This is a genomic window from Cyclobacterium sp. SOCE241, from assembly GCF_056867545.1.
This window is the reverse complement of the sequence record NZ_CP149779.1, coordinates 2,364,527-2,422,197: the sequence shown is the minus strand read 5'-3', so window position 1 is coordinate 2,422,197 and position 57,671 is coordinate 2,364,527. Positions and strand designations below refer to the sequence as shown.

The following is a 57,671-nucleotide window of genomic DNA, read 5'->3' as shown; positions in this document are numbered from 1 at the left end:
AACGGTTCGTACTCAGTGTCTACCGCTCCCTCTCTATTTGCAACACACTTAAATCCAAAGTGTGCCACCAAAAAGCCTTGTAATACTTCGTGTTAGCCGCTGTTGTTACCGTAGTAGATCCATAGATATTCTGCCCCTTCACATAGGTGAAATTCTCATCATATTCCACAAAACCAATGTTTGATGCATTATTCGTCTTATAAGTAGTAGAGGGATTACATAATTGAAAGTCTACATGTCTTAAATTATTAGCGTTCGCAACAGTATTACCCGACTCTAAAATCAATGCCCCTGATTCCGTCTCCGCATCCTTATTAAAAATATTCTTACCAACACCCAGCATAGCCACATCATCCTCCCTAAGAAGGTCTGTTTTCTTCGCATAAGCAGTCAAGTCAATAGGAATAAGCACTTTAGTGAATGTACCTGCACCATCACTAAAAATAAGCGTTACCCCGGCTGTAAGATCCACCACTATCCCCCGTAGTTCGTATAGGTGCCGGATTCAAGGGGAAACTTGATCCCCGCTACACTATCATCAGCAGAGCCCGGGACTATTCCCGCCACCCCCATGGTTACAAGGCCGTTCACCTCCTTTTTTGTGTAGCTATCCGCTATTTGTCTATATACTTGGTCCATATAAGAGCGAAACAGGTCATAAACCTGCTGGTAGGAAATCGCTATATTTCTCCCATTCCCTAGATCCAAACTAAACATCCTATCAGTTAAGGACAATGAGGTCGCTACCTCGTAGCTCTCGTCAAATTTTACAGTGCCTCCAGACATATCTCTTTATTTTTTAATTACTATTTTTTCACCTTCTTTTGTTAATATCAGCTGACCAAAACCATCTGCAAGGAATTGATCCATTATTACCTCAGCATGATCCGGGATGATTAGCAGCTTATTTCCCTCATCATTAAGGATGATGTTACCCTCAGCGTCCGCTAAGTAGTCCCAGTTGATTACCGAAGCTTCACCTTCCGTGAAATTAATCGTAATCACAGCCGTCACCTGACCGTCTCCCGTGATCCGTACATCCTGCACCTGCACACCATCTTTCACGAACACCCGGTGCAACACCTGACCATCTACTATTATAGACCGCAATCCGGGCTTAGCGAGTAGAGCATAAAGACCATTTAAACGGCTTTTAAAAGCGCTATAATCAGGGCTTAAAAACACCCCTTGAAGCTTAATTTCCCGTGCCTCAATCTTATTCACCCGTTCGGATTCATAAGGAAAACTCGTTATAGTCAACCCTTTCGGAGCTGGTCTATTATAACTCTGCTCAAGCCTTAAGAAAATAAATCCCAAGTCCGAAAAACTACGACTATCAATCCCCAACTCATTTCCCAAGTCACTAGGTTCTACCACGGGCGAATTGATATAAACAACAGGCTGTCGGAAAGGAATATCCACCAAATACCATCCCTCGCTGATATGCTCCGCCTTCACCTCTCCATTCACCATCACATTCCAGCTGCCCAGCTCACATTCCAGAAGGGCTACAGAATCCAGCGCAGATATATGTGCATACAGGTTATACAGCTTCGCAAGCCCGTCCGCCTGATCATCACCCTTAAGCAATCCGGTCAACAGAATATCCCTACCAGACCACCTGATCTCAGGCCCTGCCACATAAGGCTCTATTCCGTCCTGGTCTTCCCAGTCATAAAAAGTCTTTCCGATTCTCTCCGGCATATCCCAGCAACCCGAGATTGCCAGATTTGTATTCCCCGACTGTCTCGGAATGAACCCAAACCGCTCCGCCAGATCTATATTATTCAGCTTATACACACCTCTCAATACATCCGGTTCCGGCTCTTCCTCTTCCTGTGGTTCGGGTTGTGCCAACGGCTCCGGCACCTGCTCCGGCTCCGGGGCCACTCTTGCATTAGCCATACTGCCCGTTAATTCAGAGAAAACGTACACCGTCGCATTCTCCGCAGGCATGGTAAATTCAAATGTTTTCGATTCACTAATAATCTCACCATCCAGCATCCAGTATAAGAAAGTCCAACCCGTATTATTAGTCGCCGATAAGGGAACCTTATCACCCGCCTCATAGTCGCCCGAACCAGTCACCGACCCTGCTAAACCAGGAGAGGACACCACGGAAAGCGAAAAAAAAACAGGTGCCGACTCTTCGAACTCTGCCGTAAGCACAAGGTTCTGCCCCCCCATATTGAAGTTGAATTCTGGATTAGTAGTCTGCTCCACAGCACCAATCTTCCAGCGCACAAAGCGATACCCCGGCGCAGCAGTTGCCCGCAGCTGCACTGGTTCCCCCGTCTCATAAGGGCCTGTCGTAATCTCTTCCACAGTACCGCCTCCGGTAGGTGACACCTGCATAGTTGCCGTATAGGTAGGTATTAATTCAAAATTGGCGACTAAGGGCAGATCCTCCGTACCCATAGTACCCTCATAGTATGGCTGATCATAAAAATACATGCCATAAATACTCCAATCTACAAACCGATACCCCGGAGCAGGCGTAGCCTCTATTTCAAAATCTTTACCTTCTGCATAAGGTCCCGAGGTGATTTCTTCCACGGCGCCTCCTTCTGGAGGATCAGCGGATAATGTAACATCCCATTTAGGTATGTCTTCAAATTCCGCTACTAGGTCATAACCATAACCAGCTACAAAATAACTGTGTGGATTTTCGGTACTAAAAAGATCCCCCTCAACCGACCAACGGACAAAACGTTTACCTGCTGCCGGACTTGCTGTAAGAGTAACCGAAGTACCGTTTTCGTGCGGGCCTGCGGGGCTTTCTGAGGCTGTCCCTGCGCCTGATGGACTTACTGTAATAGTGTTCTCATACACCCGTACAAACACAGCAGTCAACGCCCTGTCCTCCGTCACCTCAAATACATAAGGATTAGCTGTGCTAACTGTAGCACTATCTTCCTCCCAGCGTTTAAATCTCCACCCGGCAGAAGCCGTAGCTGTTAAAGTTGCGTTTTCACCTTCCGTGATTGTCCCCTCTCCGCTTACAGTACCCGATCCGCTTACCGATGTAGTAATCTCATGCGTGGTATCTTCCGCCTCAGACAGTAAATGCCAGTTCGTCCCGGCATTTGCTTCCACGTAGGTTTTGCCGCTGCCGGGGTCATTGCAGGTATAGGGTAGTGGTAGTTGGCTACACTAGGAGGACTCCACGTTACTTTTTCCGGTCTTATTTCCCCTATATTACTACTTACAAAACCCTCTATATGACAATTAACAAGCTTCAATCCTGACTCTGTTGGGCTATTCCCATCATTATCCCTTCTTAATTCTCCTCCATTTTCAAACCAAGTGCCTTCCACATATACCTGTGCCTCTGCGTCTATATCCAGCATATTTGAGCTTGTAGGCTTGGTTACAGCCGTCGCATAAGAAGGATTCCATTTGAAGAGACAATTAAGAATATGTATCTGGCCAAAACGTGCCTTGGGCTGTCTCGATGCATTATTCTCAAAACTGCAATAAATCAATGAGATCTTTAAAAGGCCCCTATTGGCTATCTGTGTATCAGAGTAACCAATCAACATCACCCGCTGTCCATTTCTAAACCTTGTGTTCGATACTGTTATATAGTTAGACAGGTTAGTATCTATCATGCCATCAGCATATTGACTATCTGTGGTATTATAGGAGAAATTAACATCCATATCACAGTAATCAAACCAACCACCCTCGCAAGAATTGACTGTGAAATGATCCAATTCCGCCTCACCGCTACCCGTGCCCCAAGGGTAAAATGGCCCTTTTCTTCCCCAGTTCCTCCAAATAAAGTTTGTGGAATCCACACAGCGGATTTCTGCACCGGATATGGTCTGCCCAAAAAGAGCTAAAACAGTTTTATTATGCCATTCATTTATAGTATAAACAGTAGGCGAACTCAGTACAATGTCCGAGCCTGTGTATACATACACTTTTGGGGAGTTGTCTCCGTTATCCTCATCCGCATCTATATGCGTCCACAGCTCAGTCCAGGTTTTACACTCCACCATCTCACCCCCGGCTCCACCTTGCACACCTTTACCTGAATCATACACACTCGCCCATCCCCCCGGCTTCTCCACAATCGCAGAAGCTTCCACCGCTCCGATTGAGGGCGTCGAAGGAACCTTATTGCCTTGCAAATCCCTAGAATAACCAAGATCAGTACCCGCCCCATTTAAAACATAAATATCTGAGGAAGTACTATTATTAGTTGACCCGGCACCCATCGACCCCGAAAGCCCGGAATAATTGGTATTCTTCACTACCACCGCAGCACTCGGATCTAAATTAAATCCACCACTCCCCGAGAAGGTATTCATAGCAGAGCCGTTCTCTATCCTTGTACCAGAACCGGCATGACTATACACCTGAAATCCCCAACCAAGTGTATTACTTGCATCCACATAAGAAAACAGCGTATTAATAGCCCCATAAGCCACTTGGAACCCCCTTCACATTCAATCAACTTAATCCTTTCGAACCTTACCCCGTTTGGATTATCCGTTGTGCCTCCCTGCCTGCCAAAATAACCCGCTTGCTTTGCGCCTTTGATTATTATATCCGAAAAACCGGAAGTGCTGGTGATATTATAATCACCCCCACACCATCATTTGCAGCATGCACATAGACAACTAAAGCATTTGCCAACCCTTCTAGGTAGCACCATTGATATGTTTGGTACCCTGCCCTAACTTGTAATCCTAAATTATCCGGACTAATATCATCGCAAATACAGACCATGTATTTGATTTCCACATTAGGTCTATGCGCAGCTTGAGCGCAAGGTATTTCTGTACCTATATCACCATCCAAGCTATGTAGGGTATTATCAGTATAGCCCTTATTATTATGAACAGTTACCCCCTCAGACTCTATTTTAAAGCCTCTATACTTTGTTTGATTGGTTTCAATGTCAATAAAACGGCAATTTCTGTTAGCCTCATTCCCGGCAATAGCGTCCGAGGTAGGTAGATAAATTAGCCCATCTTGATATTTTGTGTTAGCAGATTTCAGCCGATGCCCCTCTATATTGTCTCCCGCAGGCTTGACAAGAAAATGCCCTCGATCCTCACATATATCATTATATGTCTCAAAGTCATATATTTCGAAATTGTGGCAAACATCAGATTCCACTATAGCCGCATTCCCCCACGGTATCGTCCCAACCGTTACAAAATGCCCTGCTGATCCGGTCATATCGATTTTAGGACGGGCACCTTGGCCCCATGCACCCATTCTTATATATTCGGGATATGATCCGCCTACTTTTGGATTAGTGAACTCGTTCCGATCATTGCTGTAGGTTTTCGCTCGCTTATAAAAATAAGTCTTCCCAGCTGTCCCCGTACTGCTCCCGTAGTTATTCAGCTTAAGGAATGGCTTTGCCCTGGTACCATCGCTGTCTCCACCTCCATAACTGCTGTCAAAAAATATACAATCACCCGTAGGGATAACCTTAATATTACAGGTAGTGTCTTTAAAATACCAATCGTAAACCTTCACACGAACGGTAATACTTTTATCACCACTAAGATTGGCTGTGTCAGCCACCGTAAGTTCTCCGGATGTGCTGTTAATTGCAAAAGTTCCGTCCTCATTTCCTCCAACAATCTCAAAAGTATAACTGCTATCATCAAGCGAAATTCCCCATTTTTGCTTGGCGAAATAAGGATGAGACCAGAGGTAATTAACAGCCCCTACATTGTCGCCCACCACAGCATTTGCAGGAACGATATATTTCTGCGCATCATGGGTGATTGGATGTAATGTAATATGTATAGCCATGCTTATATATCTCCTCGGTCGTAACCTGTTGAATTCTGTTTTGTATTCTTATTAATTGCCTTAAGCTGCTCCACCGTAGCCTTAAGCTCTGCCACAGCATTAGCCGTATTCTGCTCTATCGCCGCCGAACTCCGCATAATCGTAAGCGTAGCATCATAGTGCTGCTTATCTATTGTCAACTGTTGCTCCACAGTTAGCAATGTCCTATTACTAATGTCATAAAAACCACGAAAAAGCCCGGCCAGCTCAGTGCCCGTAGCCTCTGTTAAGTCTCTCCTTATGCCTCCCGCCAAACCTGTTTGTGAACTGCTATCATCCCCCGTAAAGATGTCAAACCCCGACTTTTTAGCCGCTGCCTGTGCCTGTTCCAAAGCCTTATTAAAGTCAGCCGTCAAACCCTGAACATTCGCAAAGAAAGCCCCCAAGTTCTCAGTAATCCCTTGCGTATCACCCGCAGCTAGATTACCCTCAAGGTCTTTCTGTAGCTGGTCAAACACATCCGAGAAAATCGAGTTAAAAAGAATCTGACTTACAACATTTTCCAGCACCTTCTCCACCGTTTCTCCCATCTTGATAGCGGCATTCTCCCCGGCCTCAAAGCTCTCAACGAGCGCATTCCGCACATCTCCACCCAGACCGCCAACAAGTTCCTTTACCACGTCCGCTATCTGTTGCCTTGCAGCCTCCATCGCCTCTTCCCATTCGAGCACCTTTTTTACCAGTTCAGCAGATCTTTCAGACAATTGGTCATTTTGCAATAGTGCTTTCGCTAGTTCACTATTAAAGCTCACCATTCCATTATCAAGCACTTCAACCAAAGTATCATACTCCTCTAAAAGAGGCCCCAGCTTATCCACTTTCTTTTGTCCGCCAAAAATGGCAGCAAGTGCCCCCACAAGTCCACCCGAAGCAATTCCTTTACTTATATCCCCGAGGTCAATTGCATTCCTTTGCCCCACTTTTACATAAGCATCCTCAAGGGCGGCAATCGCCTCCATATAGTTCTTATTCGCATCCGTAAGGCTCTCCACCCCGTCACGAATTCTACCCTCATAATCACTCAGAAATACATTCTCACCCAAAATACTCTGCAAGCGGATCTGCTCATTTAGACTAAGATTATACTGCTGCTGAAAACCAATAAGCGACTTATAATAAGCCTCCTCAGCCTCCCTGCGTTGTGCTGCCGATTCAGAAAGAATATTCATAACCCGAACCACCCCACTAATGGCCGCACTCGCCACATCCGCCTGAGTAGCCGAATCATCAAACATCGTAAGCACATCATTTACCCCGGTCCCAAGCCCTGAAAGCGCAGCTCCTATATTCGCTATCCCCGTATTACCTGTAGATTCCCCAAGACTTACCAAGGATTCACTTAACCCATTCAAAGCTTGCGAATACTTGTAAATATCGTCCAGCTCCATCTGGTTAAGCTCCTTTTTTAGCTCTTCCAGTTGTTGTGTCAACTCATTTCTAAGCCCCTGACTCATTTCCTCACCTGCCAAAAGCCCTTCAATCCCTTTGATCGATTGCTTTGCCGTCTCCTTCGTCATCACCACCACTCGCTCATAGAGCTGCTGGTAAGATTGTAACTTCTGTACATTGGCATCATCCAAGGCGCCTAGCTCTGCCTGATGTTTCCTGTCTAGCTCTTGCGCTTCCTTGAGGTTCCCGGAAGTAATCAGCTCTTGTCTTAGTGCTTCATAGTTGGCGATTAGCTTCGCCCGCTCCTGGTTATAAGCTTGCAGGTTAGCCAGCTGCTCATTGTATTTTTGGTTATCTATCCTGATTGCCTCGTTGGCTTCCTTCTCTAGTAGTTTGGCCGCTTCCCTTTGCTGGTCGGTCGCCCGGCCCTCCATTACTGCCGTGAATACCCCTTGATTTTCAAGTGTCTTTTGCCGCACATAATCGATATAGCTATCAAACTCCCCAATCTGTGCAGAGAATTGTTCCTTAGCCGCTGCTATTCCAAACTGCTTCTTATAAGTCTCAAAGTCCGCATAAACTTGCTTCATTTGCTCGATCTCCCCCTTAAGCTGGTCTAGTGGAGAGAGCGCACCGGACGCCTGTCGTATTTCTTGCCTGATCAGCAGTTGCTGTCTGCCGGCACTGCTGTTAGACGGATCTACACCCGCAAGCGCCTTATTGAGGTATTCCACGTAGGTAGCTCCTTCTTTTCTAAGCGCCGAAAACTGCTCGTCCGCAGCTTCTTTACCTAATACCTCAATTGCCTGATAATATTCGTTGTACAGCTTCTTTTTCTCAGTAAGCCTTTCCTCTAGGGCTTCCAGCTCTGTATTTTTCGCCTCTTTTTCCCGTTCCTTAATAGACTTTATTTCCAACGCCGCTATTTGCTGCTGCAAAGCCACCTGCTTTGCCTCATTTTGCGCCAGGGCCGAGCTGTCCTTAATATCTATTTCCTCACGGGCCTTTTGCAAAGCCTGTAATTCTTCCTTAAGTGCCTTGATCGTCGTAATCGATGCCTCCGTGCTTTCATTCGCTTGCTTTTCTTCTTCTGAAAAAAGCCCCAATTGTTTCAAATAGGCCGTTTTAGCTTCCCCTAGCTCGTTGGTAGCTGTTTTTTCTCTATACATCGCCGCAGCGTATTCCTGAGAATCTCGGAGTAAGTCTTGATAATTAAGCGTGGAAACATCGCCTCCCTGTCCCAATACCGTGAAGTCAATCCCGAACTCCCGCAGGATCTTATCAAACTCAGCCTGTACTTGTGTAAGTGGTACTTTTGAGAATGCGGTGAATTCATTGACAGCCTTTTCAAACTCTGCGGACAATTGACCGCCCACAGTAGCACTTAGTTGTGCATCATTAATAATGTCCTGCACCGCTTTGCCAAATTTCTGGCTATAATTCGCCGTCCCTTCCCGAAGGTTCGCTAAGTCGCTTTCCTGTGTTCTTAGAAAAATCGATTCCCCTATAGCTTTATTTACAGCCTTTTGGGCTCGTTCTATTTCTTCGAGGTTGCTTGCTTCTGTCAGCTGTTTAGGCAGGTACTCATTGTAGGTCTTATTGACAAGCTTTATAGCTTCGCTCCGGGCTTCTGTGCCTTCCGTCGTTTTCTTAAGTGCATCAAAAAGTTCCTTAGACTTGTCCAGCTCATCACCTATCGCCTGCCGAAACTCCCCAGAGACCACCACGGCTTCTTTGGTGCCTTTGCTAAATTTGGCTGTAGCTGCTATCAATAATCCTAAAGCCGTAGCTGCTGCCACAAAGGGATTACTTAGCATCGTGGCATTAAGCACCTTTTGCGCTCTAGTAGCGATTACTGTCCATTTATTTAGGAGAATCTGAGAGCCTGTTAACCCCGCATTAGCCTGAGCCACCGCCTTAGTAGCCACAGAGGTAAGGATTAGCGAAGCCCTATAGGTGCCATAGGTTACCGCTATTACTTCCAAAATATCAATCACCTTTTGGTAATTCTCCACCAAATAGGTCACACCTGCCAGCCCCTCCGAAATAGCGCTTTCCTGTGATTGCCCTATTTTATTAAGCATATTGTCCCATGCATCCCCAAGGTTAGATATCTGGCCTGTGATGGATGCCGATTGCTTTTCCATTAGGTTAAAAAATACGCCTCCCTCAGACGTTAGTCTGTTGATTGCTTTTTCCACATCCGGGAAACCCACTTTCCCCGCACTTACCAGGTTCTTTACTTCCTGCTCAGCCACACCAAACTGTGAGGCCAGCTCTGAGATAAGGGGAATACCCCGATTAGTAAATTGATTAAGATCTTGTGCAAAAAGTCTCCCCTGCACCCTCGTAGTCCCAAAGAGGTAGGCCATATCATTCAAGGGAATATTAAGACCCGCCGAAACATCCCCAAGCCTCCTGATCGTGTCCGTTACATTGTCCGCCTCAAAACCATAAGCGAGGAGTTGCTTTGTAGCTGCGCCCACATCCGAAAGATTGAAAGGGGTCTTGGCTGCCAGATCCACAGCCTCAGCCAACACCTGGTCGGCTTTCTCTTTGCTTTGCAGGATTGTTTGTAAGGAAATCTCCAGCTGTTGAAATTCCCCCTTACTCTGGCTATCTCAGAAATAAAACCGGTAGCCGCCTGAAATGAAAAATACCCGGCAAGGGCTGCACCTAGATTTTTATAGATAGAATCGATTTGCTTAGCCTCTTTATCGGCTGTAGTGGTCACTCCCTTAATGCTATCCTTAACCTTGTTAGACGCTCTGTCAAACTCTCGGTTATTGATAAGGAATTCTACATTTATTGGCCCCAGGTTTTCCATTTGTTTAATTTTTGCCGTCCCTCAGCGGGATTTCCTTTTTTCGGTTTTTCGGGATCTTCATTTTCATATCCCGGAGCATCTGACATACCCCACAATATCACACTCCAGGGAACACCCCAAAGCACATATTGCCAGCTCCATCCTGTTTTTTCACAGATATAGAAGATGATCCCGGCAGGGCTATTGAGGCCGGTAGCCTTTAACTCCCCCTTTTTGTCGCCTTTTTTGTTTGACCCTGATTGGCCGGATCGGTTATTTTCATCGCCCTTACCAATCTGGTAGTACTCATAAAATCCACAGTGCCATTATACACCAGTGCAAATTCCAGCATTTTCAATATGCGCATCCAGTCCAGGTGGCGGAGCAGGTAGCCTGCCAGCCAGCCGGATAGCCACCGGATCTTCCACTTATCATTAAGGATGGCCATAGCCACGGCCTTACATATAGCCCGGCCATGTTTTGCCATTAGCTCCAGCGCCGCTTCGCTTTCTATCTCCTTAAGCTGCTCTTCCTTAATACCAGTAGATAAGTAGCACTCGGCCACATGCAGTAGGGTTCCGGCGTACAGTTTCCGCACTTTCAGTTTTAGCGTTTTCTTACCAAAGAGACGTAAAAAAGAGGGGCTTTGACCTCCGCCCATATGCCCCTCTCCAATATACTTTGTGCAGCTCTTAGTTCTGTATTCCCTTCCATGTGCTAGGCTGCCGGTTCTGTCCAGGTCCAGTCCGGCACAGCTGGCAATCCTGTATCCTGGATTGTCCCGTTCACATCAATCAAATTGATGTTTTCCTCCGTGATCTGGAAGTTAGGTTTCACATAGTGAAGGAAAGCCGGTACCTCTATAATAGAGCCATCCTCTACCGTGATCTTAAGTGCCTTAGTCCTGTCAGACCTACTCTTAGGAGCGTTCCAAGTGTCCACTTCTCCCACTGTAGTAATGGTTCCACCAAGTGCCGCTTGCAAGTTGGTAGGATCCGTGTCCATCAGCTGGAAAGTAATCTCGATAGCCGCTGGGCTTATCGTTCTCACACGAGGAGAACTCCTCCCTTGCTGAAAGTGCTCAGTAATTGCCGGGTCTGGTTCTGTCATCGAGAAAGTATCCCGGTATACAGGTACCTCTGCGTAGTTTGAGGTAGCCCCCGTTGCGGGATCAAAATCCCCCATTTCTATTTTCGTTGCGCCGTAGGTTACAGCCATTATTTACCTCCTTCGTTTTCGTTTTCGTTTTGCTTTCCTTTCTCAAATTCGGCCACAGCCTCCTTTAGTTTTTCATCACTGATATTGTGTACAGGTTTTTTGCCTGCCAGCTCAGTGTACCTCGCCTCTAGGGCTGCTCTCTCTTTTTCCGCCTCAGTTTTCTCAGCATCACCTGCTGATTTACCACTAGTGCTTTCTGCTTCACCTGCTGGTTTACCACTAGTGCTTTCTGGTTCGCCTGCTGGTTTACCACTAGTACTTTCCTTTGCGCCACCCTGCGCCTGAAACTCATTCTTTGCCCCATTTGGGAGCAATGGTTTCTCGGTAATGTCTTCCACAGTTTGGTCGATTGAGAAATTTCCGCTATTCGCCATTTGCCTGGTGATCTTCGTCACCTCTTTTGCTTTGAGGCTCTTGGCGTGATTGGTGGCGTCGTTCTCTTCCCTGAATGCCTGCCCGTCTGAGGTGAAAAAGAATACCTTATCTGCCAGATGTCTGGCAAATATGATCTTTACTTTCTCTTCCACTTTTTTAGATATTTGAGCCATGATAATGGATTAAAATTGAACCTTAAATAAAGCACTACCACCAATAACAGGAAGCCCACCGGCCACACCCACCAGGGTAGCGCTCTTTTCTTTTTTACTTCGCTTGCCTCAGCATCTCCTCTCGCTTTGTCAGATTCTGACGCTGTGGTCTTTTCAGAGCCGTATCTCAATGAAGATCTAGCCACTGGTCGGGCTATGCTCTTATAATAAACCGTACTGTCTGTGATCGTAAGCTCTAATTCTAATCCTTTAGACCGTACAGGTATCACAATTGGCAATCGCCCTAATGTTTTATAAGGGATAGTCCCTATTAGCGTGTCCCCAAAATACTCCGTTTGCAGAAACATCTTTTGGCGGTTGATCTCAATAGCGGCCTCTCGCTCTTCCGAAAATCTAACCCTGCTTTTTGCCTTCTGTACCGTGCCACAAGCGCACAAGAGATAAATAGCTGTTATTAAAATGATGATTAACCGCATATTATTCGCCTTTTGGTTTACCGAAACTCTTAAGCCTTTCTATCCAGTAGGTTTTTGGTTTTCCTGTGATGGTTCCCACGTTTTCTAATATAGACACCAGCACTTCTAGCACTATCACCAATACCAGAAATACATAGATGGAATCAAATATGGCCGCTGCCGCATGTTTTTCCTGATACCGGAATGATTCTGAAAACAGGAAAGGGACAGCCATTAGTACAAGATAGTACACCGTCTTAAAACTAAACCTGCTGAATTTTTTAGACTCAAAAGGTTCACCTCGCACTTTGCTCGCCTGTATGCCACTCCATAGCTCAGCTACCCAAGCTAATAGCAAGGCAGCAAAAGCCAGCATGTCCAAACCAAACACCCTCGCCACCATCGTACCCACTCCCGTCATCAAGAAAGTTGGCACGGTCAGCTGGTATTTGAGGGTAGGGAGCAGGCTTTGCAGCAGCTCCATACAGTCCCCAAATCCAAAACTTTTCAATATGGCCTCAAAGAATTTCACCCGACTATTCGGTTACCTCCTCAGAAGCGATCGCTCCAATATACTTCGCCTTCTTAGGCAACGCTATAAAGTAATGCCTCACAGCGTACTTATTAGTCTGATTTTCAGGATCAGCAGAAGACGGAGCAAAATACTGCTTAGTCATACCTGTCTTTCTAGCGATGTTTGGAACATAGAATGCCACCGAGGCTTGATGCTCTCCCGTAGAAGGTGTGGCAGCAAAGGCGTTTTTCACCTTACCATCATAATATGGGTTAGCTACATACTGGTAGATCTGGAAACCTGCCACCATTGGAGCCACTTTACCGGTATTATAATTAACCAACTGGTCTCCAAAATTCTTCCTATCAAGCAAAGCATCATTCCAATGATCTGTGCTTAACACTATCCTTCTCCCCGACATAGGTACCTCTAGCGCATCAAATGCATCCTTCATCGCTACAAGGTCATCATACTGAAACCTCCTGCGACCAGTAGCTCCCCCGCCTACAATATCACCCGTGGTGAATAATACAGGTGTAGAAGCTGTGTGTCCCGAAGGAGCCAAGGCGTGAATAGCTTTTGCGTATTTCTTTTTAAAATAGCTTGATTCAGCGTTCCTGTTGCTGCGTCTATCCTCGCATAAGAGGCTCCTATCACCTGGTCATCACTCAAGCTGACCACTTTTGTCTGATACTTGTCTAGACTAATAGTGATGTCTGTATCCGTGTAAGCTTGCACTGCTAGCGGATACGTACTATTGTTCACCAATACATCCGGCTCAAAAGTGCTGGCAGGAAGGTGTATAATATTTTGTTCAGAAGCATCCCCGGAACCAACCTCTAATACCGCAGTATCCAGCTCCTCAACCCCCTCTAGCCATGGCGCCTCGTCGGTCGCTCTGAGGTTGGTCTCCACTCTGGCTCTCCATACCTCTGGAAAATTTGTAGGCATAATTTCTTATTGTTTAAATGGTTTTTAACTCTTCTTTAATTGCGCTTTTAATCTGTCTTAATCCCCCTTATGAGAACAATGCCTGATAACCGTCCGGGTTGTTTTCCTTAAAGGCCAATTGCTTTTGCAAAGGCATTTTTGGAAATCATCCAAAGACTTGGGATCATCAGGGTTACCTGCTCCCGCATTACCTCCTGCATTAGCCGCTAAGCTTGATTTGCCCGGCATATTGTCCAGGATACCTTTTGCAAGCTCGGCATCAGATAAATACAGCTTCACATACTGCTCTTTTTGCGCAGCGGTAAGCTTCCCTGCAAGGATGGCCGCATTCACAGCATCGTTTGCATTCTTTTCCACAGCTGCTAGTTGCGCATCCTTCATTACTTTTAAGGCGTCTTTGGTTGCCGTATGGGCTTCCTCCTCCTTTTTCAGCCTCGCACCTAGCTGCATGATGGCATTATTTACCTCGGTAGGATCTTCCTGATTGGTAAGCCCTACTGCTAGCAGCGCAGTTAGTGCTGTGCCACTTAATTTGAATTTCTCCATATCTGTCTCTGTTTTTGGTTGTCCGCTTGATTGGGCTCGTAAGGAGGATAGGCTTAGTTTTATTTCCTTATCTTCCATTAGCTGGCCGGGAGCAGCATAGAGCCTTACCGCATTGGCATTGCCGGGGATGGTCACCAGACTGGCCTCTATTAGCTCAGACTGCACCAGATCAAACACCCCGTCAAGGGCTTTCTCCATAAACTCCTCTGCCCATAGGAATCCCATAGACACAGCTTTAAGGAAACCCCTCTCAGCCTTGCCTGCGATAGCTTTAGCCTTCTCATCCTCCATGTCAAACTCATCGTCTGCCAGAAGTAGATTGCCCTCAATCCTGATATTAGTCCAGCGACCGATAATAGCATCCAGATCCCAGTCTCTATGCATCGCTAACATGACAGGATTGGCCCTAAACCGTTCGAGGTCTATGCCCGCATTCTGCACCCTAAATCCGTACACATTAGCTTTTGTCTCATCATTCAATATCCATGTTGCCATTCGGTCGCTGATCTAATTGTTTGCCCTTTGAGCTCCAAAGTTGAGGCAAGCCTTTGAGCTCTCGAAATACTTGTGCAATGCTTGCGCTGTTTTTTAGTTTTCAGGGGATTACCTGCCAATTTTGAGGCAAATAATAGCGGTATGGCAGTGAGAAAAGACAAAATACGCACCCAGGCAATGGACCACTACATAGAGAATATGGAGTGCACCAAAAAGGAAATCGCAGAACTCTTCCAAGTCTCGGAAAAGACCGTAGGTAATTGGTCTAATGCAGACGACTGGGACGGTAAGCGACTAGACTTCCATGCCAGCCCTGTTAAGATCAAGCAGTTTCTCCAAAAGGAATTACTCAATGTGGTGCAGGGACAGGCCAGTACATTAAATGCCGACACCATCAGTAAGTTAATGTCTGCACTGGACCGGTGCGACAAGAAAGCCGACCCCATCGTAGTCCACCGCATCCTTAAGGATCTGGACAACTTCATATCTGAGGTTAATCCCGAGTTTGCCGTTGAGTGTGTTCACTTTCACAAGCAGTTTTTGATCCACCGAATTAGCCTAGAAGCATGAGCCTAGAGAATAGAAAATACCTCCGGCTCCTGAGCGACTATGACAAGCACTGCGCAAGGATAGCCAAATCAACCAGCATAGACATCCACGAGACTGCCGAAGCCAAAAGCAAAAGGATTCAGGATCTCGAAAAGGATTACATCCGCTGGTTTGAATACTACTTCCCTAATTTTGAAAAAAGAAGTCTGCATGGTTTCACAATGAATTAGCCGATAAGGTTACCCAAAACAAGAGCATTCGCCTACTGGCAGAATGGTACAGAGGGGCTGCCAAGTCTGTCCATATAGACATGGGCTTGCCCTTATTCTTGTACCTGGCAAAGAATGACCTGCGCTATATGCTTTTGGTCGGACAAACCGAAACAAAGGCAAACAAACTGCTTTCCGGCATACAGTCACAGCTTAGCCATAACAATCGGCTTAAAAATGACTACGGAGAGAAAGGGCAGCATGGCAACTGGGCCGAGGGTGACTTTGTGACTACCGACGGGGTTCGGTTTACAGCCATTGGATTTGGGCAGGATCCACGAGGGAGCAGGGAAGATGCAGACAGGCCGGACTACATCGTAGTGGATGACGTAGATAGTAAGAAGCACGTCAACAATGATCGCTTAATGCGAGAAGCCCTGGACTTTATCACAGAGGATATTTGGGGCTGCTTTGACTCAGATCAAGACGCCACCGACCGCTTTATCTTTGCAAATAACAACTTTCATCGTAACGGGATCACCAACCGCCTACGGGTATACTTCTTGGAGCAGCTGCAAAAGCAGAAAGCCAGCGGAAGAGCCACCCGTACGCTATTTGATGTATTCCGTGTCTGCGCTGTTAAGAACCTAACCGACTTTGAGCCGGAGTGGCCAGAGAGAGGAACCGCTGAATTTTGGCGGGACAAGTACGATAACATGCCCTACCGTTCATTTATGCGGGAGTACATGCACGTGCACATTGAGGAGGGCAAGGTTTTTAAATCTAAGGACATGCTGTACAAATCGCCTTATATGCTCAGGGAATATGATGCCCTTTGCTTTTATGGAGATTTATCCTATAAAGCAAATGGTGATTTCAAAGGTATGGTACTGGTAGGTAAGAAAGGCCGGGAGTTTCATATACTCCTCACGTACTTAAGGCAAAAGAGCCGGGCAGATGTGGCCAGATGGCTCTATGACGAATACGAACGGTTTAACCTTGGTAAGCTTAATATCCGATACTTTATAGAGGGCCTTTTCGCCATGGACGAGTTTACGAACGACTTTATGCTGGAAGGTGACAGCCGAGATTACCACATCCCCGTGAGACCGGACAAAAGACCAAAAGGAGACAAGTTTGACAGAATAGAAAGTATGCTAGGCTTCTTTGAGGCGCACCTGGTTTTCTTCAATGAAGACTGGCAAACAGTGGATCAGTTGGAGCTTATCAATCAGTTTCTGGCATTCGAAAAAGGATCACAGGCACACGATGACGGCCCCGATGCCGTCCATGGTGCATTCTCATACGTCAATAGGCGGGTAGTGAAGCAAGGTGCTTCTTACGTCATGGGCGAACGAACCGATAACCATTACTAGACATTATGGCATTTATTACCAAAATAGACATGGAAAGTCACATCTGGCCCGAGGGCATGGCCACCATCAGCCGGGATGACGACACCAAAATAGAGGAGGCCATCCAATCGGCCATCATGGAGGCGGCTATTTACCTAACCAGGTACAACACAGACACCATCTTTGCTTCTGAGAACCCCGAGAAGCTGGCCTATGCCAACCTGATCACTTATATCAAGGACATAGCCAAATGGCACTTTATCAATGTAGCCAATGTGCAGGTGGATCTGGAACTGGCAGAAAGCAGGTACGACAGGGCAATTAAGGGGCTGATACAGATCAGCCGTACAGTCATGCCCGGCTGGCCGCTCTTAGAAGAGGATCTCGACAGGCCATTTAGAACCGGATCTAATCAGAAATTTAACCATACAGGATTTTAACCTATGGAAAAGAAAGAAACCAATAGCAGGGTAGGTAAAACCTACCTGCCCTGGAAACCAAAATCTATCAGCCGTACCCGTCAGGATATCCGTACATGGAATCAGGCGCTAAACCTATGGAACCTGGAAGAGGAACCGCAGACATGGCCACTACAGCGCCTGTATGATGAGATCAGGCTGGATGGCCTTGTGAGCTCTCAGTTATCCAATAGGGACAATCAGGTTTTTAGCACCGGGTTTTCTCTTAAGAAACCAAATGGAGAAGTGGACGAGGAACAAACCAAGCTGCTACAAAAGCACCCACTTTACCGATTCTTTACCAAGACGGTACTTGAGTCCAAGTGGAATGGTTACAGCCTTATTGAATTCTCCAATAAATTAGTCAATGGTAAACCGGAACTAACTGCCGAGCTAATACCTCGATACAATGTAGTCCCAAGGACGGGGAAGTTTTACCAAGACTTTACCGACATGACCAAATATATTTTTTACCGGGATCTTCCTGAGTTTGGTACATGGATTCTGGAATTCAATTCAGGCTATGAGGGGGAGTTAAATAAAGTGGTCGCCCCCACATTGCTTACTCGCTTTACCGAGGCTTGCTGGTCTGAACTCTGTGAGATATACGGCATTCCGCCACGGGTGATGAAGACCGACACGCAAAACACCTCCGCACTAAGCAGGGCCGAGAAGATGATGAAAGACATGGGGTCAGCGGCTTGGTTCATCATAGACGAGACAGAAAGCTTTGAGTTTGCAAAAGGTGTCGCCACAAACGGGGACGTATACCGTAACCTCCTCAATCACTTAAGGGATAAGATTTGCCTATTGATTTCAGGCGGGCTAATCTCCCAGGACACGCAAAACGGCAGCCGGGCAAAAGACGAGGTAGCCTTTGAGCAATTATGGTTATTGGTGCAGGCAGATATGTCCATGCTAGAAGAGGCATGGAATAGCACCATCATTCCGGCCCTGGTCACACACGGACTGCTTAAGGGGGAGCTTAGCTTTGAGTTTGATCCGGCCGACGATACAGAGCAGCTGTGGGCTTATGTAGAAGGGCTTTTGCCTCACTACAAGATAGACCCGGAATGGATCAAGGATAAGTTTGGGGTGGAGATCACAGAGCAGAAAGAACGAAATACCTTTGAGGAAACGCTGGCACTGGCCATGAGCGGGGGGAGCAGTGGTTTTTTTCTCAAAGCCCCGGCAGAGATCGGGGCAAATTGTGGCTGTCTCCACACAGCAAAACTAAACCTCCCAAAAGAGGCCCCAAAAAGTGAGAAGCTGATCAATCAGGTAGCCGAAAGCAAAGGCAAACTGAAATTTGACCCGGTTACTTTTCATGCCACGGCCAAGACACTAATCAAAGGACTAAACAAAGGGCTAAAGACCAGCAAAATAAACCTGGACATCAAAACTGCTTATGGTATAGATGACCCACATTTGCTAACCTCTTTTGAAATGAACCTTTTTAGGTTTTCTGCTGGGAAGACACTCGCAGAAGTGCAGGCGCTTAATGAAGCCTTCCGAAAGGCCAAAAACCCTACGGAATTCAATACCGCCGCCAAGCAAATAGGTGATGTGTTCAATGACAATTGGCTCAGGACAGAATACGACACAGCCGTATTGACCGGAGAGAGTGCCGCCAACTATTACAGCCTATTGCGAGATGTGGACAGCTTCCCTTATTGGGAATACCGCACCGTGGGTGACAATGCCGTAAGACCGGAACATGCCGCACTTGACGGGCTTATACTCCCCGCAAACGATCCGCTTTGGCAAAAGATATTCCCCCCAAATGGCTGGAACTGCCGTTGCTATGTAGTCGCCAAGATGGCGCATGAAGTAGCCGAGGTGGACTTCGAAGCACAGCGGGAGCGGATAAATGAGTTCTTTGGCTCAGAAGAGTTTGACAGGGCCGTAAATCAAGGATTCGGAGTAAACAGAGCCACCACAGGAGAGGTGTACACTGCCAATCAACAGTACATCACAGGTAAAAACCTGAGTGCGACCAATAAGCAACTTAATTCGCTTGGTCCTGATGACTTTGAGCTTAACCCATTTAATGAATCCATTAAAAAAGGCAAGGGTGAAATAAGCAGCTATACAGGCACCGGCTCCGATTGGCTCCAAGGGCTGGACATTCTAAACGATCTACCTACGCTCTATGATTACAACGAAAGGGCATTGGCTATCCAACCTGCCAGATGGCAGCAGTTGACCAGCACTAGCAACCCTGACAAGGTGAAGCTGCTTAATGAACTGGTGGATGTAATCAGCAAGCCAAGCGAACTATGGATGAAGGGCAGTAGGGCTACCGGCAAGATGGACGAGCTCATCTATATCCGCTACTACGAGGAACAGTCTATGGCCGTAACCGGAAGGATGAGCAAGGACAATATATTGGAGCTCTACAACTGGCAAACCATCACCGCCAAGAGTAGTGAGAAATTTAGAAAAGGACTGCTAATCAAAAAGTAATGGCAAAAGACACTACTCAGCAAATCAACAGCTTTTTTAAAAAGCACTCGGCCTACTTTGATAAGAAAGCCCCCGGCATCATAGCCAAGACAGCTGTGGAATATTACAAGGGAACCTTCCGCAGCAAAAGCTTTGACGGAAAGCCATGGCCTGCCGTATCCAAAACCTACAAGCCCAAAAGGGGCTCACTCATGGTGCGAAGCGGTAAGCTGATGAATTCCATCCAAGACACCCTTACCACGCCCTCCAAAGTGGTGATCAGTGCAGGCAACAGTAAGGTACCTTATGCCAAGATCCATAACGAAGGAGGGGATCAAGCGGGCTGCCAGATCAGAGACCTTTCGGAGAAACCGAAAGAAAAACGGCAAATTCCGAAAAGGTACCACCGCAGGCCGTGGAATGACTTTCAAGGCCAGCACCGGCAGAATGCCAAAGCGTCAATTTATGGGCTATTCCGTAGCCCTCAATAATCAGATTTTCACCAGGCTAAAAGCAGCCTATAAATTCAAGTAAGATGGAAATAGAAGACCTTTATACAGGCGTAGCAGACCTAGTGGCCAGCGTACCGGACATCAAGTGGGTAGATGAAGACTTTGGACAGCTGGATAATTTTAATATCAAACCTGCCTTGGCCTTCCCTTGCGTACTAATTGGTATAGACTTCCCTCAGATAGCAGACCTTGGGCAAAAGAAACAAAAACCACAGGTACTGGTTAATATCAAGATAGCCATCAGTTATACCGGAGAGACCGCACACGCCACCCCGGAGGCTGTCCGCAATAGAGCACTGGAATACTATGCCCTGGTCAAGGAAGTCTATAAAAAACTACACGGACAGCGGATAGGTACCAGCCAGCTAAAACGAGTGGCCCAAGTCACCACCGCACGGCCGGACAGGATCAGAATAGTGGAAATGCCATTTAGGACAGACTTTATTGATACATCCGCAGCGGATTAAACACAAAAAAGGCGATAAAACTAATTATCGCCTTTTAACTTGCTAATAAACCCAAACCTAACTAAAAAGTAGTTTTTGTGCCGGGTGGTGATTGGCTCTGCTCACCCGCATATTCTTGATGTTCATCCATTGCCGGTAACTGATATAGATATTGTGCTGGGGAAAGATGTTTCTTACTATCCTGGTATCCGGGATATCCTCCTCCTTTACCTTATAGTACACCTCTCGAATGTACTGTACAGTCTTGATGTAATTGTCTCTCACATAGGGCATATACAAAAATAACCTGCCATACTGACAGGTTTAAGGAAATTATTGACAGGTTTTTGATGTTTTTTTAAGAATCAAACTTAAATATCACCTACAGCTCTTTGATCTTCCTCTTTTTGGTAAGCTTCCGCCTCGCTAAATAAACCCCTATGTATCATTAAAATATTGTCCTCAGATATCCCCTCATAATTCAAAGAAAGCAAAATGCTTTTAGTTCTCCATAAATACTTATCCATATACCTGTTTGTTTTTTCACCTCGTCCGTATGCCTCTGTGAAAACCTTATGAATAAGAGACCCGTTAGGTTTTTCCATATCAATCATCAATGCTGTTAGCTTATTGTCAAAAACCCCTACAATTATTGATTCTAACTCAATATCATTCCCAACCTTCAATAGGTCTTCATCTATAACTTTATATAACTTCATCCCTGAAACAGGTTTTTCATTCGTCTCTATAAGTTTATCCGATACGCTGCTAATATCATTACCTAGAATCAAATCCTTAAACCCTGATTTTTCCTCAAGGTAATTCTTTGAACCCATTTTACTTTCATCCTGCGGGTATGCCAATAATGGTATTAGCATAAATAGTATTAAGATTTTAACATTCATATTATATAAGGTTATAGGGGAGAAACCCTCCCCCGGGTTAAAGTTCTAACTATTGATTTGGTCTATGCGCTCCATGGTTTTCCTGAGTTGTCGGAGATAATACCACTGTGGCTCCAGCTCGGGATTAAACCCATTGCCCTGGTCATTGAGGTTATAGGTAAGGTAGCGCTCTTCTACTTGGTCTAGCAGCTCTGCCATTCGCTTAGGGTCTGCATGGTCTCTAAAGAAGTCCTCCATAGGACTGAGATTATGTACCTTAGGCATATCCGCCTCCTTTCAGGCTAGCAATGGCATTACTTACCACAGCTTTGGGATAACCTATTACCAGCTGCTTTCCTGTTCGTTTGTTATACATGGCCCTATCTACCAGTGCAGACAGTACCCGAGCAGAGCGCACATGTCCGCACTTTACTTTACTTACATGCTTTCGCCCTATACCCAATTCCCCGGCTATGATGGGCTGGTCTCCCGGTATCAAATACCTATCCACCAAGGCCAATAATTCTTTTTCATCCTCCCGGAGCGTGATTTTATAAGACGTGGACCCTATAATCAAATCCTCTGCCCAGTCCCTAAATAGCTTAGCCCTCCCGGTCTTAAGAAAGAAACCCAAGCGAATGATTCCTCTTTTCGTCCAAAAGGTTTGATGCGGTTGCGCATTACTAAGGGTGTTGCGATTTGCGACACCCTTTACAAAATGCTTTCCCTCAATAAATTCATCCTGATTTCTACTTACTGTTGATCTGATTGATGATGTTGAACAGTCGTATCCATGTGCAACATCATTAGTGTTCATTAAAAACTCGTGATCCTTAGAAGGATTCACTTGGACAATAAGCGTGTCCGTTACTTTAATTGTTTTTGAATTGTACATGATGATGTGATTTTTAGCATGTGGACAAAAAAGAGCGGTGCCCACTTCCCGTTGCTAAAGTCCACATCACGTAGGCTTGCCATGGCCATTACGACCAAGGCACGGGGTTAGGCACCGCATATCATCACACTATAAGGCATAAAAAAAGCCAGACAGCAGTGCCGGGCAACTCTCGTTGCCTACGTTTATTGAACTTTAGCACTGCCAATATACGAAAAAAAATAAATATGTAAATAGTAAGGAAACTGAATTACTTTTTATTAAGCTTGATAATTAATACTTTATTCTCTTCCCTTAGTCGCTTCACTTCCTTATGGAGGCCGTTAATTCGAGCCTGTAAACTGTTGGCCCTCTGCTCTTTCTTTCTGTTCCCTTCTATCCAGAGCAGTAGCCGGGCCTTTTCCTCACGTAGTTTATCGATACTTTTAATTTCCCCAAGCACATGATTCAAATGCGCCACCTCACTTTCCAGCGCCCCCACTTCCTGCCTAAGCTTCTTAATGAAACTTTGGGCTATAAGTAGCTTCCCAAAATCTGTTTGTTGTAAAGGCGTATCCATAATTAATAATTACCAATTAAAAATTAACAATTAAAACCACTATCCCCCCACCGGCCATAGTGGCCAGCAAGTCCCAAACATTCTCCATCGTAATCACCTTATTCCGCCCATAATCCCATACTTCTTTCATGACACCTATATCTGTAGCGTTTCTCATCATTTCCCATGGATCGGATGAGTAAAGTAGTGTAGCCAATGCAGCCAAAGCCCCTAATGGCGCATGAAGCAGCAGCTTCTCACTATGCGGGAATAAATTCTGTATTTTCCTGATTATTGTTTTCATGATGATCTGTGATTTAGTGATATTGTGATGTAGTGAGAAGGGAAATGTTTATAATTAACAATTAAACAAACCCTCTTTTTTTGAAATATAAGTGTGAAAATCAATAGGCCGGTAAGAGACAAAGTCTGTCCTTTTCCGGTCCTCTATCTTAGTCTTTTTAAGCGCAAGTGGGACAATCCCCGTATTAACAGCCATGATCTCTCCCCAAGACCCCTTAAGCAATATAAACCTGCAAGATCTGCAAGCCTTAATTAACTGCTTTTGCGTCATTCTGTAGTTATATGGTTTCATTTCATTAACAATTAACAATTAAACATTATCTCCAATCCAAAATGCTTCCATTCGCAGCCTTGATGGCTTTTAACCCTTGCTCCCGTAAGTGACGGAAGTAGTCTGCATGCTGGTCCACTGGGAGCTTGGCAAAGTATGCCTTGTCCCATTCGTCCGGGTGACGTGGTTTGCCCCCTTGTACCATATCAGCCCTTAGCTCATTATAGTACTTCACCAGATTAGCTATGCTGTACTTTCCTTTCCATAGAAAGTTCTCAGAGCGGAAGTAATGGTGCAGCAACTGCTCTGTGATATCCACATGCTTGATCTTACCTGAGTCCGCAGGGCTTACCTTATATTTTATACCTACATGCTTTTCATACAGGGAGCAGAATAAGGCGATCTTTTGGTTAGGTGCTGCTGTTCGGGTGATGGTAAGCCCAAGTTGTTCATAAGCCTTAAGTCCCTCTTCATTATATGGTAGCTTAGAAATAAAGTACGTAAACTGAGCCACGGTTAATGGCTGTTTAAAAGCAATTTCAAAACCCTTTAAACGGTCATTTTCAAAGTTGATAATAAAGTGTCCGTTCAGCCTTGACGATGTTAGTTTATAGGTTGTTTTCATCTTTTTACCTTTACGAATAATGCCCCTTTGTACCTTCTCGTTCTTTCCATTACTTCACCACCGTTATTCTGTGAGGAAAGGGATGTATTACCTTCAATAGTCTTGAAGTAGCCCTCATTTATATGCCTTACAAATAGCCCGGTGTGTTCGTATATCCCGTCCCCATCCCAGTCAAAAAAACAATATCGTCCGGTTCCGGTTCGGTGGTGATCTGTCCTGTCTTCCTAAAATACTCTACAGCCGTCTGGCATCCGGCAAAGCCTTTGAGAAAACCTATATTCCCCAGCGGTCTGCCTGCCTGAGCATATACCCAGGAGACAAATATCCCGCACCATGCCACCCCATTCCACCCAAACCACTCTCCATACTTGGTTCGGTTTGATCCGGCAGGGCTTTCTGTGTAGCCTATTTCTTTTTGTGCGATTGCTATTATTTTGCTCATAGTTTCGATATCATTAATAATTAATAATTAACAATTAACTCCTATTCAATCCTTTCAGGTAGCTTGGATATACTTTCTCTTCCATAATGGTTACCAGTATATTGAGCTCCTGTACATTGTGCTGCATAAGTGGTTTTTTATAGCGCTGCTTAAGGCACCAATTGTTCACAGCCTGCACCACACTGGATGAGGACTGTACCTGATCTCCCCAGTTCATCTGCCGGGCTATGCTGATCATCTTTTTACGCTGTGCGTCTCCGGGCTTTGGGGTGAAGCTCCCCATATCTCGCTTTGGCCTGAGATGCTGCATTAGCAGACTGTACTGAATGTCTGACATTGCGCTAAGGCTCTCTGTCTGTCCATCCGTGAAGCTGCTTACTATTTCTGCCTTACTATAAGGCTTCCCCTTGATCAGGGCATAGAACTCTCTATAATTGCGCTTCATCCTATTTGAGCGTTTATGACTTTAATTTTCATTTTTTCCGCTAGGTCTTTTTCTATCCTAGCACCTTCTGACCTCTCCCAATCTGGCAGCATCCATATATAATCAGCATAAGGCAAGGCTGATACGCAAAGCTTCATAGCTGTCTCCCAACCACAAGAGGGGGCGACAAAGTCAACCGGGTTGATTACAGTGTATCCCCTCTTTTCTAAATTATGAGCAACTCTATCAAACTTTATTACCACCTCTTGGTAATCTAATCCCGATATTTTACCAGAGATATACACCACATTCCCTTTGTTATATACCCAATACATCTTCCAAAAATCAAGTCCGGCTAAATCCTTTGTGTATTTTCTTACTCTACTCATGGCAGGATATGTGTTTGTCCGTACACGTGCTTCATGCAGCTTATCTGATAATTGGCATCAGAGAAAGGCATATGCGGAACGCCTACAAATTCCACGTTCTCTTTTATGCTCCTTTCATGTCCATCCAGATAAGTTCGCACACATCGTTCATTATAGTACTTCCAAGGGATATTGTATCCTAGTAGCCTGTAAGCTGAGGCCAATATGGTACAGTCAAAGGATGGCCCCTTGCCCCACAGCTTCGTGTTTTCATCACATCGCTCATTCCAGAAGCCTGTAAAAGAGGCCACCATATAGCGGATAGATTCCTGATCTTTTTGCAAAAGGCGCAAAGTATCGGCCTTATCTTCCCACCATTCTATAGTTTCATTGTTTAAATGCATACCTATATTTAGGCAGCTCGTTGGAGACACGTTCATCTGGAAGCAAACGTCTCCTACTTCTATTTTGGTTAGCGGGCTTTCCCTAAAAGAGAAAGGGATGGCCGCTATACTGATGATCACTGCGCCGGCACCTGTGCCATATGTCTCCAGGTCTAGCATTACGTTTTCGTATTTTTTCATTTTCTTAAGTTTGGTTTTTTGAATGCATCCCATGAAGGATGGTACAGGTCTTTTTTCTTTGAATAGAGTTCATCTAACAGGGCAATAGTACTTTTGCCGGGGTTATTGATCACGTAGTTGATTACATTCGTTTCGGCCATGCTTTTGCCGATGATTAGCCCGGCTTTGATGCCCACTATTAGGGAAGCGGCAGCCACTATTAATGCGAGTAAAAAGGGTATCCAAATCATCCGTCAATCAATTTATCATCCGACTGATTAGTTATATTATACTGGGGCACCTGATCTTTTGTCAATCCCTCTTTTAATGCTAGTTTGGTTCCTTCTAGCATTACCTTTGCATTATTTACAATATTGGAAGCTATACCACTCATGGCTTTTGCTCGCTTTACTTCTTTATCGAAATCCTCTGCGCTCAGTTCTTCATCACCTAATCGCTCCATTTGTGCCATTAGGTGGTCGTTTAGGTCAGTTAATTTGTTTCTTGGCATGATTTTTTTAATTTTTTATTGAATTTTGAGAGTGTTTTGAGTGTTGATCTTAATTCCGGGGGAAATCTGTTAATAGTATTCCTCCGCATATTTTCCGCTCTACTAAGAAGTTCCCAGTTAGAAGGATTTGTATTTTCTTTATTCCCATCGATACACACAAGGCAGTGCCCCTTAGGTAGAGGTCCATTTATGGTCTCCCATCTATGCAAGTGCTTGAGTCTGTATTTTCCTTTTCTGATCCTTATCTCCACATAGCCGTCTTTTGACACCCTTTCGTGTCCATCGTAATTTGTGTTATGTGGACTATGGCCTTTTTTGAACATGGTAGATTTAACCTTTTCGTAGACTTCTTTTGGCATTTTTCGACCTTTATTAAAAGGACTATTACCCTTTGGGTATCGGTATGCTTTGCCTTTTTCCTGTAGTCTTTCCCCGTCTTCTTTTCTCCAAACTTTCAATATATCCGGGTCTTTCTTTAGCCCTAGATGATGGGCTTTGTTGTAGATTGGCCAAACAGTCGTTTTGAATATTTTCTCTAAATCTTGTGTCCTATGGTAAGGATAGAGGGAGCGGAGTAGATCCAGCTCCTCTTCTGTCCATATCTTGCGTTTTCTCATCACAAAGGGCTTTGTGGTTATTCCTCATCCATTGGGTGGGCGTCTGTGTAACCCATAGCCCACTCTAGTGCTGCTTTGATCCCCTCTTCATAACCTTTGCCGGGGTACCTGCTGAATCCTGTTTCCTCTGCCTCTGCGCAGACATTTAACAGCTCGTCTATTTCTGATTGTTTTACTAGTATCCTTGCCATGATTATATAATGGTTTCAGCTTCTTTATGATCAGGCATTAGCTCCACTATCTTGTTGGCTACACGGTCTATCCAAGCATCGAGATAGGGCAGCATTCTTTTACCCGGAGGTAAGCTGCCGTTTCTTTCTATATGCTCTCTGGCAGCTAAATACAAGGCCCCAGCCTTGATGAGCTCTTTTATCCTTCCCTCTTTTGTCCCGTCAGTCGAAGGTTTAAAAGCAGATTGATCCCAAGGCCATATTTCCAAGTTCCCCCTGTTTTCCGGCGCTCTCTCGTAGGTTTCCCCGGCACATACCAATTGTTCATAGTAATCCGGGCCTTGCTTATCATCATGAGATGCAGTGTAGCCTTCCTCTTCTATCTGCCGGGTACGCTCCTGAGCGATCAGCTCTATTGCTATTTTTTTATCGAGTTTCATACCGATGCAAAGTTTAGTTGAATGTCTTTATACTCCCCATTTTCGTCTTTTACCCACACTTGGAAGTACTCCTTAGTCGTAGGTCGCCTTACTGACTTATCGATTAGTTTCATCGCCTCAGAATAGAGCGGGTGATCAATTCGGTGCGCATGGGTCTTAAGTCCTAATACCCTCTTTGTGTCCAGGTTGCCATTGCGTTGGTGGAATGCTTCCATCACTAATGGCTTTACGAAGTCCTTGGCACCGTCCAGCCCTTCTGTTAGGAATAGATCCAGCTTCTCTTTTGCCAAGGCTATGGTGTTATCATCGAAAGTAATCTGTTCGTTCACCTTCACCGCTACCTTTATGCTCCGGTCAAAATTAAAGAATGTGGCAGTGCCTTTGCCTTGCCCTATCACTCCATTCTCAGCCGTAAATAACTCGTACAACTTGGCTACATCGTCCCTAAGCTTCTCCTTAAAAGCTATAAGCTGTTTATTGATTTTGGCTGCTTCATGCGCAAGTCTGTAGGAGGTGATTTCGCTAGCCCTCTCATATTTCGTAATTCGCTCATAGGGGATGCCTTGCCCTTTCTCGTCATACCACAGCTTGTCGCTAGATTTTTGCTTTCTGATCTTCATTGTTATTCTTCTTTTTTAGTTGTTGTAATCGGCCTTCAAGTCTCACGATACGCTTGCCATTTTTGCGTATCAGAGCAATGTCCTCTGTGGAATCAATCTGATGATAAAGTTTTTCGATTTCCTCCCGGATCTCTGTGGGTGTCTTCATATGGTTTGATTTGGTTGATTATGTCAATTAGAGTGATGTAGGCGTGGTGTTCGGCCTCTGGAGGTCTGTATCCTCTGCCAAATGACCTATACCAGAGAGATATTGCCAGACGCTGTTTGTCGTCCAGACTAATGTTTTCTTTATTATTCCTAGCTCTCTTGTATAGCTTTTCAAATACGTCTGAGAGGTGTAGGTGTATAAGCTCATCTGCCATATTCCCGGCTTGGTTTTCCAGATACCTATTGAGTAGGTCGGCTAGGGAGCGAAGCTGGCTGTTTGTTAGTTTTACAGTCATTTCCTTGTATAGTTTACTAGTGATTTCTGCGTGTTTTTTTTGAAAATCTTTGTCCCACTCTATTTCTGAAAAAGCAATACTTTTATTGTAGGTAATCGATGAGGGAGTGAGACCTATTATTTCCCCTATCTCCCGGTTGCTTTTGTTTTTATAGAGCAGGCAAAGCATGCGTTTTGCGTTAACCACCTCTGTACGCCTACAGCCCCCCGTTATATCTGCCACGTTTACGCCGTAGCTGTCTGCTACAGCTTCTAATGTTTTGCTGTAATCTGTCATTTTTAGAGTAGTTTTAGAATTTGATTATATGCCCTCATAAAGTCATCCTCTTCTATCAGTCTGTGTGCTGAATGGAGAAAAAGGTACTCTTCTCGCATGTACACCAATTCTGATATATTGCGAGCATCCATTTCCATAGCAAAGGGGAGAAAATCAGCCTTGTCCCGTATTAGCCATTGATTGTTCCAAAAACCCCTAAACAGGGGACTGTACAAGATCTGCTCCCTTACACGTGGCCACCCTTCGGTAAGCAGGTCAGCAAAAAGTACATACTGCTCAAATTGATATTCGCAGTATTCCATGTGCGACCACCTGAGACAGGACTGTACGCTTTGTCTAGCGTCTTCCATCTGTCTGCGAACGCTCTGGATGTGGCTGGTATGTTTTGTTTTATTCAGTGCCATGATATAGGGCAGCGCCCTTTTCGTATATTGTGTATCTCCCTCCATTTGGCCCTATGTAGCGGCCTTTAGAGAATGCTTTGTATCCCTCTATCCAAATCTTAAGGGCTGAATCGTACATTACGCTTACCGCTGCACGTCCCATTGGCTTTTTACCTTCCGCCTGACTGATGAAAATCAGCAGTTTATTGGCGTGTTTTTCTTTTAGTTTCAGGTAGTCCCGAAATGATAAGCCGGTGTATTGGTAACTGTCAATCACGGCCACCTTTGGGGCTTTTCGCTTAGAAAGCCGGATATCCATATCCTCAAGGCTTTCGTTCGTTACCAGCAGTCTGTTTTTTACTGCGATCATCCCCTCTCTTTTTATAGCCTCCTGCATAGTGTGGGCTCCTCCCTCTTCCAGACTGTTGAGAATCACCCGCTCAAATGGGCAAATCGCTTTGATCAGCTGTAAGATGAAAGAGGTTTTACCGTTGCCGGAGTTGCCCCAAACAAACCAAACACCCCGCTTCTCGGGGCGGTCAAAGGCTTGGTACCATTCATCTTTCCAGTCAAAAAGGTCATATTCCTTATCCAGCAGGTTATCAATAGTCCAGGCCCGTTTTAAGCCCTTTTTAGCCATACTAATTAGCGTGCAGGATTAGTATGGTTTCAGCTCTCCTAAGCCCGCCTATATCCCCGTCTGCGTCTGTGGTAAGACATTTGCGAACTAAATCTGGCAGTTGCTTCCGGTCCTTTATATTCACAGCCAGTACATCCGAAACCATTTTCTTATAGAATGCAAGGCGTTGGTTCCTGTCGGTAGGTACTATTTTCATGTATTTGTCACTGTAGCGAGAGAGTAGCTCTCTGTAGCCCACCTTTTTGCAATTAATCCCTCGCTCCATTTTGGCTTTAAGTCCATCCGCTCCCATCAGGTACCATCCGCAGACATTCTCCGTAGCGTTCCAGAACTCCTTTAGTTCGAGGAAAGCTGTGTACTCAAAGTCTCCCGCCTCGTCTATGATTACCACAGGGTTTTCAAGCATGCGCAGGTAGTACTTTATATTGGCCTTGATATCGGCAGTTCTTCCTACACTGTCCACGCCTATAGCCTTCGCAAATGCTCTAATAAATAGTGTTTTTGTTTTGCACTGTGACGCATCTATATAGAAGCAGTTTTTAAGTGTCTTGGATAAATATTTGGCAGTGTAGGTCTTCCCTATCGCACAATCATCAACCAGTACCATGCCTTTTGAGTTGTTTTGGCAAAACTCCACGTCCGACTTTATAGCCTCAAATACTTCTGTTTTAGCCATGGCCCATTTGCGCTCAGTGAGAGACACATTAAGTTCCCTGCCAAGGTTAAGCCATTGGGTATCTTTTAGCAGACCGTCCATTTGTCCGCCTTTTAGCCGGGACCATACAGAAGAGTTGATTCCCCACTGTTTGGCAAAAGCGGCGTCTGAACCTCCGTACCTGGTGCGGACGTCTAGCAGTTCTGCCATTACTTTCTCTTTAAATTCAGTTGTGATGTTCATAGCTTTTTAGTTTAAAATCTGGATGCAGTACTTGTGTTATAGCTTTTCGTGTATTGCCTTTCGGTAGCCTCGTCTAGCTCCGGCAATACTTCTGGTGCCGTGGTAGGCTCCTCATAGCTTTCTAAGCCCGGCATCACAAAGCGTTTTGAAATTTGTTTCGGTTTTTCTATCAGCGTTACTGATTCTATATTGCGGGCATTTCGCTTGATGTAAGCATCCACGCTCACTTTGTACTCAGAGAATAGGCGCCTGTTCTCTTCACACTGTGGTGTCCTTTCTAGTTTGGCTCTGTGGTAAGCAAGGTCACCAAGTAGTTCACAGATTAGGTTACCTTCCTTGTCATAGACCAGGGACTTGAGCACCTGCCCGTTATTATCGTCCAGCCAGTAGATGTCTACTTTCTTGCCTTCTATGCGCTTCATTATACCTATAAGCTGGTCACCTAGTGCCACCTCTCCATTAAAGCCCACAACCCTGTGTTTGCCTTGTAGGGTGATTCTCCCCAGGTTCATAGAAGATTCTGTGTGATAGCCCAAGTGGGGAGAATACCCGCCCAGTTTGTAGGCTTTAGCTCGGGGTGCTGCTTATCCATAAACACATCCCAACGGCTCATGCCCGGGTGAAGCTCCTGGTTAGAGTGAAGCGTATTATTCCACCTCTCAATTGCCCTTAAGGCTTTTTTAACGATCTCGTCTTTGGAAAACTTCTCTACCTTGCCCGGCCCTTTCTGGTTAGATTCCGATAGCGCAAACGGTCTGGCTATCCACCCGTCCTCTTCTTTCTCAAAGTTGTATCTAAGCGGTTTATAGTAAGCCTCTATTCGCTTACCCCTTGCGTTATTCGCTTCGATTCTAACCTCTTGGAACATTGCGCCATTTTCAAGTAAGTTGTCTTTATAGTGGCTATTCAGAGAGCTTTCACACTCTAGTTCGTGTGGGATATTCAGCCCCCAAGCAGTATAATTCCTTACCAACTGGCGGTAAAACTCGTGGATAATACCTTCCTTTGTGTCTCCATATACCCAGCAGGTAAAAGCCTCACTACCCAGGTCGATGGCATTATAAAACCACATCCTTTTCCCCGTAGCGTACTCAAAAGGTGGCTGCCTATCATCTATAGACAGAATAGATCCGGCAAACTTGGGCTGGATAAGCTTATGCCATGGTTCGTAGGCTGATTTGAATTTTTGGCGGTCACCAGACCTCATAGAGTGGGCCACAGAGCGTTGCGCCCAAGCCGACTGGTAAGCAAATACAGTGTTTTCACTAACTGGCTTATAAGCCTCGTCTTCCCTATTAAACAGCTCCCCGGTCTCATTACTGATAATCTCCAGGTCTCCTTTTAGAAATGCATCATACCTAATCGAAACTTCTATATAGGTTGGCTTACGGTTCCTTTGCCCTGCGTAGATGGCTTGCCAGATGTTTATCATTTCGGGAGTGACCACCTGAGCGTTTTTATTATTATTCCGTCCATCCACAAACTCCTCGTAAGAGAATTTTTTAAAGTTGTCAAACCTCATGCGAAGGCGTTTCACTGATCCGGGCAAGGTGTGCTGTCCATGTCCCAGTGTTTTGAGTCTATCCTGAAAATTAACTACATCATGTGCCAGACTTTCCCATATTCCCCTTATCGATCCGCCACGGCTCTTGCGTTGTGCTTCCCTATAAGACTTAAGGGCCACTACCGCTTCCATTACAGAGGCATTTAGTGTGTATTTCTTTTTCTGCTCAGTACTTAGGTACTCATCATTATCAAATTGGTAGGCGTCATAATACGCTTTTGCAGCGGCTGAAATCTTAAAGAACTTCTCAAGCGGGTTATGGTCTGTTTGTGGATCTCCTAGCTTCTCTCGGCATAGCTCCTGCCATTCATGAGGCATAGATTCCCAGTTAATCAAAGCTTCATTACCAGGGCCACATCCTTTCTTTAGCCTAAAGCCTCGGTTTCTAATGCTTTTCTTTTTATATGCATCATAACTAATTAACTCAAGACTATTAGGGTGTTTTCTCTCCTCATCCGTTAAAAGGAAGCTGAGCTTTACACCCACTTTATTTTGGAATATGTCATAAGGAATAGCTCTCATAACTAAGGTTATTTAATACCTAGTTCTTTCTTAAGTGCGGGTACTATATTGATACCCTTGTAGTTGCCGTTGACAGTATTGCTTAGTACCACTCTGCTGCACCCTATTTTCTCTGCCAACTCAGTAATGGTTCGTTCTGACTTCACCACCTCTATCTTTAGGTGTTTATTCTCCGGGTACCTGACATTTTTTTACCATAGTTGTTGCTACATTTGTTAATACTTACACAAAGTATGTGAATTAGATTCACATTTTCAAATAATACTGTGATTTTTTTACACAATGAAATATTTAGGCCTGAATATCAAATACTTAAGATTAAATCGAGGGTATTCTCAAAAAGAATTAGGAAAGATGGTTGGACTTTCTAGGGACAATATAGCATCTTACGAGCGAGGAACAGAGCCAAATGTAGATGTTATTCACAAGCTTGTGAATATTTTTAACATTAACTTTAATGATCTGATTGATAGAGATTTATCCAATTCCGGTTTTCCAATTGAAACCGATAAAAAAACGATGAAGTTAAAGAGGATTCTCTCCCTTATGGATGTAACTCTCAATCTAAAAAAGCAGAGGTAGATGTCTCTGTACTTGAAGGAATGATAACTTCCTTAACTTCAATTGTCAATTCCCAAGAAGCTACAATTGCTTTTTTAATTAAGGAATTAGACCAAGAACGGTCTAAAAAACACCTAAATGTCCATCCTCAATATTGTAAAACAGATGCACACACACGTTTTTAAACTTCTTTTGGTTGTTTTTATTACATAAATACCTATTTATCAGTCTGTTATACTTGATTTCCCTTTGTTTTGTTGTGTTTTTAATTGGGTATTATAGGTACCTGAATGTTCCAAATATCTACTTTAAACCTTTATTTTTTAGTATTATCCGTAAGTAAGCAGGGCTTTTTTACCTTATTTTGTCCCCCTATTTGTCCCCCTATTAGTCCCCCTACTTGTAAATAAGTTTCGTTTAAATGGTTTTTAAACACGGCTTAATTTCGCCTTAAACGCGCCCATTTTACTCTGTTTTTAGCTAAAAAAAGCCCCTAAAATCGGCCTTTATTACCGTTTCTAGGGGCTTAAATGGTATTTAAAGCCTATTTATAGTTTATTCTTAAGTTTATGGTGGTAGCAAGATGGTAGTAAATAGAACTTTGGCCCGTTTTGAATTATAGTAGTAATTCGCCATTTTTACTCCAAAATCGCCTAATACAGCTCAGAAAGCCCGTTTTTTATGGAAAATCCGTTTTGCCGTTTTATAGACACTTTGTTTTGTGCCCTATAAAGGGGAGATGTATAGAATGGTTGTCAGGGTAATTTTGTACTTTTGCAGGAAGATATGAAAGCAAGAACCTTAAAAAAGATAAAGTCAATATCATCACCATGGGTTGTTCCAAAAACCTCGTGGATTCTGAAGTGCTATTAAGCCAACTGAAAGGAAATGGTATTGATGCCAGGCATGAATCAAGTGCTGAGGACAATAATATAGTGATCATCAATACTTGTGGATTTATAGACAATGCGAAGCAGGAATCTATCAATACAATTTTAGAATATGCTACTGCAAAGGATCAGGGTTTGGTGGATAAAGTTTATGTAACAGGATGCCTTTCTCAGCGGTATAAGGATGATTTGGAAGTTGAAATTCCTCAGGTCGATGCCTTTTTTGGAACCAGAGAACTCCCTGCATTATTAAAGAAATTTAAGGCTGATTATAAGCATGAGTTGGTGGGGGAGCGGTTGCTAAGCCACGCTTCGCATTACGCCTACATGAAAATCTCAGAAGGTTGTGACAGGCCATGTTCTTTTTGTGCCATTCCCCTTATGAGAGGTGGACATGTTTCTCGCCCAATTGAAGAATTGGTAAAAGAGGCCAAGCACAAAGTGGCCGGAGGAACAAAGGAGATACTATTGATCGCTCAAGATTCTACCTATTATGGTTTGGATCTTTACAAAAAAAGAAGACTTGCAGATCTATTGCGCGCCCTTTCGGATGTAGAAGGGTTGGAATGGATAAGGTTGCATTATGCTTACCCGACAGGCTTTCCCATGGATGTTTTGGAAGTAATGTCAGAAAGGGACAATATTTGCAATTATCTGGATATTCCTTTGCAGCATGGATCTACCGAGGTGTTAAAAACGATGAGAAGGGGCACTACACGTGAAAAACAGGAGGCCTTGATCAATGAAATCCGAAGTAAAATCCCTGACATTGCGATTAGGACCACGCTTATCACCGGGCACCCCGGAGAAGGAGAGGCAGAATTTGAAGAAATGGTAGATTTTGTGGAGCGCATGCGATTTGAACGATTAGGGGTCTTTACCTATTCCCACGAAGAAGATACACATGCCTATGGCTTGGAGGATAGTGTGCCTCAGGATGTCAAACAAGAAAGAGCCAATCGCCTGATGGAAATTCAAGAACAGATTTCTTTTGAACTCAATCAGGAAAAAATAGGAAAGGAATTTAAGGTATTGATTGATAAAAAAGAAAATGGCCGTTTTGTAGGACGTACAGCTTATGATTCTGTGGAGGTAGACAACGAGGTGCTGATAGATGCCAGTAAATTTTATTGTAGGTTGGGAGATTTCGTCAATGTTAAAATTACTGAGGCTACCGAATTTGACCTTTACGGAGAAGTCATTTAGCCTATCATCAGGCCTAGTTATCAAAGCATTGTTAAAAGATTAAAATAGTTGTTCAATTCATGTATTTACAGGAAGTCACCACCCCGGCACATCAAAAAGAATTTTTCAATTGGCCGTTAGGCTTTATAAAAATGAAAAAATTGGATCAGACCCCTGGATAAAGATATAGAAGATCTTTTTCACCCTGAAACCAACAAACTCTTTAAAAGTGGAGGCAAATCCATTCGTTGGTTGTTGTTAGATGATCAAGGAAATACAATTGGTAGAAACGCCGCTTTTATCAACCCAAAATGGAAAGAGAAAATTCCAACCGGAGGGATGGGGTTTTTGAATGTATCAATGACCAAAAAGCGGCTTTTGTGCTATTTGATGCTGCAAGAGACTGGCTAGAGGCGCAAGGTATGGAGGCCATGGACGGTCCGGTGAATTTTGGGGAAAGAGACAAATGGTGGGGGCTCTTAGTTGATGGGTTTTCCCCGGCGAATTATAATATGCACTGGAATTTTGCTTATTATAAAGACTTTTTTGAGGCTTACGGTTTTCAAATCTATTTTAAGCAATATACCTACAGTAGGAATGTCAAAGGTGTCGAAGTAGATCCCAAGATTGAAAAGCGTGCCTCCATTATCGCACAAGATAAAAATTTCCAATTCAGGTACCTCAAAGGGAAGGAGCTTTGGGAAAAATTCCCTGAATACTTTATGACCGTTTACAATAAAGCTTGGGCCGCGCACCTGGGAAAAACGATTTCTGAAAGGGAAGCAAAATTGATGCTTTCTTCGATGAAACCTATCATAGATCCTCATCTTGTCTATTTCGGTTTTTATAAAGGAGATCCTATTTGCTTTTTTATTAGTATTCCTGAAATCAATCAATTATTTAAATATGTGGATGGAAAGATGGATTGGATAGGGAAATTGAAATTTCTATGGAATAAAACTTTTAACCCACCCAACAAAATGCTGGGATTGGTTTTTGGAGTGGTGCCCGAATTTCAAGGAAAAGGAGTAGAAAGTGCCATGGTAACTGAGTTTAGGGATAATATAGCTGAGAAAAAATTAGCTTATCAAACCATTGAAATGAATTGGGTCGGAGATTTTAACCCTAAAATGATGCGGGTATGTGAGCAGTTGAATGCCTCCATTTATAAAACACACCATACCTACCGATTTATTTTTGATAGAACAGTTCCTTTTGAAAGACATAAAGTATTAAAATAAAACCGGTGATAGCTTTGCCTGCCTTGCTAAGCTATCACCGGTTTTATTATTTTTCCAAATACCTAAAGTTCAGGGGAAACCTGAGTTATTTCTTAATAAATTTTTGCTGGCCTACAAAATCGGGATTTTCTATTCGAATCAAGTAAGTCCCGTTTTTTAAATGACTTAGATTCAGTTCCATAGCAGGGTAAAGTGCCGGAAGGGAAAAGGTTTCGATTTTTAATCCATCTAACCTAAAAATAGAAATCTTTGTAGGTGCAGTGTAGGCTTCAGTCAACCTCAATACACATTTCCCTTGTGTAGGGTTGGGTGATAAGGTAAATTTATGAGGGATGTCAATAGATACCCTATTGGTAACAGCCCCTTCTTCTCCCAACATAGCTTGAGCATTATAGCTGCCGGCATCTAGCTCACTCAATTGCCCCTTCCAGATCAGAGGAGACTCTTGAATCCAGTGAATATCAGCATTTGATATTGTCCCTGACCCATGGGTCAATTGAATTTCGTTTGCACTGAGCAAAGGGACTGAAGTGTTTAGCTTAAGGTTAAAAGCATGATCTTCTCCTTTTATCACCCTAAGTTGTCCTTCTACTGGTACCGTATTGCTTTGAATTGAATCACCTAAGTGTATTAAAAGGGGTTTGGAAGACAAAGGTAATGTGAGTTGACCATTGGTATACGAAATGTCAATCTCTTCCCCAGTTGGTAATATTCCAGACAAATACCATGCGTTTTGCGCCGGGGATGCGGCTGGAAGTTGGAAATTGACTGTTAAACTATCATCTCCCGAAACCGGCCGCCAAGCTATGATATGTGACAAATCTCCATCTTCATTGCGGAGTTGGTAAATATATGCCTGCTCATCTTCTCTGATTACGTCTTCAAAAAGAGATTTCCCATTCTATTTTGCATGGCTTCCATTGCAGTAAAAGCACGTTTTTCTTTAAAGTCGTAGTGCAAAGATTCTGTCAGCCCTGACCGTTGATAATTGATAGGATCAATTCCGGCCAGGGTGTCCACATTGGCAAAGAAGTACCAATGCGCTTTGTCAACCCCCATTCTACTTAGCCAAAACAAGCCTCTCAATGCATACACTGCCTGTGAGATGGCACTTACGGCTTCGGAATTAACAGCGGCTTCATTTTCACTGGAGGCATCCCATCCCCATTCTGTTACATGCACTTCTTTTCCGGGCATATTAGCATCTCTAAAGCGAATGCCCGAAAATAGAGCCCTCATTTCAGAGGCAGGATGTTCCGGGTGAACGGCAATCCTAGCTCCTTCATCGTTTCTGTAATAGCTGTAAAGGTGTAAATTAATCCCATCAAGATAGGGTGCGGCAGCCTCATGTAATTTTGTACCCATATAGTTTTTGTGGCCTGTACTTGTTACCGGGTGAGATGCTTGTAAAGCAGCAGGTAAAACTTTTAACAAGGGGTCTGCAGTTTTTAGTCCCTGAGCTGTTCCTTCCAGTATCTTTCTGTAAGTAGAGTCACTGTAATCCCATGGTTCATTGCCTACTTCTACTGTGCGGATTAAATTTTCATGACTTGGTCCAAAGGTACTTGCAAAGGCATGCCCAAGTCCATAGCCGGAGGAAAAAGGTTGATCCCAAACAGATTCGATAAACCTGTCAAAAGTAAATGTCGCATCTACTTCGAAGCCTTTATCAATCCAGTCTTTATACTCCCTTGTCCATTGGGTCCAAGGACGTAATACATCGGGGTTTTCGCCCCCATAAGAAGGCGTGATGTCAGGATCTGCAGTATCCCAATGAATATTGTGGTAATTTCTTGCCTGACTTGCTGCTCGAATAAATTTTTGAGCGCCTTCGTCCGGTCCCTGTAAATTGGGGACTTTCTTGGTGCCCCAAGCCCAAACTGTATTGACACCAAAGAGCTTCCCAAAACTAGAGCTTTGAGGCTTTGGTACAGGAGGTGGGCCGTAATTTCCAAATTGATCGTAAACGGTAAGCTCTTGAACTGTGGCTTTTTTATAGTTGATATCAACCAATTGCTGTTCCAATCTTATAAACCTGATTTGGCTATCCTCAGGAAGTTCTATGTTATGTATATCCAATGAATTGGGATCCAATTCTGCAAGTAAAATTAAGCTGTCCAGGTCCGGGCCAACCCATAATTTCGAAGAAACGGCAGTATTGTTACCATTCCATTGCTTGGCAGCAATCCACGAAACAGGTTTGATTTCACCAAGGTCCAAAGTGATGTACTCTGACAATGGCTCTGAATAGGCGGCAATTTCCTGAATGCTAAATGCTGCAGTGGAAGTCAAACTTACTTTTGTTACATCCTCCATTTCAACGGGAAACCGAATATGACCCATATCATCGGTAGTGTAGGTTACTGAAAGAGTGTCCCCAAGCTGGTTGATTACATATATGTTGACAGGTTCAATGTGATTGTTTACCAATCTCAAACCTAGCCTATGTATTTTAACCGGTGCAAAATCTAAAGTGAAGCTAGCTTCACCCTCAAGGGGTGTTAAGGTAGGAGTGCTGTTTCCAAGGTTGCCATCCGTTGCATTTTCCATAAGTTCACCATTGGATGCAATACCGACTTTGTTCAAGAAAATGTTTTGGCGCTCATTGCTTACATAGGCATCTGGCAAGGGGTTGGTAGATAACCATGCCGTTGCATTGTTGTCATCTTTAACCGCTTCAGGGGCATTTTGGGCATTGTTAGCAGAGGAACTGGCAGAAACAGTGGCACTTTTAGACAGGGTTTCGTATAAACCTGCATTAGGGTCCCAAGTGGTTTCAGGTGTGGGTTCAGGATCTATTGGAGTTTCGGCGACTAAACCATTCCCATAGACTTCAAATTCAAAAACACTAACCTTTTTATAGTTTTCAGGAACCACCTCATGTACAATTCTTAGGTACCTGGCTACTATTGGTTCAGCGAAGGCGGTACTGATAAAAGAGACTTCATTCGGCTGCAATTGAGCAACTATTTTCAAACTATCCAGATGCTTTCCAGCAAGCAATTGTGTGGACAATGCATTGTCATTTCCAGCCCAATGCTTGGTTTTTACCTCACTGATCAGGTAGTTGTCGCCTAAATCTAAGGTAATGTATTCTTTGGGTGTGCTTCCTAATACGGCGATATCACTTATCGTAAATGCGGAAATACTACTCAGTGTTATTTTTACAATATTTTGAAGATTGACTTCAAACCTAATATGATTGTATTTCTGTCCCGGTAAATATTCTTTTAGCGTAATTACTCCATCATTATCCAAAAAGGAAATACTTACCTTTTCTTGCAAGTCATTGATCTTCAATCCCAATAAATAGATGTTTTCCGGTGAAGAAAAATCAATAAAAGCTTCTGCCGGGTTTGTATTGTTAGGTTGAAAGGAGTTGCTTGTTTCAGGAGATATGTTACTGGTTAGGATCCGTTCAGGTTGAAGGATTAAGTTTTGGTAATCGTTGGAATAATAATTTGTTGGGAAAGGATTGGTGGATAACCAAGAGGTGTTGAGCGATCCATCTATCGCTTTTTCCATGCCTGTTTGAGAGGCACTAGAGCTAGTACTGATTGATCCTTCTAGCTTTTGAATTTCTATTTGTGCATAAAGCGTAAAAATTGGAAAAAAAGAATAAAAAAAGGATCGAATTTTTAGATAAGTGAGAAGACATAAGCTAATAGTTAATTTCCAATAAAACCGGGTTATTATGAATCACTCTTATTGGGTAGGCCAGTGATTAAATAATAATGAGTATCGTAACGCCAGTATATTTTAAAGAATAAAAAAAAATTGATGTTCAGCCAATTTATAATGATTTGGCAATATATAATTTATAACAATAAAAAGAATAAAAAAAATTCCAAAATAAAAAAAGGTTTCCAACTATAGCTGGAAACCAAAAGTGGAGGATAACGGATTCGAACCGATGACCTCTACACTGCCAGTGTAGCGCTCTAGCCAACTGAGCTAATCCCCCGAAATGGAGTGCAAATATAGATAGGTATTTTAAACCATCAAATTATTCTGTAGAATATTTTATGCGAGTCAGAATACTTCTCCCTAAGGTGATTTCATCCGTATACTCTAATTCGCTTCCAACAGGTATACCTCTGGCGATGGAAGAAACTTTAATGTTTTTATCTTTTAATTTTCTGGTGATGAAAAAAGAAGTAGTATCACCCTCCATGGTAGCCGGAAGGGCCAAAATAATCTCATCGACAGGAGTTTCATTGCTGGGAGAATCGATGCGTTTGATTAGTGATTCAATCTTCAGTTCATCAGGCCCAATTCCTTGGATAGGAGAGATAACCCCTCCCAAAACATGGTACAGCCCTGTATATTGGTTGGTATTTTCTATAGCCAATACATCTGGAAGGTCTTCCACCACACAGATTACACTTTTGTCCCTTTTATTCCCCTCGCATATGCTGCAAATGGTACTGTCTGAAATATTGTGACAGACTTCACAGTATTGAATGTTTTTACGAAGGTTTAATAATGAATCTGTAAGCGCTGTAGTTACAGGCTCCTTTTGTTTGAGCAAATGTAATGTAAGTCGTATGGCAGTTTTTTTCCAATGCCGGGAAGTCGACTTATCTCTGTTACAGCATCTTCAATTAATTTGGAAGGAAAGTTCAATTAACGTATGATTTAAACAATTGTCGCCTGTATGCCTGCTTCAAGAATAGATTCACACATTGGCTTAAGTTTACTTACACTTCCTTTTTTCACAGAACATTTGCCTTTATAATGAATGATCATTGTGCATTGCTCCGCCTGTTCTTGAGTATGCTTACAAACTTTAATTAAAACCTTGGATACATGATCAAAAGTGTTGACATCATCATTAAAAACCACCAAGTCATGTTCTTCCTTGTCTACAAGTTCTTCTACGAGTAATTCTTCTTCGGATTCAAATAAATGTTCTAAAGGTTTCATTTTGCAAAGTTAATAAATAATCCCAATTTTATTGCCCTTTAGCGGAAAGCATTATGGACTCAAATCTGGTATTAATTGTTATAACATTTTATTTTTTACTGTTGTTCCTTATTTCCTGGTTTACTTCAAGGGATTTAACCTCCGACACATTTTTTACCGGTGATAGAAAATCACCTTGGTTTTTAGTGGCTTTTGGAATGATAGGTGCATCGTTGTCAGGCGTTACTTTTATTTCAGTTCCCGGGGAAGTAGGTAATAGTAATTTCTATTATTTTCAATTGGTGTTAGGGTATACTGTAGGTTATGCAGTGATTGCCAAGCTGTTACTCCCTCTTTATTACAAGCTCAATTTAGTCTCGATATACGCATACTTGGAAGAGAGGTTTGGATTTTGGTCCTATAAGACTGGAGCTTTCTTTTTCATCTTATCTCGTACTTTGGGCTCTTCTATAAGAGTGTTCTTAGTGGCGGGCGTATTACAAATTATCTTATTTGATCAATGGGGTATTCCTTTCTGGGTTTCAGTGTTAATTACCGTTACACTCATTTGGTTGTATACCTTTAGAGGTGGGATAAAGACTGTGGTATGGACAGACACCTTGCAAACCTTCTTTATGCTTTTGGCTGTCTTGGTAAGTATTGTATTGGTGTCAAAGGAACTTAATATTACCGGAGTAGGTGATTTGATGGTAAAGGTATCGGAACAACCTTATTCAAAAATCTTTAATTGGGACTGGAAAAGTGGGACTAATTTTTTAAGCAGTTTTTTTCCGGGATGTTTATTGTCATAGTAATGACCGGTCTGGATCAGGATATGATGCAAAAAAATCTAACATGTAGAAACCTGAAGGATGCCCAAAAAAATATGTTTTGGTTTACCAATATTTTGGTTTTGGTAAACCTTATTTTTTGGCCCTAGGTGTACTATTGTACATGTATGCGGAAACCAACCAAATTGCCATCCCTGAACGAACAGATGATTTGTATCCCTTATTGGCTACATCTCATTTTTCTACTTTTGCTGGAATTGTTTTTGTTTTGGGGATAACTGCTGCAGCCTACAGCAGTGCCGACTCCACACTTACCGCTCTTACTACCTCCTTTTGCTATGATTTTCTTCAAATAGATAAAAATCCTGACAAAGAAAAAGCCTTGACCACCAGAAAAGCAGTGCATCTCGGATTTACTTTGTTAATGTTCTTTGTGATCTTATTATTTCGTTGGATTAACGATCAAAGTGTAATCAATGCGGTTTTCCTAATTGCAGGCTATACTTACGGACCCTTGTTGGGTCTTTATTCTTTCGGTTTATTTACCAGATACAAAGTGAAAGATCCTTGGGTGCCGTACTTGGCAGTAATAGCTCCATTGATTTCATTTTTTATTTCATCCCAGTCAGAAAAATGGTTTTGGGGGTATAAGTTTGGTTTTGAATTGTTGATATTAAACGGCTTGCTAATGTTTATCGGATTATGGTTAGTTAGATTAAGATCAACAGATCGATAGAATATACATAATTTACATGTTTCAAATAAGCTCTTTGTAAGGGGGAATGAGGGAGCTAGGTACAATATAAATAATCGCTTGGAAAGTGAATTTTGAAGGCTTAATAAACGTCATTCTTGCTTAAAAGCAATGAGAAGACAGTCCAGATAATGATTTTAATATCTAATATTGGCGACCAATTTTTGACATAAAAGATATCTAACTTACATCTGGAATAGATGTCATAAAAATCTTTCGTTTCTCCTCTAAACCCTTTGGCTTGTGCCAAGCCTGTAATGCCCGGTTTTACTGTATGACGAAACATGAAATTATCAATTTCTGCAGAAAATTTATAGTTCATCGGCATAGCATGAGGGCGAGGGCCCACGATAGACATTTCACCTTTGATTACATTAAAGAATTGCGGTAGTTCATCTAAGCTAGATTTTCTTAAAAATTTCCCGATCCAAGTAATTCTTGGGTCATCTTTAGTCGCTTGCTTGGTATCCGCCTGATCATTGACATACATTGTCCTGAATTTATAACAATAAAAGGGGACATTATCTTTCCCATGTCTCAATTGTTGAAAAAATACGGGTCCTGAAGAAGTTAGTTTAATTAATAATCCAATTAAGGGAAACAGCCAAGAAAAGATCAATACCGTTAATACAATACTTAATGTTACATCAAAGGTTCTTTTGAGTAATTGCTGAGATTCATTAAAAATTGCATCCGGGAAGTTTTTTACATATAGTCCCTTTGACTTATTTGTTTTCGGAATGTATTTTCTGCCCGAGGCAGGTGGTTTTTTTCGGTGATTGTAGTGGACATAAAATATTTTAAATTTCGCTATTCAAAAGCTGATGTTTCAATTAACCATTATCGTGCCATAATAGTTGCTTAAAATTTTTTGGTCTTTTGATAATTGTATTTCAAATCTAAAATAAAGGGTTTTAATCACCTAGTAAAGTGTTGAGTTTGTTGCTTTTATTTAGTTAAATTAATGCATAATTAATTTTCAGATAATAAAAAGACTGTTTTATTAAAAAAAGTGTATCTAAATTAGAGAATGATTGGAAAGTTAAGTTGAAGTCTTGTTCAGATTACTTAGGTGTTTATTGTCAGGCGATTATAATTCTAAGGCTAAAGCCGGGTCCCAAAATAAATTTTCAAAATTAATAATAGTATTATCTTCCACATAAATTCCCTCTTTTTCAAGGAGTTCTTGCATCAAATTTGGTGTGGAAAAATGATTTTTTCCGGTAAGCATTCCATTTCTGTTCACTACTCTATGGGCAGGTACATCTTTTAAACCATGAGCAGCATTCATCGCCCAGCCTACCATTCGTGCACTGCCTTTGCTACCAAGATAGGCAGCAATTGCACCATAGGTAGTAACTTTTCCCGAAGGGATAAGCCTTACAACCTGATAAACTTGAGCGAAAAAGTTGTCATTTGATTTCATCGCCGGATAACTTTATGATAGATTGGTTGATAATACGTCTAATTTTCCTTTCAGATTCCTTGGAAGGGTTACTTAGTTGGACTTGTAGTTTCATTTTTACAATATCCTTTAAAATGCTTATCGTCTTGAGAGAGAGACTTTCACTAAGTACTTCTTTGTTGTAGGGTTCGATGATTAATTTTAGTTTTTTCTCCATTTCATCCACATCCAAAGATGAATGGTTGGTGGTCTCAAAATCAAAGGTTAATTTCCTTATATTTTGCCTGCTGTAGTTCACTACATTGGCTGTGAGCATCAGACTATTAGGTATCATTACCAGATCATGATCTTCATTTAGCAATACCACATTTAATAAGGTGATGTCTTTGATTCGTCCTTGATGTTCTCCTACTCTAATATAGTCACCAAGGGTAATTTGATCAGAAAACATAATAATAAGCCCATTGAGCATATTAATGATGTAATCTCTGGATAGTAAAGCAATAGCAGCAGCAACGATGGTAATGCTCGAAAGGAATTCTTTGGGATCGATTTCAAAAAATATCATCAAGGCGATCAACAGAATAATCACATTTAACAAGTGAGCAATTCTATTAATTCCCAAAACAAAATTGTTATGAAGAGAGATGGTTTTGGTTTTTCTTAAATAAAACCTAACCAAAAATATTCTACCTAGAGAGACGAGAATATTACCAGCGAGAAGAAAAGTTAAAGCATCTGCTATATTGTAAAGCCTGGAATACAACAAGTTTTTGCTTGGTTCTATAGTTTCTTGCAAGACTAGAAAAGCAAAGTAAGCAAGGACCTTCAAAACAAATATTATCCGCTTTCTACGCTCATTGACCTCAATACGCTTTTTTCAGTTTCCATTATATTTTTAAAAATAAAGCTTACTTTTATGTTTTGTCCACTAGAAAGACAAAAATACCGCATAAAAACCAAACAATACAATCACATGAATAGAAATATAATCATCACCGGAAGTGCAGGCAATTTGGGAAGTGCTGTAGTAAGTAAATTTAAAAGAGAAGGTTTTAAAGTTATTGCCATTACCATTCCGGGGAGTGATCAGGAAGTAGAAGAGGCTGATGATGTCTACCAAGTTGATGTTACTGAAGAACAATCTGTTAAAGATTTTAGTAAGGAATACCAAATGCAGTATGGGAGTCTTGAATGCATGGCATTGTTGGTAGGAGGTTTTGCTATGGGTGGGATAGAACAAACATCCAGCAAAGACATGGAGGATATGATCCAATTGAATTTTTTTAGTGCATTCAATATGGTTAAACATTTTTTACCGTTAATGAGAAAGGCCAATAATGGAACATTTTTGTTTGTGGGGGCTAAACCTGCATTAAATGCCGGTGAAGGAAAAGATGTTTTGGCATATGCTTTGAGCAAAAGTATGGTAATGAATTTAGCAGACCTTATTGCCAATGAAACTGCAGATTCTAAAATCAGATCTCATGTTTTTGTTCCAAGTATAATTGATACGCCACAAAATAGAGCCTCCATGCCAGATTCGGATTTTTCAGATTGGGTAAAACCTTTTGAAATTGCTGAAGCCATGCATTACGCAGCCACCAATGCTGCATTAAGGAACATGACCTTTAAGTTGTATGGTGGTGTCATTTAATTACCTATAAAAATTGAATTATGAAAACGACTATTTTATCCCTTCTTATTGTGGTAATGGCTTTTATTGGAGCCAAAGCCCAAACCAATACTGAGACAAGAACGCTTAATGCTTTTGATCAACTAGATGTTAGTGATGCCATAGAGGTGGAACTTCAAAAAGGGGAAAAGCAAGAAATTACCATTACTGCTTCGGGAATTGGTCTTGACCAAATAGTTTCTTCAGTGGATAAGAGGAGATTGGAACTTGAAGTGGATGGGAGTAAACCCAAGTCCAGTGCTGTTAAGGTGGTAGTTACCTATGTTCAATTGAACGAGATCGAGGTGTCTTCCGGAGCCAAAGTTTTTGTAAAAGACCTGATAGAAAATAAGGACATTGACTTAACAGTTGCAAGTAATGGATACCTTGAAATCGAGGTGAAAGCTGAAAATTTAATGTTGGAAGCTGAAACCAATGCCAGAATGTTTGTCAAAGGAACTGCAGTTAATCTAGACTATAATGCCTTTACAAATGCAGAAATAGATGGAGAAGAGTTGGTTGTAGAGCATGCAGAAATTAGGACAAACACCAATGCGAGTGGTGTATTTGAAGTGACAGAATCGCTTAAAGGTACAGCAGCTACCAGAGGACGGGTTAATTATAAAGGAGAGCCGAAAATAATTGATGTCAAAGAAAGTATTGGAGGTGCCATTGAGAAATTATAAAATGTGGTATTGGCGTTGAAAAATAGCATGTTCATTTTCATGTTGTTTTTCAAGGCCTTTTATGAATGGAAAATTTCATTACCATTATTAAAATTCTATCTCAGCTTGGTTTTCGCCTTTCGTTCCATTCACAAAACCAAACTTTTTTGTTATTGGGTATGTAAACAGGCTTAATATGCTCTATTAAGGTTTTTTGGTGCTAAAAAGCTTTGTTAAAATCGGAATAATTCAATGATAATCGCTTTGAAGGAACTTGTTTGAGTGGTTATCAGTTTTTTAATCTTTATTGAATAAGGGATTTCTAATCTAAAAAACTTGTGATATATAAAATTTGTCCTTAGAATTGTCCCTTCAAACGATCAATCATGGTTTTCGCAGTAAACAAAATTCAAGAAATTTCATTCACCGAATCTTTTCGGTCAATCGACTGCAGTCTATTTTTTAGTGGCAATACCACCACAACTACAGGTATTACGGGGTAATCCCGTGCATTCCTACATATTGCCCCCGACAAAGGAGGCCTTTCACAGGCTTTTGTTAACCGTTTTAACTGATAAAGAATAGCAATGAAAATATTAAAATTTGGAGGTTCATCCATCGCCAATTTGGAAAGAATTAAGAATGTTCTTTCTATCGTAAAGAAAGCATCCGAAGATGATCAGATAGCAGTCGTGTTTTCGGCTTTTGGTGGTGTTACCGAAGACCTATTGAAGTGTGCTCATCTTGCCAAAGAAAATGACTTGGCATACCAAGCGCTTTTACTCTCCTTAGAAAAGCGCCATCTTCAACTTGTAAAGGATTTGATACCTGTAAGAAAGCAGTCTGCAGTATTGACCTTTGTAAAGGTCAGGTTCAATGAATTGGAAGATCTGTTTAATGGTATATTCTTGATTAAAGAGTTTTCTCCCAGAACCTCTGATTATGTCGTTAGTTTCGGTGAGCGAATTTCCACTTATGTTATGGCTGAGGCCTTACGTGAAAATAAAATCAGTACCCATTATTTAGATGCCAGAGAAGTTATCAGAACCAATGACCGCTTTGGAAATGCCAAGGTAAATTTCCCTACAACCAATCAATTGATCTATGATTATTACAGCAAAAACCCTGGAGTTCTTGTTGTAACCGGTTTTGTAGCTTCTACCGATAAGGGAGAAACTACTACCATAGGAAGAAGTGGATCCGATTATACTGCAGCAATTTTTGCAGCGGCCCTGAAAGCCGATAGTTTGGAGATTTGGACTGATGTGACTGGTGTAATGACTGCAGATCCAAGGTTGGTTTATTCTGCCATCACCATCCCTCAATTGAGCTACAATGAAGCAATGGAACTTTCTCATTTTGGTGCCAAGGTGGTTTTCCCGGCAACCATGCAACCCGCGATGAAGAGAAAGATCCCAATTTATATCAAAAATACTTTCCAGCCGGAGGAGGAAGGTACCCTTATTTGTGAAAAACCGGAAAATACCAAGTTAATAAAAGGGATTTCATCCTTAAATCATATCAGCCTATTAAATGTTCAAGGTTCAGGTTTAGTAGATGTGATTGGGGTAAGTAGTAGAGTTTTTGGAACATTGGCTAAAGCAGATATCAATGTTGTCTTAATTAGTCAAGCATCCTCAGAACATAGTATCTGTATTGCAATAAAAAGTGAAAATTCAGATCTTGCTCGTGAGGTTTTGGAGAATGAGTTTCATTATGAAATACTTGCCGGTGAGATGGACAAAGTTCAAATCATGCCCAACATGTCTGTAATTGCTGTGGTAGGTGAAAACATGAAACACCACCCGGGAGCAAGCGGGAGGCTTTTCCAAGCTCTGGGGAGAAACAATATTAACGTTTCGGCAGTGGCTCAGGGAAGTTCAGAACTAAATATCTCTGCAGTAATTAAACAGTCTGACCTGCAAAAAGGCCTAAACGCATTGCATGAGGCCTTTTTCCTTTCTGACAATAAAGTATTGCACGTTTTTCTGATTGGAGTTGGGCTTATCGGTAAGACCTTGATTTCAATGATTCAAAATCAATTGAATAAATTGCAAGAGGATTATATGCTGGATATCAAGATCCATGGACTTGCGAATTCTCGTTTTATGGCTTTTGATGAAGATGGCTTTGATCTTAGTTCCATTCCTGTCCCTTCTAGCGAAGACCTACCCATGGACCTTACTGTATTTTTGAATACAATGAACAGTATGAACTTTTCCAATTCTGTATTGGTAGATTGTACTGCAAGCCAAGATGTGGCAGATACCTACGAAAGGGTTCTTACTTCTAAGGTGGCTATTGTTACACCCAATAAAAAAGCCAATTCAAGTTCTTTGGAAAACTACAAATCTTTGAAGAAACTCTCAGGCCAAAGAAATATCAAGTTTCTTTATGAAACCAATGTAGCTGCAGGACTACCGGTTATCAGTACCCTACAAGATCTTATATTAAGTGGAGACAAAGTGCTCAAAATAGAAGGTGTGCTAAGTGGTTCAATGAATTATATCTTTAGCGAGTTGAGCAAAGGTACTCCCTTTAGTGAAGTGGTAACTCAAGCCAAGGAAAAAGGATTTACTGAACCGGATCCAAGAGATGACCTAAGCGGGATGGATGTAGCGAGAAAAATTCTAATATTAGGCAGAGAAGCGGAACAAGATTTACATTTTTCGGATGTAAGTATTCAGAGTATGGTTCCTGAGGACTGCCAAGATATTGAATCGGTAGAGGAATTTTTGGAAAAGTTAAAATCGCATGATCCCCACTTCAAGAGTTTGGTTGAGGAAGCCAAGGAAAAAGAAGAAACCCTTAGGTTTATGGCTGTTTTAGAGAATGGTAAGGCTGAAGTAGGATTAAAATCTGTTGACAAAAAGCATCCATTTTATTCTTTGGAAGGAAGTGACAATATGATTTTGTTTACAACAGAAAGGTACCACGAGTTTCCTATGATCATAAGAGGGCCTGGTGCAGGAGCAGATGTGACCGCGGCAGGCGTATTTGCAGATATTATTAGGTTAGGTAATTATTCAAGATAATATGGACAAGCAAAAAGTTACTGCATTTGCACCAGCTACTGTAGCCAATGTTTCTTGCGGATTTGATATTTTAGGTTTTGCAATTGAGGATTTAGGAGACAAGGTAAGTGTAGCCCTTTCCGATAAACCAGGGGTTCGGGTTGTTAAAATTGAAGGTGACAACGGGAAGTTACCTTATGAATCAGAAAAAAACACCTGTAGTGTTGCTGTTAAAGCAATGGTTGAAGACCTTGGTTTTGAAGGTGGTTTAGAAATAGAGTTGTACAAAGGATTGCCCTTAGGGAGTGGGATGGGGTCAAGTGCAGCAAGTGCTGTTGCTGCCTTGGTAGCTACCAATACGCTACTGGGAAATCCCTATGAAAAAAGGATTTATTGCCATTCGGTATTGAGTCTGAAAGGATTGCTTGTGGTGCAGGACATGCCGACAACATTTCACCTTCTTTATTGGGTGGTTTCGTTTTGATTCGTGAATACCAACCTTTAGATGTCATTCCATTACATGTTCCTAGAGGACTATATTGTACCTTGATTCACCCACATTTGGAATTGAATACCTCTGATTCAAGAAGTGTTTTAAGAAGAAATGTGACTTTGCAAGATGCAACAACCCAATCGGGTAATATTGCAGGTCTCGTGGCCGGGTTGTTTCAGGAAGACATGGCCTTAATTAGCCGTTCCCTGAATGATGTGATAGCAGAACCTTCCAGGTCTATTTTAATTCCTGGTTATGATGAAGTAAAGGTAGGAATTGTTCCTGCTGGGGCTTTGGGATGTGGTATTTCAGGTTCCGGACCTACACTATTTGTGTTGTCTCCTACGGAGGAAATTGCTTGGGAGGTAAGCCGGCTTTCCCAACAGGTGTTTGATAAATTACAACTGCCCATAGATCTATATGTTTCCGCTATCAATACTAGAGGAGCGTATATCGTTGAAGAAGAAATTTAATTCCTGACAAACCTGTCATTTACTAATGAAATATTATAGTACCAATAATCCGAATCATAAAGTAGATTTAAAAGAGGCTGTTATAAAAGGATTGGCTCCTGATCAAGGACTTTACATGCCTGAAAAAATTCCGGTTTTGAATTCGGATTTTTTTCAAACATACACAAGCTTTCTTTTAAGGAGATTGGCTATAAGGTCATTTCAGCATTGTTCTCCGAAGATTTATCCCAAGACCAAATCAAAGCCTTGGTTGACCATACATTGGATTTTGATGCTCCTGTGGTGCCGGTAGAGCAGGATGTGTTTACACTTGAACTCTTCCATGGACCAACATTGGCATTTAAGGATTTTGGGGCCAGGTTTTGTTCCAAATTAATGAGTATGCTTCGGGATAAAGGAGCCATAAAGGTGCTTGTAGCTACTTCCGGGGATACAGGAAGTGCGGTGGCCAATGGTTTTTTGGGTGTGGAGGGTGTTGAAGTTGTAATCCTTTATCCTTCTGGTAAAGTAAGTGAACTCCAAGAAAAGCAGTTTACTACCTTGGGTGAAAATATTCATGCAATTGAAATAGAAGGTGTTTTTGACGATTGCCAGAAAATGGTGAAGGAGGCTTTCTTGGATCCTGAATTGAACAGTAAACTTTTACTGACTTCTGCCAATTCAATTAATATAGCCAGGTGGATTCCTCAATGCCTGTATTATTTTTATGCTTATTCAAGATTGCCAAAAGAGAACAAAAAACTTGCTTTTTCTGTACCTAGTGGTAATTTTGGGAATTTAGCAGCGGGAATATTGGCGGAAAGAATGGGTTTGCCAATAGATATGTTTATTGCCGCAACCAATGTGAATAAAGTGGTTCCCGATTATTTAAGTGGACAGGCATTTGCTCCGAAACCTTCAATCCAAACCATTAGTAATAGTATGGATGTTGGGAACCCAAGTAATTTTTATAGGTTGTTGGCTTTGTTTGGCGGAGATGAAGAGAAATTAAAGGAAAAAGTTCAAGGCTGTTTCTACACTGATGAAAGCACAAAAGAAGCCATGGTAAATGTGAAAGCCCAAACAGGCTATACCATGGATCCACACGGAGCTGTAGCCTACCTTGGCCTTAAAGCTTTTATGGACAAGGACCCTGATACCTATCAAGGAGTCTTTCTGGAAACTGCACATCCGGGTAAATTTAGAAGTACCGTTGAAGATGCTCTGGGGGAAGCTTTGGTTTTGCCAGAAAGGTTAGCTGCATTTATGGAAGGTGAGAAAAAGGTTACTTTTATGGAAAATGATTACGAGCAGTTTAAAAAGTATTTACTCGGGTAATATTTGTCTACTCGAAGTATTTTTGAAATCCACCTTTTTCCCTTTGATAAGGGTATAAAGGGATAGCATAAGAATTTGGAAACCTGGTTTTTTTAGGAAGATCAGGTTTTTGTTTTAACAGACGAATCAATCCTTTAATACCTAATAAGGGGTTGGTTGAGAAAAGCACCATTGAACCCTTATTGTCTAAAGTGGATAAAAGTTTGTCATAACTGTTCATGTCATAATAATATGCCAAATGGTGTATGTTTTTCATGAATTGGAGGTTGCTTTTTAACCGCTGATTTTCCTTATAAAATGGGGTTTTTGCTGCTAAAACCTGTTGTTTAAAGGTTTGCTCATCCGGTAAAACACGTACAGTAACCGCTTCCAGTTCCGTAACAGCAGGCTTTAGAAAGATAGTGATGATACTGTCATCATTGTGATTGACTTCATAATTTGTATATGTATAAGCTATATGGGAGATATTAAGTAAGGTTTTATCATTTACCCAAATAGAGAACTTCCCCTCCTCATCACTTACTGCGTGGTTTTTGCTCCAATGTATATGAGCATTTCCAATTGGTTGTATGGAATTTGCATCTAGTAACCTGCCTTTAAGAAGGAATGGTTTTTCTGGATCTTTTTCTCCGAAGGCAGGAAATCCTGTAAAAAGTATTGAAATCAAATACAAGATGGGTTTCATTCTCATGTTTTTTAATGCAAGGCTTTCATGAAGATATGCAAGTGGGTTTATAAAAAATCTTTATTAACATCTGTTAACCTTAATTTTAACAAAATATAAGATTGTGTATAGATAGAAAATAGGGGTTAAAATTTAAATTATAAGGGTAGCCTTTTTAGTGGATGCCATCTTTATAATAAACGTAAAATGACCGATCTTAATGGCTACCCATACGGTCGGTCTAAAAATTCTGCCTTCTTTTATTTTCATGGAAGTACAAAGAGGCCGGTAAAATTCGTAATTTTAAGCATTGTACTTGTAAATGGATCATCTTTAGTCAAACCAGAAAAATCAATTATGGTAAAGTTAGTTTTTACATTCGCATTAGCTCTTATCGCTACATTTGGTCAAGCGCAAACTTGGGAAACATTAAAACCTGAAATTACTTGCACAAAGAGGCATGAATGTTCCGGTGCAGCAGTAAACGGTAAATTCTATTTAATGGGAGGTAGAGGAGATAAGCCTGTTGAGGTATTTGATCCGGCCAAAAATAACTGGACAAAACTTAATGGTGCTCCTTTTGAAATGCATCATTTTCAGGCGGTAAGTTACAAAGGGAAAATTTATGTAATTGGTGCCTTTACTGGAGGATATCCCCATGAGACCCCCGTTGAAAATGTCTATATTTATGATCCAGAGAAAGATTCTTGGACCAAGAGTCATGAGATCCCTGCAGAAAGAAGAAGGGGGCAGCCGGACTGGTCGTTTATAAGGATAAATTTTATCTCTTAGGTGGTGCGCAAGACGGACATTGGGCAGACAATAGAGATTATGTGGATGAATATGACCCTAAAACCGGAGCATGGAAAACCCTTCCTTCGATGCCTAGACTAAGGGATCACTTTCAGGCTGTAGTAGTAGATGATAAACTATATGCAGTAGGAGGAAGACGTTCTTTTGCCAAAGAAGGTCATGGGTTCGAACTTACATATCCTGAACTAGATGTATATGATTTTTCTACTGAAAAATGGTCTACGCTAGAAAATTACCCATTACCTACAGAACGAGCCGGAAGTACTACGATTCCTTATAAGGAAGGTTTTTTAGTAATTGGTGGAGAAAGTGATGCACAAGTACAAGCACATTCAGAGGTTGAGTATTTTCATCCTGAGAATGGATGGAAGTTATTGAATCATTTAAATAGGGGAAGACATGGTTTTCCGGCAGTATTGATTGACGAGAATTTATATTTAGCAGCTGGATGTGGCAATAGGGGAGGAAATCCTGAGTTGAATAGCATTGAAAAATTAGCTATTGATTAGGGAAGATTTAGATCGATTGTTTACCTTCAAGAATCACATTTATTTAACGACTTATGGTTAAAGGCACGCATCAAGCAATAGATGATGTTAGAAATGAGACTATCAAAATTTTTATCAATGGAGAGTTTCATGATCGAAGGGAGGCAAAGATATCAGTTTTTGACAGTGGATACCTAGTTGGAGATGGCGTTTGGGAAGCTTTTAGGGTACATCAAGGCAAGCTAATTTTTATTGATCAACACTTGGATAGACTTTGGCAATCCGCCAAGGTGATAGGAATTGATATTCCATTCTCCAAGGAAGAATTGATAAACAATGTTCATCGTACCCTTAAGATCAATGGTATGAAAAATGATGTGCATGTTCGAGCCATGCTTACCAGAGGAATTAAAAAACGCCTTCTCAGGATCCAAGACTTACTATTTCCGGGCCCAACCTTGTAATTATCGCAGAGTTCAAAGCGGCAGCAGAAGAAAGTAAGACTCAAGGTATAAGTCTTTTTACCAGTACCATTCGAAGGGGGGCGCCGGATTACTTAGATCCCAGATTGAATTGCCATAGCAAACTACATGAAGTACAAGCTTTGATTCAAGCAATAGAAGCAGGAGCTGATGAGGCTTTGATGTTGGATGTTAATGGTTTTGTTGCCACCTGCAATGCAACCAATTTTTTTATGGTAAAAGGGGGAGAAGTGTGGACATCTACAGGAGAATATTGTATGAATGGCATCACCCGAGGGAATGTGATTAAAGTTTGTTCCCGGAATGGGATAAGTTGTTTTCAAAAAAACTTCTCCTTGTTCGATGTTTATGGGGCAGACGAAGCCTTTGTTACAGGTACATTTGGAGGACTTACTCCTGTGGTTAAAATCGATGGTAAATCCATAGGTAATGGAGCCTGTGGACCTGTTACCACTAATTTGCGTAAACTCTATGAAGGGTTGGTTGCCGAACAATTAAAATAATCATTTTGAATTCGAGAGACAAGAAGGTATTTCTTTGGTCAGGACCCAGAAATATTTCCACAGCCTTAATGTATAGTTTTGCTCAGCGGCAAGATACAGTTGTTGTTGATGAGCCTTTGTATGCGCATTATTTGACTCGTTCTCCGGCCAAGCCCCTACATCCCGGAGCAGATGATATCCTTTCAAGCATGGAGGTCAACGGGGAGAAAGTAATAGAAGGGATGCAAAAGGAAGGTAAAAAGCAGGTAACCTTCTTTAAGAACATGAGTCATCACCTTATCGGTCTTGACTGGGATTTTATGAAATCTGGAGCCAATGTTATCCTAACAAGAGACCCTAAGGATATGTTGATGTCATTTTCAGAGGTGATTGAGGAGCCTCAGATGAGTGATATTGGATATGCCATACAATTGGAATTATTAGATTATTTTACTTCTATAAAGCTTCCTTTTGTGGTTTTAGATGCCAAGAAAGTTTTGAAACATCCTGAGGATCAGTTGTATAAACTCTGCAACTTTTTGGATATTCCATTTGACCATGCCATGCTTTCCTGGCAAAAAGGGCCTATTCCGGAAGATGGGGTTTGGGCCAAGTATTGGTATAAAAATGTACATTTATCCACCGGTTTTCAGCCTTATCGACAAAAGGATATAACTTTCCCGGAACGGTTGATCCCGTTATTGAAGGAGTGTCAACCTATTTATGAAAGGCTTTTAAAAGATGCGCTTTAATTCCAGTTTCAGCTTTGTTTATTCCTTATTACGCAATTTATTCCTTTGCCATGATTTTTTAATATGTATGATTTATAAAATTAAAATTAGTTTGACCTGATTGTTTCAATTTTATGATAGTCTAGATCAAATGATTTTGAAAAGACAGTGTAAAATTTGAAGATAATTTTTAAAAATTCTTAAAACAGGTAGGGAGAAACCAGTTATTATTAGATAATTTAAGAAACCTTGGGGTGCTTACTTGCATTGTCGTTTATTAAAACATAATTTTGATACTTATTCCTTCCGCCTGGGATTTTGGAGATAAAAAGTAATCCTCCGGGCTAGCAAATCAAAAATTTATACATATTAGGTACTGCCTACTAAATTGAAATAAGTATACAAATGGAAAACGACCAGCCTGTAGAAGTAAATATTACACCCAAAGGGTTAATCTATCTGCCAGAGACTGCCAAAGGGTTAAAGTGTGTTTCAGAAACGAAGATTGAAACCATGTTCTATACTCCTGGACAAAACCCTGAAGAAAACCTGAATTATAAGTTTTTGTTGCCGGCTTTGGATCAAATAAAAGAACAAGATTATGATTATGTCATTGGGTTTGATTCTGACTTATCTAGAACCATTATCGGCTATCCAAATGCAGAGGGAAGATTTTTGGTTTTCAATGCACATCAGCAAGGAGCAATTTTTACCCATACCTTTTTAGCCGGAAATTCTTTTCCTTCAATGGATGAAGAAAAAACCAAATTGGTAATTAAGGGTATAGTTCTTTCCCAGCAAATTGATAAAATTGTAACCAAAAATAATGGGGCTTACAAAGAATCACATGCAGGTTACGAAGACCTTAAAGAAAAGATTTTAGAGATCGAAGATCCTATTGAGTCTTATCTGGCTTTCGATGAAAGAAATCATGTAATTCTGGATCTTGATAAAGATAAAAATATAGAGCTGCAAATTTCTTTAATTGAAGAATTGGTGAAAGAATTGAAAGGGAAAGAAAAGAGCCTTTTTGATTTTCATGTAGATCTCCAGATCAGGTATAAACTGTATGGGGAGAAGACGTTCAATATTACCTCTGAAGGTGAAAATAAGAAAATATTTGACAGGTTCAGGACAAAGCCACCTTCCGATGCGATGCATGAGGAGTTGGTTAGTATTTCTGATTATAAGAAACAATTGTTCTTCAATAAGCTTACAGGTAGAAAAAGTGAGCCGGAATTAAGACAAATGGATATTGTTCAGTTGGATTATAGTAGTGGCTTAAAGATCAGCGTGGAATTGACAGACGGTGGTAGCAAACTCTTTTTACATCTAAGTGACTATACAGATTGCTATAATAAAGACTCCTTTGCCAATGCCAGAAAAGGCATCAATGACAGACTTTTGAAGATTGTGGTTTCTTTAGGTAAGATGGTTATCGATGTTAATTGATAATTTTCTACCTTCTTTCCTAGCAGTTTTACTAAAAGGATAAATATTTAAAAAGGAAAACGAGTATTTTTGGTTCT

General features: G+C 42.0%; 63 protein-coding genes, 1 tRNA gene and 5 pseudogenes. 22 read left to right on the top strand and 47 right to left on the bottom strand.

What is annotated here, in order from left to right; genetic code table 11:
* Positions 1–19: 19 nt before the first annotated feature.
* The 14 genes from WG932_RS12090 to WG932_RS12025 all read right to left on the bottom strand — a co-directional run bounded on the left by WG932_RS12090 (position 20) and on the right by WG932_RS12025 (position 14,742).
* Positions 20–475, bottom strand: coding sequence for a hypothetical protein (locus WG932_RS12090; RefSeq protein WP_483088105.1), 456 nt, complete (start codon positions 473–475; stop codon positions 20–22).
* A complete protein-coding gene (locus tag WG932_RS12085) occupies positions 475–786 on the bottom strand; it encodes a hypothetical protein (RefSeq protein WP_483088104.1) in 312 nt (103 codons plus the stop codon). Before WG932_RS12085 ends, WG932_RS12090 begins: the two co-directional genes overlap by 1 nt.
* Before the next feature lie 6 nt (positions 787–792).
* Entirely contained in the window at positions 793–3,096 is a 2,304-nt protein-coding gene (locus tag WG932_RS12080; RefSeq protein ID WP_483088103.1) for an InlB B-repeat-containing protein, read from the bottom strand.
* Positions 3,018–4,436, bottom strand: coding sequence for a pectate lyase family protein (locus WG932_RS12075; protein WP_483088102.1), 1,419 nt, complete (start codon positions 4,434–4,436; stop codon positions 3,018–3,020). Before WG932_RS12075 ends, WG932_RS12080 begins: the two co-directional genes overlap by 79 nt.
* Before the next feature lie 115 nt (positions 4,437–4,551).
* Positions 4,552–5,781, bottom strand: a complete 1,230-nt coding sequence (locus WG932_RS12070) for a cadherin repeat domain-containing protein (RefSeq protein WP_483088101.1) — start codon at positions 5,779–5,781, stop codon at positions 4,552–4,554.
* A gap of 2 nt (positions 5,782–5,783) precedes the next feature.
* Complete coding sequence (locus tag WG932_RS12065; RefSeq protein WP_483088632.1) at positions 5,784–9,776, bottom strand: tape measure protein; 3,993 nt, start codon at positions 9,774–9,776, stop codon at positions 5,784–5,786.
* Between the two features lie 459 nt (positions 9,777–10,235).
* Entirely contained in the window at positions 10,236–10,676 is a 441-nt protein-coding gene (locus tag WG932_RS12060; RefSeq protein WP_483088100.1) for a hypothetical protein, read from the bottom strand.
* A 56-nt stretch (positions 10,677–10,732) separates the two neighbouring features.
* The gene (locus tag WG932_RS12055) at positions 10,733–11,125 is read right to left on the bottom strand and encodes a hypothetical protein (protein ID WP_483088099.1); all 393 of its coding nucleotides are present in this window, start codon (positions 11,123–11,125) and stop codon (positions 10,733–10,735) included.
* Positions 11,126–11,232: 107 nt separating this feature from the next.
* Positions 11,233–11,781, bottom strand: a complete 549-nt coding sequence (locus tag WG932_RS12050; protein ID WP_483088098.1) for a hypothetical protein — start codon at positions 11,779–11,781, stop codon at positions 11,233–11,235.
* On the bottom strand, positions 11,745–12,257 hold the full coding sequence (locus tag WG932_RS12045; RefSeq protein WP_483088097.1) for a hypothetical protein: 513 nt from the start codon (positions 12,255–12,257) through the stop codon (positions 11,745–11,747). Before WG932_RS12045 ends, WG932_RS12050 begins: the two co-directional genes overlap by 37 nt.
* A gap of 1 nt (position 12,258) precedes the next feature.
* The gene (locus WG932_RS12040) at positions 12,259–12,768 is read right to left on the bottom strand and encodes a phage holin family protein (protein ID WP_483088096.1); all 510 of its coding nucleotides are present in this window, start codon (positions 12,766–12,768) and stop codon (positions 12,259–12,261) included.
* Between the two features lie 4 nt (positions 12,769–12,772).
* Positions 12,773–13,315 (bottom strand): hypothetical protein, encoded by a 543-nt coding sequence (locus tag WG932_RS12035; protein WP_483088095.1) that lies wholly within the window; start codon positions 13,313–13,315, stop codon positions 12,773–12,775.
* Entirely contained in the window at positions 13,255–13,701 is a 447-nt protein-coding gene (locus WG932_RS12030) for a hypothetical protein (protein ID WP_483088094.1), read from the bottom strand. The genes WG932_RS12035 and WG932_RS12030 overlap by 61 nt, the downstream gene beginning before the upstream one ends.
* A gap of 57 nt (positions 13,702–13,758) precedes the next feature.
* Complete coding sequence (locus WG932_RS12025) at positions 13,759–14,742, bottom strand: hypothetical protein (RefSeq protein WP_483088093.1); 984 nt, start codon at positions 14,740–14,742, stop codon at positions 13,759–13,761.
* 81 nt (positions 14,743–14,823) lie between these two features.
* Here WG932_RS12025 and WG932_RS12020 point away from each other — a divergent pair, with 81 nt between their 5' ends.
* From WG932_RS12020 to WG932_RS11990, 7 genes are all read left to right on the top strand, one after another.
* Positions 14,824–15,312, top strand: a complete 489-nt coding sequence (locus WG932_RS12020; RefSeq protein WP_483088092.1) for a phage terminase small subunit-related protein — start codon at positions 14,824–14,826, stop codon at positions 15,310–15,312.
* On the top strand, positions 15,309–15,521 hold the full coding sequence (locus tag WG932_RS12015) for a hypothetical protein (protein ID WP_483088091.1): 213 nt from the start codon (positions 15,309–15,311) through the stop codon (positions 15,519–15,521). The genes WG932_RS12020 and WG932_RS12015 overlap by 4 nt, the downstream gene beginning before the upstream one ends.
* 695 nt (positions 15,522–16,216) lie before the next feature.
* Positions 16,217–16,876 (top strand): phage terminase large subunit, encoded by a 660-nt coding sequence (gene terL, locus WG932_RS12010; RefSeq protein WP_483088090.1) that lies wholly within the window; start codon positions 16,217–16,219, stop codon positions 16,874–16,876.
* Positions 16,877–16,905: 29 nt separating this feature from the next.
* Positions 16,906–17,295: a hypothetical protein gene (locus WG932_RS12005; RefSeq protein WP_483088089.1), complete on the top strand. Its 390-nt coding sequence runs from the start codon at positions 16,906–16,908 to the stop codon at positions 17,293–17,295.
* Positions 17,296–17,298: 3 nt separating this feature from the next.
* Positions 17,299–19,779 carry a phage portal protein family protein gene (locus WG932_RS12000; protein WP_483088088.1) on the top strand — a complete coding sequence of 827 codons (2,481 nt, stop codon included), beginning with the start codon at positions 17,299–17,301 and terminating at the stop codon, positions 19,777–19,779.
* Positions 19,779–20,249, top strand: coding sequence for a phage virion morphogenesis family protein (locus WG932_RS11995; protein WP_483088087.1), 471 nt, complete (start codon positions 19,779–19,781; stop codon positions 20,247–20,249). Before WG932_RS12000 ends, WG932_RS11995 begins: the two co-directional genes overlap by 1 nt.
* Before the next feature lie 44 nt (positions 20,250–20,293).
* Positions 20,294–20,737, top strand: coding sequence for a hypothetical protein (locus WG932_RS11990; protein ID WP_483088086.1), 444 nt, complete (start codon positions 20,294–20,296; stop codon positions 20,735–20,737).
* A gap of 57 nt (positions 20,738–20,794) precedes the next feature.
* On the opposite strand, the gene WG932_RS11985 is transcribed toward WG932_RS11990, so the two are convergent.
* The 24 genes from WG932_RS11985 to WG932_RS11870 all read right to left on the bottom strand — a co-directional run bounded on the left by WG932_RS11985 (position 20,795) and on the right by WG932_RS11870 (position 33,259).
* Positions 20,795–21,001 (bottom strand): hypothetical protein, encoded by a 207-nt coding sequence (locus WG932_RS11985; RefSeq protein ID WP_483088085.1) that lies wholly within the window; start codon positions 20,999–21,001, stop codon positions 20,795–20,797.
* 86 nt (positions 21,002–21,087) lie between these two features.
* Positions 21,088–21,594, bottom strand: coding sequence for a hypothetical protein (locus WG932_RS11980; RefSeq protein WP_483088084.1), 507 nt, complete (start codon positions 21,592–21,594; stop codon positions 21,088–21,090).
* Positions 21,595–21,666: 72 nt separating this feature from the next.
* Positions 21,667–21,885: a hypothetical protein gene (locus WG932_RS11975; protein WP_483088083.1), complete on the bottom strand. Its 219-nt coding sequence runs from the start codon at positions 21,883–21,885 to the stop codon at positions 21,667–21,669.
* Positions 21,878–22,495 (bottom strand): hypothetical protein, encoded by a 618-nt coding sequence (locus tag WG932_RS11970; RefSeq protein ID WP_483088082.1) that lies wholly within the window; start codon positions 22,493–22,495, stop codon positions 21,878–21,880. Before WG932_RS11970 ends, WG932_RS11975 begins: the two co-directional genes overlap by 8 nt.
* A 250-nt stretch (positions 22,496–22,745) precedes the next feature.
* Positions 22,746–23,054, bottom strand: a complete 309-nt coding sequence (locus WG932_RS11965) for a hypothetical protein (protein WP_483088081.1) — start codon at positions 23,052–23,054, stop codon at positions 22,746–22,748.
* 16 nt (positions 23,055–23,070) lie between these two features.
* On the bottom strand, positions 23,071–23,337 hold the full coding sequence (locus WG932_RS11960) for a hypothetical protein (RefSeq protein ID WP_483088080.1): 267 nt from the start codon (positions 23,335–23,337) through the stop codon (positions 23,071–23,073).
* A gap of 316 nt (positions 23,338–23,653) precedes the next feature.
* Positions 23,654–24,232, bottom strand: coding sequence for a hypothetical protein (locus WG932_RS11955; RefSeq protein WP_483088079.1), 579 nt, complete (start codon positions 24,230–24,232; stop codon positions 23,654–23,656).
* Between the two features lie 127 nt (positions 24,233–24,359).
* Positions 24,360–24,674: a hypothetical protein gene (locus WG932_RS11950; RefSeq protein ID WP_483088078.1), complete on the bottom strand. Its 315-nt coding sequence runs from the start codon at positions 24,672–24,674 to the stop codon at positions 24,360–24,362.
* 34 nt (positions 24,675–24,708) lie between these two features.
* A complete protein-coding gene (locus tag WG932_RS11945) occupies positions 24,709–25,119 on the bottom strand; it encodes a hypothetical protein (RefSeq protein ID WP_483088077.1) in 411 nt (136 codons plus the stop codon).
* Positions 25,116–25,487, bottom strand: coding sequence for a DUF4406 domain-containing protein (locus tag WG932_RS11940; protein WP_483088076.1), 372 nt, complete (start codon positions 25,485–25,487; stop codon positions 25,116–25,118). Before WG932_RS11940 ends, WG932_RS11945 begins: the two co-directional genes overlap by 4 nt.
* Positions 25,484–26,050, bottom strand: a complete 567-nt coding sequence (locus WG932_RS11935; protein WP_483088075.1) for a 3'-5' exonuclease — start codon at positions 26,048–26,050, stop codon at positions 25,484–25,486. Before WG932_RS11935 ends, WG932_RS11940 begins: the two co-directional genes overlap by 4 nt.
* Positions 26,047–26,280, bottom strand: a complete 234-nt coding sequence (locus WG932_RS11930) for a hypothetical protein (RefSeq protein ID WP_483088074.1) — start codon at positions 26,278–26,280, stop codon at positions 26,047–26,049. Before WG932_RS11930 ends, WG932_RS11935 begins: the two co-directional genes overlap by 4 nt.
* Positions 26,277–26,540: a hypothetical protein gene (locus WG932_RS11925; RefSeq protein ID WP_483088073.1), complete on the bottom strand. Its 264-nt coding sequence runs from the start codon at positions 26,538–26,540 to the stop codon at positions 26,277–26,279. The genes WG932_RS11930 and WG932_RS11925 overlap by 4 nt, the downstream gene beginning before the upstream one ends.
* The gene (locus tag WG932_RS11920) at positions 26,522–27,157 is read right to left on the bottom strand and encodes an HNH endonuclease signature motif containing protein (RefSeq protein WP_483088072.1); all 636 of its coding nucleotides are present in this window, start codon (positions 27,155–27,157) and stop codon (positions 26,522–26,524) included. The genes WG932_RS11925 and WG932_RS11920 overlap by 19 nt, the downstream gene beginning before the upstream one ends.
* A 17-nt stretch (positions 27,158–27,174) precedes the next feature.
* Positions 27,175–27,348, bottom strand: coding sequence for a hypothetical protein (locus tag WG932_RS11915; protein WP_483088071.1), 174 nt, complete (start codon positions 27,346–27,348; stop codon positions 27,175–27,177).
* 2 nt (positions 27,349–27,350) lie between these two features.
* The gene (locus tag WG932_RS11910; RefSeq protein WP_483088070.1) at positions 27,351–27,767 is read right to left on the bottom strand and encodes a hypothetical protein; all 417 of its coding nucleotides are present in this window, start codon (positions 27,765–27,767) and stop codon (positions 27,351–27,353) included.
* On the bottom strand, positions 27,764–28,387 hold the full coding sequence (locus WG932_RS11905; protein WP_483088069.1) for a DUF3164 family protein: 624 nt from the start codon (positions 28,385–28,387) through the stop codon (positions 27,764–27,766). The genes WG932_RS11910 and WG932_RS11905 overlap by 4 nt, the downstream gene beginning before the upstream one ends.
* Positions 28,388–28,479: 92 nt before the next feature.
* Complete coding sequence (locus tag WG932_RS11900; RefSeq protein WP_483088068.1) at positions 28,480–29,052, bottom strand: hypothetical protein; 573 nt, start codon at positions 29,050–29,052, stop codon at positions 28,480–28,482.
* A gap of 56 nt (positions 29,053–29,108) precedes the next feature.
* Positions 29,109–29,510 (bottom strand): hypothetical protein, encoded by a 402-nt coding sequence (locus WG932_RS11895; RefSeq protein ID WP_483088067.1) that lies wholly within the window; start codon positions 29,508–29,510, stop codon positions 29,109–29,111.
* The gene (locus WG932_RS11890; RefSeq protein WP_483088066.1) at positions 29,497–30,129 is read right to left on the bottom strand and encodes a hypothetical protein; all 633 of its coding nucleotides are present in this window, start codon (positions 30,127–30,129) and stop codon (positions 29,497–29,499) included. The genes WG932_RS11895 and WG932_RS11890 overlap by 14 nt, the downstream gene beginning before the upstream one ends.
* A 1-nt stretch (position 30,130) precedes the next feature.
* Positions 30,131–31,027 (bottom strand): AAA family ATPase, encoded by an 897-nt coding sequence (locus WG932_RS11885; RefSeq protein ID WP_483088065.1) that lies wholly within the window; start codon positions 31,025–31,027, stop codon positions 30,131–30,133.
* 11 nt (positions 31,028–31,038) lie between these two features.
* Positions 31,039–31,539 (bottom strand): hypothetical protein, encoded by a 501-nt coding sequence (locus tag WG932_RS11880; RefSeq protein ID WP_483088064.1) that lies wholly within the window; start codon positions 31,537–31,539, stop codon positions 31,039–31,041.
* Positions 31,536–33,113, bottom strand: coding sequence for a hypothetical protein (locus WG932_RS11875; RefSeq protein ID WP_483088063.1), 1,578 nt, complete (start codon positions 33,111–33,113; stop codon positions 31,536–31,538). Before WG932_RS11875 ends, WG932_RS11880 begins: the two co-directional genes overlap by 4 nt.
* Before the next feature lie 8 nt (positions 33,114–33,121).
* Complete coding sequence (locus WG932_RS11870; RefSeq protein ID WP_483088062.1) at positions 33,122–33,259, bottom strand: hypothetical protein; 138 nt, start codon at positions 33,257–33,259, stop codon at positions 33,122–33,124.
* A gap of 136 nt (positions 33,260–33,395) precedes the next feature.
* Here WG932_RS11870 and WG932_RS11865 point away from each other — a divergent pair, with 136 nt between their 5' ends.
* From WG932_RS11865 to WG932_RS11855, 3 genes and pseudogenes are all read left to right on the top strand, one after another.
* Positions 33,396–33,695, top strand: coding sequence for a helix-turn-helix domain-containing protein (locus WG932_RS11865; protein ID WP_483088061.1), 300 nt, complete (start codon positions 33,396–33,398; stop codon positions 33,693–33,695).
* A gap of 803 nt (positions 33,696–34,498) precedes the next feature.
* Entirely contained in the window at positions 34,499–35,770 is a 1,272-nt protein-coding gene (gene rimO, locus WG932_RS11860) for a 30S ribosomal protein S12 methylthiotransferase RimO (RefSeq protein WP_483088631.1), read from the top strand.
* A gap of 59 nt (positions 35,771–35,829) precedes the next feature.
* Positions 35,830–36,990, top strand: a pseudogene (locus WG932_RS11855) (hypothetical protein).
* 85 nt (positions 36,991–37,075) lie between these two features.
* On the opposite strand, the gene WG932_RS11850 reads toward WG932_RS11855, so the two are convergent.
* The 5 genes and pseudogenes from WG932_RS11850 to WG932_RS11830 form a co-directional block, all read right to left on the bottom strand.
* Positions 37,076–37,810: a T9SS type A sorting domain-containing protein gene (locus tag WG932_RS11850; protein ID WP_483088060.1), complete on the bottom strand. Its 735-nt coding sequence runs from the start codon at positions 37,808–37,810 to the stop codon at positions 37,076–37,078.
* A 53-nt stretch (positions 37,811–37,863) separates the two neighbouring features.
* Entirely contained in the window at positions 37,864–40,515 is a 2,652-nt protein-coding gene (locus tag WG932_RS11845; protein WP_483088059.1) for a hypothetical protein, read from the bottom strand.
* A gap of 365 nt (positions 40,516–40,880) precedes the next feature.
* Positions 40,881–40,954, bottom strand: a tRNA-Ala gene (locus WG932_RS11840).
* Positions 40,955–40,996: 42 nt separating this feature from the next.
* Positions 40,997–41,616: pseudogene (gene recR, locus WG932_RS11835) on the bottom strand (recombination mediator RecR).
* Between the two features lie 12 nt (positions 41,617–41,628).
* On the bottom strand, positions 41,629–41,916 hold the full coding sequence (locus WG932_RS11830) for an ATP-dependent Clp protease adaptor ClpS (protein WP_014018446.1): 288 nt from the start codon (positions 41,914–41,916) through the stop codon (positions 41,629–41,631).
* A gap of 53 nt (positions 41,917–41,969) precedes the next feature.
* Between WG932_RS11830 and WG932_RS11825 the strand changes: the two are divergent.
* A pseudogene (locus WG932_RS11825) lies at positions 41,970–43,422 on the top strand (sodium:solute symporter).
* 100 nt (positions 43,423–43,522) lie between these two features.
* Here WG932_RS11825 and WG932_RS11820 read toward each other — a convergent pair.
* From WG932_RS11820 to WG932_RS11810, 3 genes are all read right to left on the bottom strand, one after another.
* Complete coding sequence (locus WG932_RS11820; protein WP_483088058.1) at positions 43,523–44,059, bottom strand: sugar transferase; 537 nt, start codon at positions 44,057–44,059, stop codon at positions 43,523–43,525.
* A 471-nt stretch (positions 44,060–44,530) separates the two neighbouring features.
* Positions 44,531–44,866 (bottom strand): MGMT family protein, encoded by a 336-nt coding sequence (locus tag WG932_RS11815; RefSeq protein WP_014018443.1) that lies wholly within the window; start codon positions 44,864–44,866, stop codon positions 44,531–44,533.
* Positions 44,853–45,644, bottom strand: coding sequence for a mechanosensitive ion channel family protein (locus tag WG932_RS11810; RefSeq protein ID WP_483088057.1), 792 nt, complete (start codon positions 45,642–45,644; stop codon positions 44,853–44,855). Before WG932_RS11810 ends, WG932_RS11815 begins: the two co-directional genes overlap by 14 nt.
* A 177-nt stretch (positions 45,645–45,821) precedes the next feature.
* On the opposite strand from WG932_RS11810, the gene WG932_RS11805 reads away from it, so the two are divergent.
* From WG932_RS11805 to thrC, 5 genes and pseudogenes are all read left to right on the top strand, one after another.
* A complete protein-coding gene (locus WG932_RS11805; RefSeq protein WP_041934903.1) occupies positions 45,822–46,502 on the top strand; it encodes an SDR family NAD(P)-dependent oxidoreductase in 681 nt (226 codons plus the stop codon).
* A 20-nt stretch (positions 46,503–46,522) separates the two neighbouring features.
* Positions 46,523–47,206, top strand: coding sequence for a head GIN domain-containing protein (locus WG932_RS11800; protein ID WP_014018440.1), 684 nt, complete (start codon positions 46,523–46,525; stop codon positions 47,204–47,206).
* A 566-nt stretch (positions 47,207–47,772) separates the two neighbouring features.
* Complete coding sequence (gene thrA / locus WG932_RS11795; RefSeq protein WP_014018439.1) at positions 47,773–50,220, top strand: bifunctional aspartate kinase/homoserine dehydrogenase I; 2,448 nt, start codon at positions 47,773–47,775, stop codon at positions 50,218–50,220.
* 1 nt (position 50,221) lies between these two features.
* Positions 50,222–51,165: pseudogene (locus tag WG932_RS11790) on the top strand (homoserine kinase).
* Between the two features lie 25 nt (positions 51,166–51,190).
* Positions 51,191–52,482: pseudogene (gene thrC / locus WG932_RS11785) on the top strand (threonine synthase).
* A gap of 7 nt (positions 52,483–52,489) precedes the next feature.
* On the opposite strand, the gene WG932_RS11780 reads toward thrC, so the two are convergent.
* Positions 52,490–53,167, bottom strand: coding sequence for a carboxypeptidase-like regulatory domain-containing protein (locus WG932_RS11780; RefSeq protein ID WP_483088056.1), 678 nt, complete (start codon positions 53,165–53,167; stop codon positions 52,490–52,492).
* Between the two features lie 336 nt (positions 53,168–53,503).
* Between WG932_RS11780 and WG932_RS11775 the strand changes: the two genes are divergently transcribed.
* The 6 genes from WG932_RS11775 to WG932_RS11750 all read left to right on the top strand — a co-directional run bounded on the left by WG932_RS11775 (position 53,504) and on the right by WG932_RS11750 (position 57,594).
* Complete coding sequence (locus WG932_RS11775) at positions 53,504–53,938, top strand: Kelch repeat-containing protein (protein ID WP_483088055.1); 435 nt, start codon at positions 53,504–53,506, stop codon at positions 53,936–53,938.
* Complete coding sequence (locus tag WG932_RS11770; RefSeq protein WP_483088630.1) at positions 53,905–54,468, top strand: Kelch repeat-containing protein; 564 nt, start codon at positions 53,905–53,907, stop codon at positions 54,466–54,468. Before WG932_RS11775 ends, WG932_RS11770 begins: the two co-directional genes overlap by 34 nt.
* 53 nt (positions 54,469–54,521) lie before the next feature.
* Positions 54,522–54,911 carry an aminotransferase class IV gene (locus WG932_RS11765; protein ID WP_483088054.1) on the top strand — a complete coding sequence of 130 codons (390 nt, stop codon included), beginning with the start codon at positions 54,522–54,524 and terminating at the stop codon, positions 54,909–54,911.
* On the top strand, positions 54,890–55,432 hold the full coding sequence (locus WG932_RS11760) for an aminotransferase class IV (RefSeq protein WP_483088629.1): 543 nt from the start codon (positions 54,890–54,892) through the stop codon (positions 55,430–55,432). The genes WG932_RS11765 and WG932_RS11760 overlap by 22 nt, the downstream gene beginning before the upstream one ends.
* Positions 55,433–55,437: 5 nt before the next feature.
* Positions 55,438–56,163, top strand: a complete 726-nt coding sequence (locus tag WG932_RS11755; protein WP_483088053.1) for a sulfotransferase-like domain-containing protein — start codon at positions 55,438–55,440, stop codon at positions 56,161–56,163.
* A gap of 384 nt (positions 56,164–56,547) precedes the next feature.
* On the top strand, positions 56,548–57,594 hold the full coding sequence (locus WG932_RS11750; RefSeq protein WP_483088052.1) for a hypothetical protein: 1,047 nt from the start codon (positions 56,548–56,550) through the stop codon (positions 57,592–57,594).
* Positions 57,595–57,671: the final 77 nt, after the last annotated feature.

Excerpts from the sequence above, each read along its gene's own strand:
- WG932_RS12085 (WP_483088104.1), bottom strand. The coding sequence starts at position 786 with ATGTCTGGAGGCACTGTAAAATTTGACGAGAGCTACGAGGTAGCGACC.
- WG932_RS12070 (WP_483088101.1), bottom strand. The coding sequence starts at position 5,781 with ATGGCTATACATATTACATTACATCCAATCACCCATGATGCGCAGAAA.
- WG932_RS12060 (WP_483088100.1), bottom strand. The coding sequence starts at position 10,676 with ATGGGCGGAGGTCAAAGCCCCTCTTTTTTACGTCTCTTTGGTAAGAAA.
- WG932_RS12055 (WP_483088099.1), bottom strand. The coding sequence starts at position 11,125 with ATGACAGAACCAGACCCGGCAATTACTGAGCACTTTCAGCAAGGGAGG.
- WG932_RS12050 (WP_483088098.1), bottom strand. The coding sequence starts at position 11,781 with ATGGCTCAAATATCTAAAAAAGTGGAAGAGAAAGTAAAGATCATATTT.
- WG932_RS12045 (WP_483088097.1), bottom strand. The coding sequence starts at position 12,257 with ATGCGGTTAATCATCATTTTAATAACAGCTATTTATCTCTTGTGCGCT.
- WG932_RS12030 (WP_483088094.1), bottom strand. The coding sequence starts at position 13,701 with ATGCCTACAAATTTTCCAGAGGTATGGAGAGCCAGAGTGGAGACCAAC.
- WG932_RS12025 (WP_483088093.1), bottom strand. The coding sequence starts at position 14,742 with ATGGCAACATGGATATTGAATGATGAGACAAAAGCTAATGTGTACGGA.
- WG932_RS12015 (WP_483088091.1), top strand. The coding sequence starts at position 15,309 with ATGAGCCTAGAGAATAGAAAATACCTCCGGCTCCTGAGCGACTATGAC.
- terL (WP_483088090.1), top strand. The coding sequence starts at position 16,217 with ATGCCCTACCGTTCATTTATGCGGGAGTACATGCACGTGCACATTGAG.
- WG932_RS12005 (WP_483088089.1), top strand. The coding sequence starts at position 16,906 with ATGGAAAGTCACATCTGGCCCGAGGGCATGGCCACCATCAGCCGGGAT.
- WG932_RS12000 (WP_483088088.1), top strand. The coding sequence starts at position 17,299 with ATGGAAAAGAAAGAAACCAATAGCAGGGTAGGTAAAACCTACCTGCCC.
- WG932_RS11995 (WP_483088087.1), top strand. The coding sequence starts at position 19,779 with ATGGCAAAAGACACTACTCAGCAAATCAACAGCTTTTTTAAAAAGCAC.
- WG932_RS11990 (WP_483088086.1), top strand. The coding sequence starts at position 20,294 with ATGGAAATAGAAGACCTTTATACAGGCGTAGCAGACCTAGTGGCCAGC.
- WG932_RS11980 (WP_483088084.1), bottom strand. The coding sequence starts at position 21,594 with ATGCTAATACCATTATTGGCATACCCGCAGGATGAAAGTAAAATGGGT.
- WG932_RS11975 (WP_483088083.1), bottom strand. The coding sequence starts at position 21,885 with ATGCCTAAGGTACATAATCTCAGTCCTATGGAGGACTTCTTTAGAGAC.
- WG932_RS11970 (WP_483088082.1), bottom strand. The coding sequence starts at position 22,495 with ATGTACAATTCAAAAACAATTAAAGTAACGGACACGCTTATTGTCCAA.
- WG932_RS11965 (WP_483088081.1), bottom strand. The coding sequence starts at position 23,054 with ATGGATACGCCTTTACAACAAACAGATTTTGGGAAGCTACTTATAGCC.
- WG932_RS11960 (WP_483088080.1), bottom strand. The coding sequence starts at position 23,337 with ATGAAAACAATAATCAGGAAAATACAGAATTTATTCCCGCATAGTGAG.
- WG932_RS11955 (WP_483088079.1), bottom strand. The coding sequence starts at position 24,232 with ATGAAAACAACCTATAAACTAACATCGTCAAGGCTGAACGGACACTTT.
- WG932_RS11950 (WP_483088078.1), bottom strand. The coding sequence starts at position 24,674 with ATGAGCAAAATAATAGCAATCGCACAAAAAGAAATAGGCTACACAGAA.
- WG932_RS11945 (WP_483088077.1), bottom strand. The coding sequence starts at position 25,119 with ATGAAGCGCAATTATAGAGAGTTCTATGCCCTGATCAAGGGGAAGCCT.
- WG932_RS11940 (WP_483088076.1), bottom strand. The coding sequence starts at position 25,487 with ATGAGTAGAGTAAGAAAATACACAAAGGATTTAGCCGGACTTGATTTT.
- WG932_RS11935 (WP_483088075.1), bottom strand. The coding sequence starts at position 26,050 with ATGAAAAAATACGAAAACGTAATGCTAGACCTGGAGACATATGGCACA.
- WG932_RS11930 (WP_483088074.1), bottom strand. The coding sequence starts at position 26,280 with ATGATTTGGATACCCTTTTTACTCGCATTAATAGTGGCTGCCGCTTCC.
- WG932_RS11925 (WP_483088073.1), bottom strand. The coding sequence starts at position 26,540 with ATGCCAAGAAACAAATTAACTGACCTAAACGACCACCTAATGGCACAA.
- WG932_RS11920 (WP_483088072.1), bottom strand. The coding sequence starts at position 27,157 with ATGAGAAAACGCAAGATATGGACAGAAGAGGAGCTGGATCTACTCCGC.
- WG932_RS11915 (WP_483088071.1), bottom strand. The coding sequence starts at position 27,348 with ATGGCAAGGATACTAGTAAAACAATCAGAAATAGACGAGCTGTTAAAT.
- WG932_RS11910 (WP_483088070.1), bottom strand. The coding sequence starts at position 27,767 with ATGAAACTCGATAAAAAAATAGCAATAGAGCTGATCGCTCAGGAGCGT.
- WG932_RS11905 (WP_483088069.1), bottom strand. The coding sequence starts at position 28,387 with ATGAAGATCAGAAAGCAAAAATCTAGCGACAAGCTGTGGTATGACGAG.
- WG932_RS11895 (WP_483088067.1), bottom strand. The coding sequence starts at position 29,510 with ATGGCACTGAATAAAACAAAACATACCAGCCACATCCAGAGCGTTCGC.
- WG932_RS11890 (WP_483088066.1), bottom strand. The coding sequence starts at position 30,129 with ATGGCTAAAAAGGGCTTAAAACGGGCCTGGACTATTGATAACCTGCTG.
- WG932_RS11885 (WP_483088065.1), bottom strand. The coding sequence starts at position 31,027 with ATGAACATCACAACTGAATTTAAAGAGAAAGTAATGGCAGAACTGCTA.
- WG932_RS11880 (WP_483088064.1), bottom strand. The coding sequence starts at position 31,539 with ATGAACCTGGGGAGAATCACCCTACAAGGCAAACACAGGGTTGTGGGC.
- WG932_RS11875 (WP_483088063.1), bottom strand. The coding sequence starts at position 33,113 with ATGAGAGCTATTCCTTATGACATATTCCAAAATAAAGTGGGTGTAAAG.
- WG932_RS11865 (WP_483088061.1), top strand. The coding sequence starts at position 33,396 with ATGAAATATTTAGGCCTGAATATCAAATACTTAAGATTAAATCGAGGG.
- WG932_RS11845 (WP_483088059.1), bottom strand. The coding sequence starts at position 40,515 with ATGGAAAAAGCGATAGATGGATCGCTCAACACCTCTTGGTTATCCACC.
- WG932_RS11830 (WP_014018446.1), bottom strand. The coding sequence starts at position 41,916 with ATGAAACCTTTAGAACATTTATTTGAATCCGAAGAAGAATTACTCGTA.
- WG932_RS11815 (WP_014018443.1), bottom strand. The coding sequence starts at position 44,866 with ATGAAATCAAATGACAACTTTTTCGCTCAAGTTTATCAGGTTGTAAGG.
- WG932_RS11805 (WP_041934903.1), top strand. The coding sequence starts at position 45,822 with ATGAATAGAAATATAATCATCACCGGAAGTGCAGGCAATTTGGGAAGT.
- WG932_RS11800 (WP_014018440.1), top strand. The coding sequence starts at position 46,523 with ATGAAAACGACTATTTTATCCCTTCTTATTGTGGTAATGGCTTTTATT.
- thrA (WP_014018439.1), top strand. The coding sequence starts at position 47,773 with ATGAAAATATTAAAATTTGGAGGTTCATCCATCGCCAATTTGGAAAGA.
- WG932_RS11780 (WP_483088056.1), bottom strand. The coding sequence starts at position 53,167 with ATGAAACCCATCTTGTATTTGATTTCAATACTTTTTACAGGATTTCCT.
- WG932_RS11775 (WP_483088055.1), top strand. The coding sequence starts at position 53,504 with ATGGTAAAGTTAGTTTTTACATTCGCATTAGCTCTTATCGCTACATTT.
- WG932_RS11765 (WP_483088054.1), top strand. The coding sequence starts at position 54,522 with ATGGTTAAAGGCACGCATCAAGCAATAGATGATGTTAGAAATGAGACT.
- WG932_RS11750 (WP_483088052.1), top strand. The coding sequence starts at position 56,548 with ATGGAAAACGACCAGCCTGTAGAAGTAAATATTACACCCAAAGGGTTA.